Origin of the sequence: Streptomyces sp. NPDC001604 (assembly GCF_042893475.1) — a bacterium.
Taxonomy (GTDB): domain Bacteria; phylum Actinomycetota; class Actinomycetes; order Streptomycetales; family Streptomycetaceae; genus Streptomyces.
This window is the reverse complement of the sequence record NZ_JBIAUY010000004.1, coordinates 1-57,671: the sequence shown is the minus strand read 5'-3', so window position 1 is coordinate 57,671 and position 57,671 is coordinate 1. Positions and strand designations below refer to the sequence as shown.

Here is a 57,671-nt window from a genome sequence, read left to right as displayed (position 1 = left end):
CCCGACGTCATGCCCTACACCTACGAGGGCAACTGGCTGCATGCGGCGAGCGACGCCGAGCGCGAGCACCTGGAGGCGGCATCCATCGGGCTGCTGGCCCGACTGCACGACCAAGTACCGCCGAAGGCCGCCGAGTTCCTCGCACTCCCCGGCGAGGGCGACGCCCTGCGCCGCCATGTCACCGCCCAACGCGCCTACTACGCCTGGGTCGTCGACGGACGCGCCCGCTCGCCGCTCATCGAGGCCGCGTTCGACCGGCTGGAGGAGCTCTGGCCGGGCGATCCGGGCACACCGGTGCTCAACTGGGGCGACGCACGCATCGGGAACGTCGTCTACGACGGCTTCGAGCCCGCCGCCGTCCTCGACTGGGAGATGGCAGCCCTGGCCCCGCGCGAGGTCGACCTCGGCTGGACCGTCTACCTGCACCGCTTCTTCCAGGACCTCACGGTCGCCTTCGGGCAGCGCGGTCTGCCGGACTTCCTGCGCCGCGACCGCATCGAGACCCGCTACGCCGAACTCACCGGCCACACACCGCGCGACATGGACTTCCACACGCTGTACGCCGCGCTGCGGCACGCGATCGTCATGCTGCGGGTCGCCTACCGGCAGGTGCACTTCGGGGAGGCAGCCGTTCCGGCGGATCCGGACACACTGATCCTGCACCACGGCAGCCTGCGGGCCATGGTGCAGGACAGCTACTGGAATTGAGCGAGGCGGTTCAGGCGGCCTGACGGCGCATCGCCGGCACCCGCATCGGGCGCGAGCCCGGGCCGCCGACGTGCGAGAACGGCTGCGTCCGCCAGTCGAGTCCCTGAGGGAGCGTCAACAGGAGGGCGGTGTCCTGCTCCTGGGGCTCGGCCGACTCGTCCGTGGAGCGGGCCTCGGCCGCCCGGCGGCCGGTGCCGGCGCAGACCGTGAGGCCGAACGGGTTCCACGGCGAGGCGCACAGCGCATGCTCCGGCAGGACCTGCTCGTCCGCCAGCAGGGCGATGGGCTGCGCGCAGTCCGGGCAGATCACCCGGTACATCTCGAAGGTGTCGTACGCGTCGAGTTCGTCCTCGAAGGCGTCGGGTTCGACGCCCTCCGGCTCGGGCTCGACGACGGCCTGGAGCCGCTTGGGTGCGGTACGACCAGGGCGCTTAAGACTCTGCATGGGTTCTCCCCCTCGGGCTGGGCCGTTCGGGCACTGCGGCCTCGACCACAGCAAGCACTTCCCGCCCCGTCTCGGCGGTAATCACGGGAGCATCACGGAGACGTCTCGGCGGCTGTGTCCTTCGTCACATGCCGCCCGCAGGTGCCCGCGGCGGACGTTTTGTCCCCCGGACGGCTCACAGGCAGCTCTCGGGCACATCACAAAGCGGGTATGACCTGGACTGCTCAGGTATCCGAGGAGATCAAGCGCACTGTAGGTTCTTGCGTCATGGAGGAGCTGGACCGTCAGATCGTGCAGCTGCTCGTCAAGGACGGGCGGATGAGCTACACAGACCTGGGCAAGGCCACGGGCCTGTCCACGTCGGCCGTGCACCAGCGGGTGCGGCGGCTCGAACAGCGTGGCGTCATCCGCGGCTATGCCGCGGTGGTCGACCCCGAGGCCGTCGGGCTGCCCATGACCGCGTTCATCTCGGTCAAACCCTTCGACCCCAGCGCCCCCGACGACATCTCGGACCGCCTGGCCGGGGTCCCCGAGATCGAGGCCTGCCACAGCGTCGCGGGCGACGAGAACTACATCCTCAAGGTGCGCGTGGCCACACCGCACGAGCTGGAGGAGCTGCTGGCGCGGCTGCGCACGCTGGCGGGCGTCTCGACGCGTACGACGGTGGTCCTCTCCACGCCGTACGAGGCCCGGCCGCCGCGGATCTGACCGGACCGGGGGCGGAACGGCCGGGACGAGGGCGACCTGCGTACCGGGCGGCCCCGGTGACGCGCGAGACTGTTCCCCATGAGTGAGCGCAGCCCCGAGCCGAAGACCGTCCTGCTCCGCCGCGGAGAGGTCCACAGCCCCGCCGACCCCTTCGCGACCGCGATGGTCGTGGAACGCGGGCAGGTCGCCTGGGTCGGTTCCGAGGGCGCCGCGGACGCCTTCGCGGACGGTGTCGACGAGGTGGTCGACCTGGACGGCGCCCTCGTCACCCCGGCCTTCACCGACGCCCATGTGCACACCACCTCCACCGGCCTCGCGCTCACCGGCCTCGACCTGTCCGACGCACCCTCCCTGGAGTCCGCCCTCGCCCTGGTACGGGACTTCGCGGCGGCCCGCCCGCAGGACAAGGTGCTGCTAGGGCACGGCTGGGACGCCGCCCGCTGGCCCGGCGGCCGGCCCCCGACGCGCGCGGAACTCGACGAGGCCACCGGCGGCCGTCCCCTCTATCTCTCCCGCATCGACGTCCACTCGGCGGTCGTCACCACGGCGCTGCTCGACCTGGCCCACGGTGTCGCCGCAGCGGACGGGCCGCTGACCGCCGGCGCCCACCACGCCGTACGTGCCGCCGCGTTCGCAGCCGTGACGCCGGCCCAGCGCACCGAGGCTCAGCGCACCGCGCTCGCGCATGCCGCCTCCCTCGGTGTCGGCTCGGTCCACGAGTGTGCGGGACCGGAGATCTCCTCCGAGGACGACTTCACCGGACTGCTCCGGCTCGCGGCCGAGGAGCCGGGACCGCGAGTGATCGGCTACTGGGCGGAACAGGCCGAAGAAGGGGTGGAGAAGGCGCGCGAGCTGGGCGCGGTGGGCGCCGCGGGTGACCTCTTCGTCGACGGCGCCCTCGGCTCGCACACCGCCTGTCTGCACACGCCGTACACCGACGCCGACCACACGGGCACCGCCTACCTGGATGCCGCCGCGGTCGCCGCCCACGTCGTGGCCTGCACCGAGGCGGGCCTGCAGGCGGGCTTCCACGCGATCGGTGACGCGGCCGTGACCACGGTCGTGGACGGTGTGCGCGCCGCCGCCGAGAAGGTCGGCCTGGCCCGCGTCCGCGCCGCCCGGCACCGCGTCGAGCACGCCGAGATGCTCACCCCCGAGACGATCGCGGCCTTCGCCGAGCTGGGTCTGACCGCCTCCGTGCAGCCCGCCTTCGACGCGCTGTGGGGCGGCGAGGACGGCATGTACGCCCAGCGCCTGGGCGCCGACCGGGCCCGCACCCTGAACCCGTTCGCGGCCCTGCTCAGGGCGGGTGTCCCGCTGGCGTTCGGCTCCGACAGCCCGGTCACGCCGCTCGACCCGTGGGGCACCGTGCGTGCCGCCGCCTTCCACCGCACGCCCGAGCACCGTGTCTCGGTGCGGGCCGCCTTCACCGCCCATACCCGCGGCGGCTGGCGGGCGATCGGGCGGGACGACGCGGGCGTCCTGGTGCCCGGCGCACCCGCGGACTACGCCGTGTGGCGCACGGACGAACTCGTGGTCCAGGCCCCCGACGACCGGGTCGCCCGCTGGTCCACCGACCCCCGCTCCGGCACCCCCGGCCTGCCCGACCTGAGCCCCGGCCGCGACCTGCCGGTCTGTCTGCGCACCGTGGTCGGCGGGCGGACGGTGTTCGTACGGCCGGGCGAGTGATCTCCCGGGGTGGCGCGGCGCCGATCGACGCCCCCGGCGGCGTCGCACGACCTGCGTATCCTCCGCCCTGACCAGGGCATTGATGCAAAATACGCAGGTCAAACGGCTGTTGACAGCCGATGGCAGGGGGCCGGTAGGTTCGGCCGAGTCCACCACCGGACGCCCGACCGGGGAACTTCCGCGCACTCGTCGCAGCGCCGCTGGGTCAGGGACGGTGTGCCGCACCGGGGCACCGCCACTGGGAGCCAGGCTCAGCGCCCGCGCCGCGACGGGAGGAGAGTTCCGGCCGGTCTGGGAGGTGTGACCCGGGTGGGGCCCGGGCTCAGTAGACAACGGCTTTCGGTCGACCCGCAGCCAGCGGGCCCCAGGTCGGCCCGAAGGGCGCCGGGCCCCCATCCGTAGCTCCGCGAACCCGCCCGAAAACGCGCTCTTACCCCGCTCTTGTGGAATCGACACCACTATACGAACGTCCTGTCGCGTCATCGCAGGCCGTGGCCACTATGGTGGACCTCTGCGTACGGACACGAAGGGGCAGCAGTGAACGACGGCGACGGGACCCTCGCGGCAAAGGCCCAGGGGAGGCAGTTCGGCCCGCTCGGCACGGCCTTGGTGATCATTCCGACCTACAACGAGGCGGAGAACATCAAGTCCATCGTCGGCCGGGTGCGGAAGGCGGTCCCCGAGGCTCACGTCCTCGTGGCCGACGACAACAGCCCCGACGGCACCGGCAAGCTCGCCGATGAACTGGCCGCCGGAGACGACCACGTCCAGGTGCTGCACCGCAAGGGCAAGGAGGGCCTCGGCGCCGCCTACCTCGCGGGCTTCCGCTGGGGCCTGGACAACGGCTACGGGGTCCTGGTCGAGATGGACGCCGACGGCTCCCACCAGCCCGAGGAACTGCCCCGGCTGCTCACCGCTCTCAAGAGCGCCGACCTGGTCCTCGGCTCCCGCTGGGTGCCCGGCGGCCGGGTGGTGAACTGGCCCAAGAGCCGCGAGTTCATCTCCCGCGGCGGCAGCCTCTACTCCCGCCTCGCCCTCGCCCTGCCGCTGCGCGACATCACCGGCGGCTACCGCGCCTTCCGCCGCGAGACCCTCGAGGGCCTCGGCCTCGACGAGGTCGCCTCCCAGGGCTACTGCTTCCAGGTCGACCTGGCCCGCCGTGCGGTCAAGGCCGGCTACCACGTCGTCGAGGTGCCCATCACCTTCGTCGAGCGCGAACTGGGCGACTCCAAGATGAGCCGCGACATCCTCGTCGAGGCCCTGTGGCGGGTCACGGCATGGGGTGTGGGCGAGCGTGTCGCCAAGGTCACGGGCCGCGGCAAGAAGGCCTGACCGTCGCCCGACCGCACAGGGCCCGCGTACGGTCTCTCAGGCACGGGTGATCATTCGCTTATGCCGCACTGAGGCAGGCCCAGGCACACTGGATGCATGACGACAGGTGCTCAGACCCCCACGTACCCCGCCCGGCCCCGGCGCTCCAGGCTGCGGACGTTCCTGCCGCTCGGCGTCGCGGCCTGGCTGGTGCTGGAGATCTGGCTGCTGACCGTGGTCGCGGGCGCCTCCAGCGGGTTCACCGTGTTCCTGCTGCTGCTCGCGGGCTTCGTGTTCGGAGCTGCGGTGATCAAGAAGGCGGGCCGGCGCGCCTTCCAGAACCTCAATGAGGCGCTGCAGCGCGGTGGCACCCCGCAGCGCGGCGGCGGCAACGGCCTGCTCATGCTCGGCGGACTGCTCCTGATGATCCCCGGCCTGATCTCGGACGCGGTGGGTCTGCTCCTGCTGATCCCCCCGGTCCAGAAGGCCCTGAGCCGCTTCACCGAGCGCACCCTCGACCGCAAGCTGCGCGAGGCCGGACCCGGCAGCTTCGGTGACGCCTTCCAGCAGGCCCGCATCCACCGCCCCGACGGCAAGGTCGTCCAGGGCGAGGTCATCAGGGACGAGCCGGGTGGGGACGCCCCGCAGGGCCCGCGCCCGCCGCTGACCCCCTGAGAACGCGGCAGGACACACGACTGCGGGCGTCCACGTGAAACCCCGTGGACGCCCGCAGTCGCTTGCGTGCGTAGTTGGTCCGCCCGACCCCGGCAGGAACTAGGCCGACTTGCGGCTGTCCCGCGGGTGAACCGCGATGTTCATCGCGCCCGAACGGAGAACGGCCAGACGCTCCTCGAGGACCTCTTCGAGCTCCTCGCGGGTGCGCCGCTCCATCAGCATGTCCCAATGCGTACGCGCGGGCTTGGCCTTCTTTTCCTCAGGGCCGTCGCCGTCAACGAGGAGTGCCTGGGCCCCGCAGACCTTGCACTCCCACTCCGGCGGGATCTCCGCCTCGACCGAGAAGGGCATCTCGAACCGGTGCCCCTTCTCGCATGCGTACTCCACGGCCTGGCGCGGGGCCAGGTCGATGCCGCGGTCCGTCTCGTAGCTGGTCACCACGAGGCGCGTGCCGCGAAGAGCTCGCTCACTCATGAATCGTGCCTCCCGGGCTTGTCGCCCACAGGACAGGTGTCGCTGTCGTCGTCATCCGGTCAACGTCCGGTCGGCGGTAAAGATTCCCGTTCCGTGTCCCGTTCCGGGTCATGCGTCGCCGTCGTAGCCGCCCCTTGTTGTACCCACCAGCGCCCGGTTTGTCACATCTGCTAGCAGATGTCACCCAGCGTTTCGGCATCTTTGACGCGCAGTAACGGTACGCCTGGCAGGCCAAACGCGTACACTACAGCCCTTTCGCCGTGAGTGCTAAATCCTTTCGGGGACCGGATTGCCCGCATCCAGGATCGCCTGCCGCACCGGAACCCTTGCGAGCAGGGCAAATCCGATGACGAAGAAGGCCACGAGCGAGATGATCGCGTCGCGATAACTTCCGGTCAGCTGGTAGGTGATCCCGAACAGAAGGGGTCCGAGCCAGCTCATGCCCCGGTCGCTCATCTCGTACGCCGAGAAGTACTCGGCCTCCTTGCCGGGCGGGACCAGATGCGAGAACAGGGAGCGGGACAGGGCCTGGCTGCCGCCGAGCACGAGGCCGATCCCGGCCGCCAGCACGAAGAACCACACCGGCGCCCCGGCCGGCAGGAAGTATCCCGCTGCCAAGGTCACCGTCCACGCCACCAGCGAACCGAGGACGGTGCGCTTGGCTCCGTACGTCCGGGCCAGCCTTCCCATCCCCAGCGCGCCCGCCACCGCCAGCACCTGGACCATCAGCACGGCCGTGATGAGCGTGGACTGGCTCAGGCCCAGCTCCTGGGAGCCGTAGACCGAGGCCTGGGAGATCACCGTCTGGATGCCGTCGTTGTAGATGAGGTAGGCGAGCAGGAATCCCAGGGTGAGCGGTTTGCCGCGCATGTCCCGGACGGTGGACGCCAGCTGCCGCCAGCCGTGCACCGCGGGCGCCGAGGAGGTCGTACGGCGGTCGCGCAGCCGCTTCAGCGGTACGAGGGTGAAGGCGCCCCACCACAGGCCCGCGGAGGCCAGGCAGATGCGGACCGCCGTCGACTCGGAGACGCCGAAGGAGTCGTGCCCGGTGAACAGGGCCAGGTTCACGATCAGCATCGAGGAGCCGGCCGCGTAGCCGAAGGCCCAGCCGCGCGAGGAGACCCGGTCGCGGTCCTCGGGCGGTGCGATCTGCGGCAGGTAGGAGTTGTAGACGACCATCGAGACGGCCACGGACGAGTTGGCGACGATCAGCAGGAGGCCGCCCAGCAGATAGCGGTCACCGGACAGGAAGAACAGGCCCGTGGTGGCCGTCGCGCCCACATAGGCACAGGCGGCGAGCAGCGGCTTCTTCCGCCCCGTGCGGTCGGCTGCCGCCCCCACCAGCGGCATCACGAGGATCGACACGATCACGGACGCGGAGACGCAGTACGCGAAGAACGACCCGGCGCGCACCGGGATCCCCAGCGGGTGCACGAACCCGTCCGCGTCCGCCGCCGACTTGGCCACCGCCGTCAGATAGGGGCCCAGGAACACGGTGAGCACGCTCGTCGAGTAGACGGAGCAGGCCCAGTCGTAGAAGTACCAGCCGCGCTGCTCGCGCTGCCGGTCGATGACGTCCGTACGCACGGTGTCGGTGCTCACCCGTGCCCTCGCTTCCCCGCTGAAGTGCCGTGCGAAGGCTCGGGGGCGGGGGCCGGGTACTCAGGACCAGACGCCGCGTTCTTCCATGACCTTGCGCAACGTGTCGATGTGATCGGTCATGATGCCATCGACTCCCAGGTCCAGGAGCCGGTGCATGTGATCGGGCTCGTTGATGGTCCACACGTGCACCTGCAGCCCGCGCGCGTGGGCGGCGCGGACGAAGCGGTGGTCGACGACCTGGATGCCGGACTGCGACTCGGGCACCTGCGCGGCGACAGCGGAGGCACGCAGTGCGGCCGGGACGCCCCAGGAGCGCAGCCGCAGGTTGAGCACGCCACGCGTGCCGTACGACGTCGCCAGGCGCGGACCGGCCAGCCGCTGGGCACGCACCACGCGCGCCTCGGAGAAGGAGCCGACGCAGATCCGGTCCCACGCGCGCGTGCGCTCGATCAGGTCCAGGAAGGGGTGGAGCGAGGACTCCGCCTTCAGGTCGACGTTCCAGCGCACCTCGGGGAAGGTCTCCAGCAACTCCTCGAAGAGCGGCACCGGCTCCTTGCCCGCCACGCGCGCGTGGCTCACGTCCTTCCACGACAGGTCGGCTATGCGCCCGGCGCCGTCGGTCACCCGGTCCAGCGTGGAGTCGTGGAAGGCGACCAGCTTGCCGTCCGCCGTGGTGTGGACGTCGGTCTCGATGTAGCGGTAGCCCGCCTCCACCGCCCGCCGGAACTGCAGCACGGTGTTCTCCAGGCCGTCCGCGGCCCCGCCCCGGTGGGCGAAGGGGATCGGGCCGGGATGGTCGAGATAAGGGTGGCGTATCCGCGTGGTCACCGTCGAAGTATGGCTCTGCGGGGTTGCCCTTCGGCAACGACCGTGCTGCCGCCGGATGCCGACGGGACGTCGAACACCCGCAGGAAGAGCTGGGCGAGCGGGCCGATGGACACCGCGTAGAGGACCGTGCCGATGCCGACGGTGCCGCCGAGGGTGAAGCCCGTCACGACGACCGCCACCTCGATCGCCGTCCGCATCAGCCGGATCGAGCGGCCGGTACGCCGGTGCAGGCCCGTCATCAGCCCGTCCCGCGGGCCCGGCCCGAAGCGGGCGGAGATGTAGAGGCCGGTGGCCACGCCGTTGAGCAGGATGCCGGCCAGCAGGAGAGGGACCCGTACGGCCAGGGAGTGCACGCTCGGGACGAGGGCGAGCGTGCCGTCCATGGCGAGGCCGACCACGAAGACATTGGAGACCGTGCCGAGGCCCGGGCGCTGGCGCAGCGGGATCCACAGCAGCAGCACCGCCGCGCCCACGACGATCGACACGACACCGATGGTCAGGCCGGTGAGCTCGGCCAGGCCCTGGTGCAGCACGTTCCAGGGCTCAAGACCCAGGCCCGCCTCCACGAGGAGCGCGGAGCTCGCCCCGTATAGCGCGAGACCGATGTACAGCTGGATCAACCGTCGCCCGAGACGGTTCTTCGTGGACAAGAGGTGCCCCCCCTGTGGTCGCAGTGGCCTGGTTCGTGACACCCTGTGGCTTGGGTGGAAGCTTCATCCATGGCCAATCCGGGGAAGGTGGACTGATTTCCATGGCGACGTGGACTTCGGCGATGGGGGCGGCGCAGCTCGCCCGGCTGCTCAACTCCCAGCAGGACCGCCCGGCCGGGCCCGGCACCCGCCGACCGCCCGCCTACCGCGCGCTGGCCGACGGCATCCGGCTGCTGGTCCTGGAGGGCCGCGTTCCGGTGGCCGCCCGGCTGCCCGCCGAGCGCGAGCTGGCCCTGGCCCTGTCCGTCAGCCGTACGACGGTCGCGGCGGCCTACGAGGCGCTGCGCACCGAGGGATTCCTGGAGTCCCGGCGCGGCGCGGGCAGCTGGACCGCCGTTCCGGCCGGAAACCCGCTCCCCGCGCGCGGTCTTGAGCCCCTGCCGCCCGAGGCCCTGGGCTCGATGATCGACCTGGGCACCGCGGCGCTCCCCGCGCCCGAGCCATGGCTGACCCGTGCCGTCCAGGGTGCCCTGGAGGAACTGCCGCCGTACGCCCACACGCACGGCGACTACCCGGCGGGGCTGCCCGCGCTGCGTTCGATGATCGCCGACCGGTACACCGCGCGCGGGATCCCGACGATGCCCGAGCAGATCATGGTGACGACGGGAGCCATGGGAGCGATCGACGCGATCTGTCATCTCTTCGCGGGCCGGGGTGAGCGCGTCGCCGTCGAGTCGCCGTCGTACGCCAACATCCTCCAGCTGATGCGGGAGGCCGGGGCGCGGCTGGTGCCCGTGGCGATGGCCGAGGGACTGGACGGCTGGGACCTGGACCGCTGGCGGCAGGTGCTGCGCGAGGCCGCACCCCGGATCGCGTACATCGTCGCCGACTTCCACAACCCGACCGGCGCGCTCGCCGACGACGACCAGCGGCGTCAGCTCGTGGAGGCGGCCAGGTCGGCGGGGACGGTGCTGATCGCCGACGAGACGATGAGCGAGCTGTGGCTGGACGAGGGCGTCGAGATGCCGCGGCCCGTGTGCGGCTTCGACCCGGCCGGGTCCACGGTGATCACCGTCGGATCGGCCAGCAAGGCCTTCTGGGCGGGGATGCGCATCGGCTGGGTGCGGGCGGCACCGGATGTGATCCGCAGCCTGGTCGCCGCGCGCGCGTACGCCGATCTGGGCACCCCCGTGCTGGAGCAGCTCGCCGTGAACTGGCTGTTCAGCACGGGAGGTTGGGAGGAGGCCGTGGAAGTGCGGCGCAGCCAGGCCCGGGAGAACAGGGACGCACTGGTCACCGCGGTGCGGCGGGAGCTGCCCGACTGGGAGTTCGAGGTCCCGCGGGGCGGACTGACGCTGTGGGTGCGGACCGGGGGGCTGTCGGGCTCCCGGCTGGCGGAGGTGGGGGAGCGGGTCGGGGTGCGGGTGCCGTCCGGGCCGCGCTTCGGGGTCGACGGTGCCTTCGAGGGGTATGTGCGGCTGCCGTTCACCGTGGGCGGTGCGCTGGCCGACGAGGCGGCGATGCGGCTGGCGGCGGCGGCCCGGCTGGTGGAGAGCGGGGCGTCGGGGGGCGGGGAGTCGCCGCGGACGTTCGTGGCGTAGCTGCGACCTGAGGGGGGCGTTCCCCGGGACTGCGGCGTCCGGCGGCGGAACCTACTGCGCCTCCGCCGCCATGGCCTCCGCGGGAACCGGCTTCGCCTCGACCGGCTCCTCGTCGATGGGCACGACCTCGACCGGCACGGCCTCCAGCGGCACGGCCTCGAACGGCTTGGCCTCGGCGGACTCCTGGTCGGCCGGCGTGGTCCGCGGCGGCAACAGCGCCAGCACCGCCTTGCGGTGCGCCTCGCTCGCCGTGTCGTCGTACGGGTCCGGAGTCGACGGCACCTGAAGCCGGTGCACCGGGCCCGTGCCGAGACGGGCGTAGCCGCGGCCGGGCGGGACCTCGGCGGCCGGAGTGGTGGCCGGCAGGGCACCCAGAACCCCTGACAGCTGCTCGGCCGTCGCGGGGCCCAGCACGACACGCGCGCGTGTGTGCTGCCGTACGTCATCGCTCAGGGCTTCTGCGTGGTCGAACTGCTCGCCCACCACGACCGTCACGTTCACCGCCCGGCCGTGCCGGAGCGGGACCTGGAGCAGGGACTGCGGGTCCTCGCGCCCGTCCGCGGCGGCGAGATGGGTGAAGGCGCTCGGGCGGTCCAGGAGGAGCCACAGGGGACGCCTGGTGTCCTCCGGCGGCGGCTGCCCGGCCTGCCGGGCGCGGTTCGCGGCGATCAGACGGCGCTCCGTCTCGAGGGCGGCCCACTCGAGACTCGTCAGCGCCCCGGTCAGCCCGCACTCGACGGCCAGGACACCGTCCCGCCCGGTCAGACACGCGTACTCGCCGGTGCCGCCCTCGACGATCACGACGTCACCGTGCTGCAGCGCCTGCACGGCGATGGAGCGCAGCAGGGTCGAGGTGCCGCTGCCGGGCTGGCCCATGATCAGGAGGTGCGGTTCGGTGGAGCGGATGCCGGTGCGCCAGACGACCGGCGGGACGTCGCGCTTGTTCTCTCCGTAGGTGAGGGGAAGCGTGCGCTGGACCTGGGTGGGGTCCGTGAAGCCGAGGACCGTCTCGCCCGGCGCCGTGACGAATCGCTGGGCGGTGATGTCGGTGGGCAGCGGCGGCAGCACCGTGACCGTCAGCTCGTTGCCCTCTTCCTCCCATGCGAAGTGGTACTCGCGGCCGCGCCCCGACTTGGCGTGCAGCAGCTGTTCGATCCGGGCGCGGGACTCGGCCTCGCCGTCGGTGAAGTACGCCGGATAGCGGATCACGAGCCGGGTGACGCGGCCCGACTCGTCGAACTCGTACGCGGGGAAGGCCTTCTCCCACTCGCCGCCGTAGGTGTACAGGGGGGAGGGGTCCTCGGCGATCGAGAAGTACGGGATCAGGGCCTCGTACAGCGACTTGAGGCGCTGTACCTGGGACTCGTCCGGCCCTTCGGGCGCCGCCGGTCGGCGGTCCCGGCCGTGCAGGGCTGCCGCCGTCATCAGGCTGATGACGGCGAGCAGGGGGCCGTACGGCACGAGTGCCACGACCATGATCACGGAGGCCGCCAGGAACAGCAGCGGCCCCCGCCGGTCCTTGGGGGTGTCGGACCACTTGTGCCGCCCGGCCGCCGCCAGTCGGCGCAGACCGCGGGTGATCGTGATCAGCGGGTGGAGGACGTCGGTGGCGCTGTCGGCCGCTGTCCGGGCCAGCTCCCGGCTCCGGGCGAGCTGCATCCGGGCGATCTGCGCGTTGTCCTTGCTCAGGATGCGGGGGAGGGGGCGCCGGGCCACTGCATTCTCCTGGTGGTGCGTACGGGCGGGAGGGGCGGCGTCAGAACTTGATGCCGCCGAGGAGACTCGCGAGGCTCTCGCCGCCGGCCTTGATGCTCGGGGCGATCGCGGTGCTCGCGAGGTAGAAGCCGAACAGGGCCGAGACCAGGGCGTGCGACGCCTTCAGGCCGTCCTTGCGGAAGAAGAGGAAGACGATGATGCCGAGCAGGACCACGCCGGAGATGGACAGGATCATTTTTTTCTCCTGGTTCACGGGGACAGTCACCATGAGTACTTCCAGGATCACAGCATGTATCCATAGTATTAAAGGTGCAAATGGATGAATCTCGGTAGATTTCCCTCAAGTGGTCGAGTCGGGTCGGGTGGACCGGGCCGAACCCCGTGGCCTGCCTGGTCTGTGGTGATCTTTACCTCCGGCGGACCGGGCCATGTACCGCGGAAGCCAGTACCCTGGCGATTCACCTGAACGGTTGTATTTGAGAGGCGGTCCGGCCGATGACTGAAGCCCCCGACCCCGAGGTCGTGGAGCTGGCGACCAAGATCTTCGACCTGGCCCGGCAGGGGCAGACCGAGGCGCTCGTGGCGTACGTCGACGCGGGTGTTCCGGCCAACCTCACCAACGACCGCGGTGACTCGCTCGTGATGCTCGCCGCCTACCACGGACACGCGGACGCGGTACGCGCCCTGCTCGCCCGGGGTGCGGAGGGCGACCGGATCAACGACCGGGGCCAGACCCCGCTCGCCGGGGCTGTCTTCAAGGGCGAGACGGACGTCATCAAGGCCCTCCTGGAGGGCGGTGCCGATCCGGCCGCGGGGACCCCGTCGGCCGTCGACACGGCGCGGATGTTCGGCAAGACGGAACTGCTCGAGTTGTTCGGCGCACACTGATCCGAATGTTCTGACCAGCGAAAACACAGAAAACGGGGGAGGCGGTACAGGGCCGCCGAAATTTCGGTCGCGGCAGGTCGAAGTGCCGAGTCATCATGACGTCGTGATTCACGGACGCGATGGCTGGGCAGGTGTTGCCGCACCGCGCGGGCCGTGATGCGGTCCGCGAGGGCCACTGACGAGAGGCAGAGGAAGATGGTCTACAGCAAGCACGAGACGGCGGGCGCCCCGACGTTGTGTCACGCGGCCAGGTAATGCGTGTTCCCCGGTTGCGTCGACGCTTGATGTGAGGCTGTTTCCCATGTTCGATCCGGTCATAGCGCCCAGCGGTACGCTGCTCGGCCTGCTCCAGCGGGGCCGCGGCGACGGCACACTGCACGCGCTCACCGCCCCGCGCGCCGAGGCGCTCGCGGCGCTGAACCACTGTGTGCTGCGCGACCCCCGCCACGACTGGCAGGTGGAGAACCGCTCCCTCTACTACGCCCGTCTCTACCTCGACCTGAACGGCGAGCTGGACGAGATCGAGGCGCACCTCTTCGACGTCGAGGACGTCTTCGACACCGAGGAGTCCCGCACGGGACTGGCCCTGGCCGTTCTCGGCCACCTCGCCTCCTACGGCAGGCGGGACGCGCTCGAACTGCTGCGCAGGTACGCCGCCTCCGGCTCGAACTGGGCCTGGGCGCTCGACGAACTGGCGCTGCGCGACGACGACGCCGGCCTACGGGCCCTCGCGGCACCCGTGCTGGCCCGCTTCGCCACCGACGCCGAGGGCGAGGCCGAACTGGCCGCCGTCGTGCGTGACGCCTTCGAGCCCCGGCCGTGGCGGCTGTGGGCGGAGGATCCGCGCGAATCGATCGCCACGCGTGTGCGTGCCGCTCAGGAGACCGGCTGTTTCGACCGCTGGCAACGCCAGATGCGACCATCCGGGCCCCGTCCGGGGTGGAGTGTGCAGGCCGTGTTCGAGTGGGCCCAGCAGGGCGTCGAACGGGGCGCCGCGCTGCACGTCCCGGCCGCCCGCTGCCTCACCGCCGTCGCCGGCCCCGAGGACCGGCCCGAGATCGTGCAGGCCGCCAAGGACGGCACCGACGGAGCCCGCTGCACCGCCCTGCGCTATCTGGCCGACAGCAATGATCCCGACGCCCTCGATCTGATCGAGGGGGCCGTGCTCACCGGCTCACCGGCCGTCGTGGACGCCGCCGTCGACGCCTTCGAACGGATGCGCAGTGTCGCCGCCGTCGACCGGGCCCGCGGCTGGGCCCACCGGCCCGACCCCCTGGGCGCCGCCGCCGGCCGTATGCTCGCCTGCCGCGGGGGAACCGGGGACAAGGACCTCGTCCTCGGAGCGTTGCGCGAAGCCGTACGGGGCGAGGGCCCGGACGCCCCCACTCTGTGGACCCTCGTGGACGGCACCGGCCGGCTCGGCATCGCCTGCGCCGCCCCCGTACTGCGCCATATCTATCGCGAAACCGCCTCCTCCCATCTCCGCGGCCGGGCCGCCCGCGCCCTGGCCGCCACCGACCCCTCCTTCCCCGCAGGCTTCGCCGTCGAGTGCCTGTGGGACTGCGAGGAGACCACCCGCGAGATCGCCGCCCGGCACGCCGAGACCGGCGACGCACGGGTCGTCGAACAGCTCCGCCGGCTCGCCGCCGACCCGGCCGAGGAAGCCGAAGTGCAGACCGCCGTACGAAGTCGGATCGCACCCGAAGGACCCGCTGTCTGAACCGGCCCCACACGGGCTCCCCGGGCCGCGACAGGGCCACTGGATGAACAACGGGTGACCCGCGGGTCAGGCGGTCATGGACACGGCCTGACCTGCTCGGGTGTGCACAGTAACGCTCACGGGACGTTCATCGTTCGCAAAGATCCACTTTGACGCGACCACGTCCAGCCCGGCGACAACACCCGTATGCGTGTCGTCATAGTGACCGAATCCTTTCCCCCCGACGTGAACGGCGTGGCCCACTGCGCGCTCCAGACCGCCCGGCACCTCGTAGATCGCGGTCACCTTCCGCTCGTCGTCGCCCCGGCCAGCACCGCTCTTGCCGGTCGGGCCGGGACCGGGCCCGACGCCCAGGCGCCGTGTCCCGTCGTCCGTGTCCCCTCCCTCCCGCTCCCGGGCTATCCCCAGGTCCGTGTCGCCCTGCCCAGCCGGCGCCTCGCCGCGGCCGTCATCGAGCACCGGGCCGACATCGTCCACCTGGCCAGCCCCTTCGTCCTCGGTGTCCGCGGCATGGCCGTCGCCGCCCGGCTCGGCGTCCCGGCCGTGGCCGTCTACCAGACGGATCTGGCCGGATACGCCCGTACCTACATGGGCGCCGGCGAGGCCGCGGCCTGGCGGCGCATCCGCTCCGTCCACTCCGCCGCCGACCTCACCCTCGCCCCCTCCAGCGCCTCGATGCACGACCTGGAGACCCACGACGTGCCCCGGGTCAAGCTCTGGCAGCGCGGCGTGGACACCGTCCGTTTCCGACCGCACCTGCGCGACGAGGCCCTGCGCCGCGAACTCGCCCCGAACGGCGAACTGATCGTCGGCTACGTCGGCCGGCTCGCCCCCGAGAAGCACATCGAGCTCCTGGCCGGCGTCTGCGGCCTCGACGGAGTGAAGGTCGTGATCGTGGGCGACGGTCCGAGTCAGCCGAGTCTCGCCGAGGCGCTGCCAGGCGCGGTCTTCCTCGGCCGCCGCACCGGCGACGAACTCGCCCGGATCTACGCCTCACTGGACGTCTTCGCGCACACCGGCCCCTTCGAGACCTTCTGCCAGACCGTGCAGGAGGCCATGGCGAGCGGCGTCCCCGTCGTCGCACCCGCCGTCGGCGGCCCCCTCGACCTGGTCGCCCACGGGCGCACCGGGCTGCTGGTGCCGCCCCATGACGCGGACGCCGTACGGGACGCCGTACAGTCCCTGGCCGCGGACCCGGAGCGGCGGATCACCTTCGGCGCCACCGCGCGCGCCACCGTCGAGGGACGCACCTGGGCCGCCGTGGGCGACCAGCTGATCGGGCACTACGCGGACGTGCTCGCCGCGCGGCAGAAGACGGCGGTGGCGGCATGACCTCGTTGCGGATCGTGCGACTCGCGAACTTCGTCGCCCCCTCCTCCGGGGGCCTGCGCACCGCCCTGCGGGAACTCGGCAAGGGCTTCAAGGCCGCAGGACACGAGCCTGTGCTCATCGTCCCCGGCGAACGCGCCGACGACCGCGACACCGAGCAGGGACGGGTCATCACCCTGCCCGGCCCGCTGCTGCCCGGCACGGGCGGATACCGCGTGCTCACCGACAAGCGGCGGGTGGCCCGGGTGCTGGAGGAGCTGGCGCCCGACCGTCTGGAGGTCTCCGACCGTACGACCCTGCGCTGGACCGGCAAGTGGGCGCGGCGCGCCCGCATCCCCGCCGTGATGGTCTCCCACGAGACCGCCGACGGCGTCCTGCGCACCTGGGGGCTGCCGGAGGGCGCCGCCCGCCGCGCCGCCGACGCGCTCAACGTGCGAACGGCGCACACGTACGCGCGCGTGGTGTGCACCACCGAGTTCGCCGAGCGGGAGTTCGTGCGGATCGGCGCCCGCAATGTCGTACGGGCCCCGCTGGGCGTCGACCTGGTCGAGCGGCATCCCGCGCTGTGCGACCCGGGGGTGCGGGCCCGCTACGCGCGCGTGGCCGAGTCGCTGCTCGTGACGTGCACCCGGCTGTCGGTGGAGAAGCGGCCGGGCACGGCGCTGGACGCCCTCGAGGCACTGCTGCGGCGGGGGCGGCGGGCGGTGCTGGTGGTGGCCGGGGACGGGCCGCTGCGGCCGCGGCTCGAACAGCGGGCGCGGGAGCGCGGGCTGCCGGTCACCTTCCTCGGGCACGTCTCCGACCGCGGCGTGCTCGGTGCCCTCCAGGCCTCCGCCGACGTGTGCCTGGCACCCGGGCCCGCCGAGACCTTCGGGCTCGCCGCGCTGGAGGCGATGGCCTGCGGCACGCCCGTGGTGGTGAGCACGTCCTCCGCGCTGCCCGAGGTGATCGGATCCGCCGGAGCCGTCGCCGCGGACCACGGGGAGGCCTTCGCGGACGCCGTCGAGATGCTGCTCGAACTCCCGGAGCTGGAGCGGCGCGAGGCCGCACGCGCGCGTGCGGAGTGCTTCGGTTGGAACACGGCGGTGGATGCGTTTCTCGCCGCGCACGACGCGCCGGTGCCGGTACGTCCTTTCGCGCCCGGGGGCGTGGCATGAGACCGGTGCGTTTCGTCGCCCTCGGGGACTCGCTGACCGAGGGCGTGGGCGATCCCGTCGCCGACGGGTGGCGCGGCTGGGCCGCGCTGCTCGCCGGTGGGCTCGCCGAGGAGCCCGTGGAGTTCACCAACCTCGCCGTCAGCGGCGCCCAGACCCGGGAGGTGCTGGAGCAGCAGACACCGGCCGGGCTCGCCCTGCAGCCGGACGTGGTGTCCGTGGTCATCGGCGTCAACGACACCCTGCGCTGCACCTTCGACATCCACGCCGTGGCCGAACGGCTCGACAAGGTGTACGCCGCCTTCACCGAGCAGGGCGCGACCCTGCTCACGGCCTGTCTGCCCGACCCCGGCTCGATGCTCGGCCTGCCCGGCTCCCTGGCCCGTCCGCTCGCCCGCCGGCAACGGGCGGTCAACCGGGTGGTCCACGCCCTCTCCGACCGCTACGGGGCCGTCCATCTGCACGCGGCCGAGGAAGCCTGGATCACCGACCGAGCGATGTGGAGCGCCGACCGGCTGCACCCGGGCGAGCAGGGGCACCGGCAGCTGGCCGTGCGCTTCCACTCGCTGCTGGCAGAAGCGGGCCGCGCCGCGGGTGTCGCGCCTTCGCCGGAGCCGGAGTTCCCCGTGCCCACGCGGTCGGCGAGTCTGTTGTGGCTGGCCACGGCGGGTACGGCGTGGGTGGCACGGCGGTGCACGGACCTGCTGCCGCAGCTGCTGACGCTCGCCGCCGACGAGATGCGGCACCGGGTGCGCGGGACCAGTGCGCGGCTGGATCTGCGGGCCGCTGCGGCGGTTTCGGCAGCCTTGGCTGCGGTTTCTGTTGTGGAGCAGCCGGATGCGGCGTGAACGCGGTGCGGTCGGTGGGCCGCTTCCGGTTCGTTGCGGCTGGTCGCGCCCACGCGGCGGAGCCGCAGACCGATTCAGCCCCGCGCCCCTTTCGGGGCGCTAACGGCCTCGCGTCCTCATGAAGCGGACCGGTGTGCCCGGCGCTGCTTGGGCTGCGGCAGAGAGGTCCTGCGGGCGGACGACCGCGATCACCGGGTAGCCCCCAGTGGTCGGGTGGTCGGCCAGGAAGACGACCGGTCTGCCGTCCGGCGGGACCTGGATCGCGCCCAGCACCATTCCCTCGCTGGGGAGTTCGCCGGGCAGGGCCCGTTGCAGTGCGGGGCCTTCCGTGCGCAGGCCGATGCGGTTGCTCGCGGCGGACACCCGGTACGGGCGGGACGTGAACGTACGCAGGGCCTCGGGTGTGAACCAGTCGTCCCGCGGTCCCAGTGTCACCCGTAGGACGAGTTCGGCCGGAGGTGCGGGCTGTGGAGCGAAGTCCACGCGCGCGTGGACGTGTTTCGGCGTGCCCAGGGGGAGCACCATGCCGTCCGTGAGAGGTGCGGGGCCGAGACCGGACAGCAGGTCCGTCGAGCGGCTGCCGAGTACCGGCTCGACGGTGATGCCGCCCGAGACGGCCACATAGCTGCGGACTCCGGAGACGACGGCGCCGACCTCCAGGAGCGCACCCGCGGGCACGCACACCGGGGCTCCCCAGGCGACCGGCCGGCCGTCCACCGTGACCGGGCAGGGGGCGCCGCCGACCGCGACCGTGGCCGTCGAACGCGGCCGCAGGGCACACCCGTTCACCGTGGTCTCCAGGACGGCCGCCTCGGGCGGGTTGCCGACCAGCCGGTTGACGAGCGCCGCCGCCGGGCCGTCGAGCGCACCGGAGCGGGGCACGCCGAGGTGGGCGTGGCCTGGGCGCCCCCGGTCCTGCACGGTGGTGAGCGCTCCGGCTCGTACGACGACGAGTGCGCGGTCCGTCACGGGCACCCCACCGGGACGAAGCGCACGCGCGTGCCGGGCGACAGCAGCGCGGCCGGCACGCGCGCGTGGTCCCACAGCACGGCGTCCGTGCGCCCGATCAGCTGCCAGCCGCCCGGCGACGAGCGCGGGTACACGCCCGTGTACGGACCCGCCAGCGCCACCGAACCCGCCGGGACGGCCGTGCGCGGGGTGGCCCGGCGCGGGACGTCGTACAGCGGCGGCAGGCCGGTGAGGTAGCCGAAGCCCGGGGCGAACCCGCAGAAGGCGACGCTGAACTCGGTGGCCGCGTGGATACGGGCCACTTCCTGCTCGCCGACGCCCCAGTGGGCGGCGACGTCGGCGAGGTCGGGACCGTCGTAGCGCACCGGGATGTCCACGACCGCCTGCTCGCGAGGGGGAGCGGGGGGCACCTTTGAGGCGGTCAGTTCGGAAGCCAGACGGACCGGGTCGTCGAGGCCGTCGAGCAGGACGGTGCGGGCCGCGGGGACGATCTCGCGCACCGTGAGCAGGCCGTCCGCACGGCGCCGCAGCACCTCGGCGTGCAGGGCCTGTGCCTCGTCCCCGGAGGACACCTCGACGAGCAGGGCGCTGTCCCCGACGGGCAGCGCCCTCATGCGAAGGCCTCCACCCGGATGCCCGACTCCTGCAGGCGTTCCCGGACGCGCCGGGCCAGTTCGACGGCGCCCGGCGTGTCCCCGTGCAGGCACAGGGAACGCGCGCGTACGTCGACGCGCGCACCGGAGTGCGAGATGACCGTGCCGAAGCGGGCCAGGCCCACCGAGCGTTCCACCACGGTCTCCGGGTCGGTGACGACGGCGCCGTCGTGGCCGCGCGGCACGAGGGTTCCCTCCGGGGTGTACGCACGGTCCGCGAAGGCCTCCGTGACGGCCGGCAGGCCCGCCTTGGCGGCGCGTTCCAGCAGGCGCGAGCCGGGCAGTCCGAGGACGGGCAGCGAGGCGTCGGCGAGCCGTACGCCGTCCACGACCGCAGCGGCCTGCTCCTCGTCGTGCACGACGCGGTTGTAGAGCGCGCCGTGCGGTTTGACGTACGACACGCGCGTGCCCGCCGCGCGCGCGAAGACCTCCAGGGCGCCGATCTGGTACGCGACCTCGGCCGCGAGCTCCGCGGGCGGCACGTCCATCGCGCGCCGCCCGAACCCCGCCAGATCCCGGTAGGAGACCTGGGCACCGATCCGGACGCGGCGCTCGGCCGCCAGCTCGCACACCCGCCGCATGGTGGCCGCGTCCCCGGCGTGGAAGCCGCAGGCCACGTTGGCGCTGGTGACGACGGACAGCAGCCGCTCGTCGTCGGTCAGCTGCCAGCGGCCGAAGCCCTCGCCGAGGTCGGCGTTCAGATCGATCGAGGTGGTCATGGATCCTTCGTGTTTCTCTCAGGCCACGCGGTACTGCTTGTCGCGGGCGTCGGTCAGGAACATCTGGCCGGGTGCATGGGTGATGGCGAAGGGCGGGAGCGAGGCCATCACGGCAGCCTGCGGGGTCACTCCGCAGGCCCAGAACACCGGGATGTCGTCCGGTTCGAGGTCCACCGGGTCGCCGAAGTCGGGGCGGCCGAGATCGTCGATGCCCAGCGCCGCAGGGGTGCCGCAGTGGACGGGGCTGCCGTGCACCGCCGGGAGCAGGCTGCTCTCCCGGATCGCCGCCGCCAGGTGCTGCGGCGGCACCGGGCGCATGGACACCACCAGCGGGCCGTGCAACCGCCCGGCGGGGCGGCACTGACGGCTCGTCACATACATCGGGACGTTGCGGCCCTGCTCGACATGGCGGATCGGCACGCCCGCCTCGGTCAGTGCCCACTCGAAGGTGAAGCTGCAGCCGATCAGGAAGGACACCAGGTCATCGCGCCAGTGCGCCCGGACGTCCGTCGGCTCGTCCACCAACTCGCCGTCCTGCCACACCCGATAGCGTGGCAGATCGGTGCGCAGGTCCGCACCGTCCGCAAGGACCGTCGTGGCGGAGCCTGCGTCCGTGACGTCGAGCACCGGACAGGGCTTGGGGTTGCGCTGGCAGAACAGCAGCATGTCGTACGCCCAGTCGACGGGCACCGAGATCAGGTTGACCTGGGTGTGTCCGGCCGCGACCCCGGCGGTGGGTCCGCTGAGTCCTTCCCGGAAGCGGGCCCGGGCGGCTTTCGGGCTCCACGCGTGCGCGTGCTCGTCGACTGCGGTCACGGGGCGGTCGTCCGTACGGTTCACGCGAGTTCCTTCCCACGGGTCTCCGGGAGTCCCAGCAGCGCCAGCGCCGCGAGGCCGTAGCCGATCGCACCGAACACCAGGGCGCCGCCCACGCCCCAGCTGTCGGCCAGGAAGCCGACGGTCGTGGGGAAGACGGCGCCCACGGCACGCCCGGTGTTGTACGTGAAGCCCTGCCCCGTGCCCCGTACCGCCGTCGGGTACAGCTCGCTCAGGTAGGAGCCGAAGCCGCTGAAGATCGCCGACATGCAGAACCCGAGCGGGAAACCGAGCACCAGGAGCAGGGTGTTGGCGCCGTGCGGGATGTTCGCGTACGCCAGGATGCAGACGGCCGACAGCAGCGCGAACAGCCAGATGTTGCGCCTGCGGCCCAGCCGGTCGGTGAGGTAGCCGCCGGTCAGATAGCCCAGGAAGGCGCCGGAGATCAGGAACGTCAGATAGCCGCCGGTGCCGACCACTGACAGGCCGCGGTCGGTCTTCAGGTACGTCGGCACCCAGGTGGCGAGCGTGTAGTAGCCGCCCTGGACGCCGGTGGACAGGAGCCCGGCGAAGACCGTCGTACGCAGCAGGCCGGGCTTGAAGATCGCGGTGAACGAGCCCTTCTGTGTGCTCTGTTCGCGCACGGCCGCCGCCTCCGGGGCGTCGTGCACCCGGCGGCGCATCCAGATCACCAGCAGCGCGGGCAGCGCTCCGGTCCAGAACATGATGCGCCAGGCCAGATCGTCGCCGGCGAAGGAGAAGACCAGGGTGTACACGATCGCGGCCAGCGCCCAGCCCACGGCCCACGAACTCTGGACGGCGCCGAGGGTACGGCCCCGGTGCCTGGCGCTCGCGTACTCGGCGACGAGGATCGCGCCGACCGCCCACTCGCCGCCGAAACCGAGGCCCTGGAGAGCGCGGAAGACCAGCAGCGTCTCGTAGTTGGGCGCGAAGCCGCAGGCCACGGTGAAGACCGCGTAGGTGATCACGGTGATCATCAGTGCTCGGACCCGGCCGACCCGGTCCGCCACCACGCCCGCGACGGCGCCGCCCACCGCGGAGACCACGAGGGTGACCGTCGTGAACAGGCCCGTCTGGCCGCTGTCCAGGCCGAAGTACGCGGCCAGCGCGACCATGCTCAGGGGCAGCGTGAAGTAGTCGTACGAGTCCAGGGCGTAGCCGCCGAACGCGCCTGCGAAGGCGCGGCGGCCGCGCGGGCCGAGGGCGCGCAGCCAGCCCAACGCGCCGTCGTCGAGGGCGTTTTGGCCGGTTCCGGGCTGTTCGGTCAGGGCCTGGGGTGGAGGGGTCGTACTCATGGGCACCTCGCAGTGGGAGGACGGGGGGTGCTTCAGAAATGAGCCGTGCCGTGCAGGAGGAGCGGTCGGCGCCCGAGGCGAGTGACGGCGCCGTGCGTAGCAAGGTAGAGGATCGTTGAACGATCCTTCAATACCCATGTTGTTTCGTTCTTGTATCTGCGATTGAATTCCGGGCATGGCAGAGCAGCTGACAGGACTGGCCGACGACCGGGCTCTCCTGGGGCGCACCAGCACCGCCGAGCGCGTCTCGGACATCCTCAGGGGCCGTATCGCCGAGGGGTTCTTCCCGCCCGGCACCCGGCTGTCGGAGGACAGCATCGGGGGCGCGCTCGGAGTCTCCCGCAACACACTGCGCGAGGCGTTCCGGCTGCTCACCCATGAACGTCTGCTCGTGCACGAGCTGAACCGGGGCGTCTTCGTCCGGGTGCTGACCGTCGAGGACGTCGAGGACATCTACCGCACCCGGCGCCTCGTCGAGTGCGCCGTCGTCCGCGGGCTCGGCGAGCCGCCGTACGGCCTGGACGCGCTCGCCGAAGTCGTCGCGGAGGGCCGGCGGGCGGCGCGCGAGGGTGACTGGAAAGGCGTGGGTACCGCCAACATCCACTTCCACCGGGAGCTGGTGGCCCTCGCCGGCAGCGCCCGCACCGACGAGCTGATGCGCAGCGTCTTCGCCGAACTGCGCCTGGCCTTCCACATCGTGGACGACCCCAGAGCGCTGCACGAGCCGTACCTGGCCCGCAACCGGCAGATTCTGCAGGCCCTTCAGGCGGGGGACCGGCCGGAGGCCGAGAAGCTGCTGGAGGTCTACCTCGACGACTCGCTCGAGCGGGTGGTGGAGGTGTACCGGCGGCGGGTCGGGGAGGACGGTTAGCGGGGCGCAGGAGTGCCGGGCCCACCGGTGTGGCGACCGTGACGCCTGGTCGCATCTGAGTCGTTTGGGTCGATGTCAGACCGAGGACCTAGTCTGTGCACCGTGACTTCGCCTGCATCGACGGACAGCGTTCCGCCCCAGCTCAGCGCGGGGCCGCGCCCCGCACCGGGCCCGGCCGCCGACGAGGGGCTGGCGCGGCGCCTGCGCGCGCTCGCCTGCACAGCGCCGCTGCACGACCTCGACGCACGCAAGGCCAACCTCGCCGGCGAGTACTCGGTGTACGGCATGGCGGAGGTGGCGCTGGCCGCCATCGACCTGGTCACCCTGAACATGGACTTCGACACAGGCGCCGACCACGACCAGATAGTCGCCCGGCTCATCCCGCGCATCGCCGCCCAGGCCCCGCAGCGGCCCGTCGCCGAGCACGAGCGCGTGGCCCGCTGGGTCCTGGAGAACCTGATCAACGTCGGCAGCGTCGACCGCGGCTTCCGGGCCGTCTACGGCACGTTCACGACCGACGGCAGCTATGTCCGCCGTGACTACGACTTCAAGCTGATCGAGGAGGTGCCGGGCCCGGGCGGCACGGTCTACCTCCGTACGACGGACGAGGCTGTGAACGTCCTGGTCGGTGCCCTGGACACGGACGTCACCAGCGCGCAGATCGCCGCCGAGGTCAAACTGGAGGTCCTGATCAACCGGGGCCGCCTCGCCGACGCCCAGCTCGCCGCCGAACAGGCCCGCTACCGGACGGTGCAGTACTCGGAAACCCTCCGCAGAGCCCTGGACGCGACCAGGCGCAACGTCCGGGCGGTGGACTGGCTCAACTCCGTGCCCGACATGATCGCCGAGGCACTGGACCACGTCGCCGACCGCTACCGGCACGAGAACGCGATCCTCACCAACATCCGCAAGGCCCGTGACGAGACCGAGGACCCCGAGCACAAGCGTCGCGCGGCCGAACTCGTCGACATCGTCAAGGACTGCATCCGCAGGCACACCCAGCTGCAGTCGCGCCTCCTGGAGGCCGGGCCGCTGTTCCGCGCCGAGCAGGACCGGCAGGCGTTCGCGACCCCCATGACGTCGTCCGGGATCGACCTCTACGGGCACCTCGTCGCCCCCGTGCTGCCCTTGCCGCTGGAACAGGCGCTCCGCGTCACGGACGCCTTCTTCGCCCGGGGCACCGGATTTCGTACGCCGGTGTCCGTGCGGGTCGGCGACCTCGTGGACATACTGCTGACGCCGCCGGTGGAGCGCGAGCACCTGGGCGCGGAGATGCCCGAACCGGATCTGATCGCGACACCGGACGACAGCCGGTTCAGCGAGGAGCAGCTGGCCGCGGCGACGGAGCTGCTGGACCTGCCCGCCGATGCACCGCGCCGGTTGTCGGGGCTGTTGGCCGAGGCCCGGAGACAGGACCCCGACCTGCCGTATCTGGTGGCCCTGTTGGCGGTGCACGCGGCCAGCCCGGCGGTCGGTACCGCCTACCGCCAGGGCGAGGAGAAGCTGCTGTTCGCCGTGGACGACGGGACGGAGCTGGACGATCCGGAGTTCGGCGGCGCCGATCTCATCGTCGGCACGGCCCTGCTGGACGCGGCGGGCATGGCGGCGGACCGGACGGAAGCAGCATGAGCGAGCAGGAACGCGACAAGGAGCCCGAGCAGTGAGTGAGCACGTCGAGTGGAGTGAAACGGAGGCCCCGGCCCCGTCGGCGACCGCCGCCGTCACGCCCGCCGACGCCGCCGACGCGGCGCGGCTCGTCGCGTTCGGGCTGCAGCCCAAGCTGCAGCCCGCGCGGGACCAGGAGTACGCCGAGCTGCTGCGCCGCTACCGCGAGGACCCGCCGTTCGCGCGGCTCGCGGATGCCGTGGCCGCCGGCCTGGGGCTGGTGGTGCTGGAGGTGTCCCCGCGCGCGGGGATGGCCGTCACGGCCGCCGAGGACTCGGTGTTCGCCGTCCGCATGGGCGACTACGCGCGTCGTACGTCCGCCGACGGCGGCGACCGCTTCCTGCACGGACTGGCCCATCTCGCCATCGCCGCCATGGCGTTCCCGCGCCCCGAGGACCTCGCCGACGACGGATACATCGGGCGCGTGACGGTCAACGGTGTCGACGCGTTCGTACGGCAGGCCTGCCGCCGGCTGGAGGAGCGTGCCGAGGAACACGGCGACAACACCGACCCGGCCACCGACGCACCCGGCCTCGAGGCCGCGTGGCGGGTCTGGGCGAGACGCAGCGCGGCCGGTGCCACCAAGGACGCGCGCAGGCTCGCCGGTTCGACCACCGGCATCGTCGGCAAGGCGGCCGCCTTCCTCACCGACTCCGGATTCCTGCAGCGCACCGGTGACGACAACGGCGGCACCTACCGGACGACCTCCCGCTACCAGCTCCAGGTGCGCGACATGGCGGGCAGCGCCGCGATGGCCGAGCTGCTGGAGCTGGGCGTCGTCCCGGTGACCGACGGCACCCCGACGCTGCTGCCGCCCGAAGACACCGACGACCTGGAACTGGCGGCCGACGCCGGACTGCCGTTCCACGCGCCGTCGCACTCCTGAACTTCCCCGACCTGCCGAAGACTTACGAGAGTCCGCCATGTACGAGCTGTCCCGGGTCCGCCTCTACTCCATCGGTCCAGCCGGTGCGCGCTACGCCGACACCGTGCTCGACCTGCGGGGCGTGGGCGAGCCGGTGCCCGACCCCGCGCCCACCCAGGCGGAGTTCTTCGAGGAGGAGCCCGTCGGCCCGCCGCGCCGCCCCGCGCCCGCCGGCGTGCTCTTCCTGGAGAACGGCGGCGGCAAATCGGTCCTGCTGAAACTGATCTTCTCGGTGATGCTGCCGGGGCACCGCAACACCCTCGGCGGCGCCAGCTCCGGCGTGCTGCGCAAGTTCCTGCTCGCCGACGACTGCGGGCATGTCGCCCTGGAGTGGCAGCACACGCTGACCGGCGAGTGCGTCGTCGTCGGCAAGGTCAGCGAGTGGCGCGGACGGCAAGTGTCCAACGACCCGCGGAAGTTCGCCGAGGCCTGGTACTCCTTCCGGCCCGGACCCGGGCTGTCCCTGGACAACCTGCCCGTCGCCGAGGCCACCGCCGTACGGCCGGCCGTCGAGGGCCAGTCGGGCGCGCAGGGCCGCCGGCGCACCATGAAGGGCTTCCGGGACGCCCTCACCGAGGCGGGCAAGGCGTATCCGCACCTGGAGGTGCACTGGGAGGAGATCCACGACCGGTGGATCGAACACCTCGGCGACCTCGGCCTCGACCCCGAACTCTTCCGCTACCAGCGGGAGATGAACGCCGACGAGGGCGAGGCGGCCGGCCTCTTCGCGGTCAAGAAGGACTCCGACTTCACCGACCTGCTGCTGCGCGCCGTGACCGACACCCGGGACACCGACGGGCTCGCCGACCTGGTCAGCGGCTTCGGCAACAAGCTGGGCCGCCGGGCCGAGCTGATCGCCGAACGGGATTTCACCGCCGGGTCGGTGGATCTGCTCGGCCGGATCGTCGAGTCCGCAGAGGCCCGGGCACGCGCGCGTGACATCCACACCGCTGCCGAGCGCCGCACCCGCACGCTGGCGCGCCGGCTGTCGGCGCGGGGCGTGCAGGAACGGGTCCGGGCCGCCGACCTCGCCCAGCGCGTCACCGCCGCCGCGTACGCGGTCACGCACTCCGAGGCGGCCCGCGAACGCAGCGCACTGATCGCCGCCGAACTCGCCTACCGGAACGCCTCCTTGGCGCTCGCCGCCGCCGAGAAGTCCGCCGCCGGGCAGAAACGCGAACTCGCCGACGCACGCACCCTGCACTCCGCCTGGCAGGCCGCCGAGACGGTGCTGCGACACCGCGCCGCCGCCGACCGCGTCGCGCGCGTGGCCGCCGCCATCCAGGAGGCCGAACGGGACGCGGCGCCCGCGCTCGCCGCCCGGGCCAAGGCCGCCGTGGATCTCGTACGGGCCCTGCACGCGGCCGCGGAGAGCGCCGAGAGCCTCGCCAACGAGGAGGAGGAGCGGTCCGCCGCGCTGCAGGAGGTCAGCGAGGCCGCCTACCGGGACTCGACCGCCGCCGCCACCGAGGCGCAGCGGGCCCGCAGCGAGATCGGGCATCTGCGCCAGCGCCTCACGGAGGTCGAGCAGGAGACCGCCGAGGCCGTCCGCGCCGGATGGCTCGACGACAGCGCGCCTGACGCCGACCCGGCCCGCGCCGCCCTCGCGGCCAGCGACGCCGAGAAGACGGCGGTCGCCGCCTGGGACACCGCGCGTGAGGCCTCGCACAAGGCGACGGAGCACGCGCGCGAGGCGGCTTCCGCCGAGTCCCGCGCCGAACTGACCGCGGCCCGTGCGGCGGACGCGGCGGCGGCGACGCGGCGGTCGTACGAGGCCGAGCGCCGCATCGCGCAGGCGCTGGCGGCCGAGGAGCGACTGGCGGAGCTGCTGAACCTGTCCGGCAAGGACGCCCGGCCGTCGGCCCCGGAAGCACGCCCGTCGGTCCCGCACCCCCGCCACGAAGCGGACAGCGACGAAGCCGCCCTCACCCCCGAGGAGCTCGACCGCTTCGCCGACGAACTGCGCGAGCTGCTCGACGACTCCGTGTCCTCCGCCGAGCGGCAGCTCTTCGAGCTGCGGACCGCCGCGGCCGACGACGCTCGGATCCTCGGCGCGCTCGGTGACGGCGGGCTGCTGCCGCCCGGGCCGGACGTGCTGGCCACCGTGGAGTTCCTGGGCGAGCACGGCATCCCGGCCCTGCCCGGCTGGCGTTATCTCGCCCAGGCCGTGGACCCCGCCGACCACGCGCGCGTGCTGGCCGCCCGCCCGGAGCTGGTCGACGGCGTGATCATCACCGATCCCGACACCCACGCCCGCGCCCGTGAGGCACTCAGCGAGGCGGCGCTGCTGCCGCGGTCCGCCGTGGCCGTCGGCACGGCCGCCGCCCTGCTCGCCCCCACCCCGGCCGCCGACTCGGGCGACAGCAACGTCTTCCTCGTACCGCCGAACCCCGCCATGCACGACGAGCATGCCGCGGACGAGGAGCGGCAGGCGCTGCGCGCGCGGGCGACCGAGCGGGACGAGGAGATCAGGACGCTCGCCGCACGCCTCGGCAAGGACCGTGAGCTGGCGGCGCGGCTCGCCTCCTGGCGCACCGGCTGCCCGGCGGGCCGGCTCGTCGAACTGGCCCGGGCCGCGCACGACGCGCGGGTGTTCGCCGAGGAGGCCGAGGCTGAGCTGACCGAGGCGCGTGCGGCGCGCGCCGAGGCCGACGAGGTCGCCGCCGAGGCGGCGCAACTGCGGGACGAGCGGCAGGAGGCGGCACAGAAGGCCCGGCGCGCCGCCGACGCCCTCGCCGGGCTCGCCTTCCGACTGCGCGAGCGGGCCGGCTGGCAGGTCAAGCTGCGCGAACTGGCCGACGACGGCGTCGAGGCGGAGGCCCGCGCCCAGGCCTGCCTGGAGCGCGCCCGTGCCGCCGACGAGGACCGCCGCGGCGCCCAGCGCGCCGCCGACGACGCCCGCCGCACCGCACGGGCACTGCGCGCCGAACGCGCGGAGATCGCAGGCGCCCCCGACGACGTACCCGAGGACGAAGCAGCGGCCCCGAAGTCGTCGCTGCCCGCACTCCGCGAGGCCTACCGCACCGCCTCCCAGGTCTACGAGAAGGTCGGCGTCGGTGCCGATCTGCGCGCCGAACAGGCCCGCGCCGAGAGCGACGAGAGCGCGGCCCGCGCCGAGCTGGACCGCCTCAGCAACAAGGTCCGCACCCGCGCGGAGCAACTGCTGGAGTCGCCGGACGGCTCCGACGGGCCGTCCCGGCAGGCGGCCGCCGCCCGGGCCGAGGAGCTGGTGCAGCTCCTGGAGACCCGGATGTCCACCGCGAGCGAGCAACTCGGGCGGCTGCGCGGCGAGGCCGAGCGGCACGCGCCCGAGGACGGCGAGGCGCACACCGAGCTGCCCGAGGAACTGGAGCCGCGCGACGCCGAGCACGCACAGGCGCTGCTGCGCACCGCGACCGCCGAACTCGCCTCCCGCACCGAGGCGTTGAACCAGGCCCGCGAGGCCCACGCAGAGCTCCTGGACGCCCACCGCGCCGCCGAGGACGCGGCCGGCGGCTTCGACGAGATCGCCGCGATGCTCCGCGACCTGCTGCGCGAACATGCCCTGGACGAGGAGCAGGAGGAGCCGGAGCCGTACCCGGGCAGCCTGGAGGAGGCCCGGCAGTCCGCCGCGGAGGCCCGCCGCTCCCTGCGCGGCTGCGCCGCCGACCTGTCGGCCGCCGAGGCCGCCGTACGCGAGGCGAGCGATGTGCTCGTGCGGCACGCCAACTCCACCCGCTACGAGCAGGTCCGCACCCCGGCGCGACAGCAGATCCGTGAGCTGCCCGCCTCGGCGCTGCCCGAGCACGCCCAGAAGTGGGCGGACGCGTTCGCGCCCCGACTGCGCGTCCTGACCGACGAGTTGGCGCAGCTGGAGCGGAACCGGGACTCGATCGTGGACCGGCTGCGGGGACTCGTGGAGTCGGCGCTGGCGACACTGCGGTCCGCCCAGCGGCTGTCCAGGCTGCCGGAGGGCCTGGGGGAGTGGTCCGGGCAGGAGTTCCTGCGGATCCGCTTCGAGGAGCCCGACCAGGCCACGCTCACCGAGCGGCTCGGCGAGGTCATCGACGAGGCCACCCGGGCGGCCGTGAAGAAGAACTCCGACCTGCGACGCGACGGCATGTCCCTGCTGCTGCGGGGCGTGAGCGCGGCGCTCCAGCCCAAGGGCGTCGCCGTCGAGATCCTCAAGCCGGACGCGGTGCTGCGCGCCGAGCGGGTGCCCGTCGGACAGATGGGCGACGTGTTCTCCGGAGGTCAGCTGCTCACCGCGGCCATCGCCCTGTACTGCACGATGGCCGCGCTGCGCTCGAACGACCGGGGCCGCGACAAGCACCGCCACGCGGGCACACTGTTCCTGGACAACCCCATCGGCCGTGCCAACGCGACCTATCTGCTGGAGCTGCAGCGGGCCGTGTCGGACGCGCTGGGTGTCCAACTCCTCTACACCACCGGCCTGTTCGACACGACGGCGCTGGCGGAGTTCCCGCTGGTGATCCGGCTGCGCAACGATGCCGACCTGCGCGCCGGCCTGAAGTACATCAGCGTGGAGGAACACCTCCGCCCCGGACTGCCGCAGCAGCCCCAAGGGGAGGAGGCGGTGCACAGCGAGATCACCGCGACCCGGATGTTCAAACGCCCCGCACCTGCGAACCCGTAGCGGCGGGCGCCCGCGTCACCACTCGGCTCGCTCAGGGGTGCGACAACCGCCCTGCCCCACCCCGCCGCTGTATTCGCTGCTGGGCCCGCTCCGCGGCCCGTGCCTGTCGGCGTGCCCTGCGCCGCTCGCGCCGCAGGGCACGGGCGGTGCTGCTCGGGACCGACACCACGCCATTGCGCTGGTTCCACACCTGACGGGTCACCCAGACGTCGAGCGCAGCCCATGTCGCCGCCACGGTGCTCGCCACACTGCTGAGGACCATGGGGAAGGCCAGCCATGATCCGGCCAGAGTGCACAGGAACGCGACCATCGCCTGGATCAGCGTCACGGCGATGATCAGCACCGCCCGCACCGCGGCCGTACGCACCGGATCGGGCATACGGCGCCGCCGCGCCGGCTCCTCGATCCACAAGGGGCGGTAGTGCGGCTGCTCTTCAGCCGTGCGCCCGGCGGGACCGGTCCCGCCGCCACGCGCCGGAATGTCGTGATCCAGCGCCTCGGGGCTCCGCTGCACCGCCTGGTGCTCCGCATCGCCCGCCGTGGGCGCCTCGTACCGCTCCGCCGTGCCCATCAACGTGTCACTCCCCACCGCCAGCAGACCCCCGTCCGTGTCCGAACACACGGCTCCCCTGTGGCTGCCCGGCTTGCGCTGTTTTACGCCGCCCGGTTGCGGGATGCGGCTCGTGTGGCCGATTCCGCCCCCATTTCCCGAAGAGAAGGACGAACGACGTGCTCCGAAGATTCCCGGGAAACGAAAAATTCTGGCCAACTGACCGCCCACACCGACCGGTTCCGTACGGGCGGTCCCCACGCGAACCCGGGCGGCAATCTCCCGCAATGCCCGGACAACTCCCCATCTCACCGAGCCAGTGCGGAAGTTCAGCCTCCGGACGGGTCTTCGAGTTATCTGTGCGTCGGTAGTAGGCTCGCGCCGTTTGTTGACGCACATGTGTACCCCCGGCCGGAGGGGGTCGAGCTGGGGGAGGCCATGCGCTTTCGCGGGAAGTCGATCCGCCGGAAGATCGTGGCGCTGCTTCTCGTGCCGCTGGTGTCCCTCACCGCGATCTGGGGATTCGCCACGGTACTCACGGGACGGGCGGTCACTCAGCTTTTCCAGGTGTCCACGGCCGTCAAGGACATGGGCTATCCCATCGAGGACACCGTCCGCGTACTCCAGCAGGAACGCCGACAGACCCTCGTCTATCTCGCCGACCCGCGGGCTTCCGACGCGCTCGCCGCGCTTCGCACCACCCGCCGCGCCTCCGACGAGGCCATCGCCAAGGTCCGCAAGAATGCAAACGACCCCGACGTCCGCGACGGACTGAACGCGGGCGACGACGAACGCCTCACCGCCGTCCTGGACGCCTTCAACGGCCTCGACTCCCTGCGCAGCAGCGCCGAGCAGGGCACGGTGACCCGCGCCGAGGCCCTCCACCTCTACAACCGCCTTGTGGACCCCTGCTACGCCTTCCTGGCCGCCCTCGACGCGGTCGACAACGTGGAGATCGACCGGCAGGCCCGCGCGCTGGTCAACATCTCCCGCGCCCGCGAACTCCTCTCCAGGGAGGACGCCCTGCTCGGCTCCTCCCTGGTCGTCGGCACGCTCACCCGGGAGGAGGTCCGCGAGGTCTCCGACCTCGTCGCGCAGCGCACCCAGTTGTACGACATCAGTCTGCCGGTGCTGCCGTCGGCCGAGCGTGCACGCTACGACCGGTTCTGGAAGAACGCAGCCACCGCCCCCCTGCGCTCGGCCGAGCGGTCCGTCATCGACTCCGGCGCCGGTACGCCCCGTTCGGTCAGCGCCAAGAGCTGGGACGCCGACGCGGACAGCGCCCTGAACGCACTCGCCACCCTCGACGACCAGGCCGGCGACCGACTGCAGGACCGGGTGAAACCGGTCGCGATGAACGTCATCCTCAAGGCGGCCGTCGCCGGCGTCCTGGGCCTGGTTGCCGTGGTCCTCTCGCTGGTGGTCTCGGCGCGCATCGGCCGCACTCTCATCCGCGACCTCCGTCAACTGCGCCTGGAGGCCCACGAGGCGTCCGGTGTGCGGCTGCCGAGCGTCATGCGTCGCCTGTCCGCGGGCGAACAGGTCGACGTGGAGACCGAGGTTCCCCGCCTGGAGTACGACAAGAACGAGATCGGCGAGGTCGGTCAGGCCCTCAACACCCTGCAGCGTGCCGCCGTCGAGGCCGCCGTCAAACAGGCCGAACTGCGCGCCGGCGTCTCCGAGGTGTTCGTCAACCTCGCTCGCCGCAGCCAGGTTCTGCTGCACAAGCAGCTCACCCTGCTGGACACCATGGAACGCCGGACCGAGGACACCGACGAGCTCGCCGACCTGTTCCGCCTCGACCATCTGACCACCCGTATGCGACGGCACGCCGAGGGCCTCGTGATCCTCTCCGGCGCCGCCCCCTCCCGGCAGTGGCGCAAGCCCGTCCAGCTCATGGACGTCGTCCGGGCCGCCGTCGCCGAGGTCGAGGACTACGAACGCATCGAGGTCCGCCGCCTGCCGCGGATCGCCGTCACCGGTCCGGCCGTCGCCGACCTCACCCATCTCGTGGCGGAACTCCTGGAGAACGCCACGGTGTTCTCTCCACCGCACACGGCCGTGCAGGTCCTGGGCGAACGGGTCGCCAACGGCTTCACCCTGGAGATCCACGACCGCGGCCTCGGCATGACGGCCGACGCCCTTCTGGACGCCAACCTCCGGCTCGCCGAGACACCGGAGTTCGAACTGTCCGACACCGACCGCCTCGGACTGTTCGTGGTCAGCCGGCTCGCCCAGCGGCAGAACGTCCGAGTCTCCCTGCAGCCGTCCCCGTACGGCGGCACCACCGCGGTGCTGTTCGTCCCCGACGCGCTGCTGACGGACGACGTCCCGGACACCAACGGCATCGGCTTCCGTCTCGACCGGCCCCACCACTCGAAGGAGGCCGAGCTGGAGGACCGGCCGGGCAACGCGCTCTCCCGGACGTCGGCACAGCTTCCCGGTCTGCCCGCCGGGCTCCTTGACGGCCCGGTCGAACTGGAGGCACCGGTCGACCTCGACGCCATCGAGGACTTCCCCGGCGCGCTCGACGACGAGGACAGCGAACGCGGCGGGCTCTTCCGCCCGCGCCGCTCCCTCGGGCTCGCACAGGACGAGACCACCGGCGGCTCGCTCCACGGCGAGCCCGAGCCCCGCGAACCGGCCCGCGGCGACGCCGACGACGACATGGGTGCGCCCGTCCCGCTGCCCCGCCGCCGCACGCCCAAGTTGGTCAGCTCGCACGGACGCCCGGTCACCGAGCAGCGGCCGTGGCGAGAGGACCCTGCCGACGAGCCGCCGACGGGTTCCGGACGCTCCGAGCCGGAAGCCCCCGCGCCATTGCCCTCCCGCCGCCGGGCCGAACAGCCGCCGACCGGGCGGGGCCCGGGCCGGTCCGGCGAGGAGTCCGCGCCTCCGCTGCCGACCCGCCGGCGCGGTGCCTCACCGCTGCGCCCGGGCACCGGTGGGGCCGACCGGCCTGCCGAGCGCCCCGCATCCGCGAAGTCCGAGCCAGGGGGCCGCGGCGGGAGCCCGCAGCCCCCCACCCTCCCCATGCACAGCCGCCCCAGAGCGATCACACCGGGCGGCCGGGACACCGTCGGCCCGCGCCCCGGCGCCGCACCGCAGGAGCCAGGCCCCGGCGCCGGCCCCCTGCCCCGGCGCGTACGGCAGGCCAACCTGGCTCCACAGCTCAAGCAGAGTGCCCAGCGGCGCACGGAGGACGGCCCGGAGCTCGTCGAGCGGGACGCCGACGAGGTACGCAGCCGTATGGCCTCGCTCCAGCGCGGCTGGCAGCGCGGCCGTGACGAGAACGCCGCGGGCGACGACGCCCACAGCGGCACAGCACCACAACGAACGACAAAGGGGGACGGTCGATGACCGCACCGAAGGCGAGCGGCCACACCGACACCGGCAAGACCGGGGAGCTCAACTGGCTCCTGGACGACCTGGTGGACCGGGTGGCGAGCATCCGCAAAGCCCTCGTGCTCTCCGGCGACGGCCTGCCGACCGGCGTGTCCAAGGACCTGACCCGGGAGGACAGCGAGCACCTCGCCGCCGTCGCCTCCGGATTCCACAGCCTGGCCAAGGGTGTGGGCCGGCACTTCGAGGCCGGCAACGTCCGGCAGACCGTCGTCGAGCTGGACGACGCCTTTCTCTTCGTGACGGCCGCCGGCGACGGCAGCTGCCTGGCCGTCCTCTCGGACGCCGACTCGGACGTCGGCCAGGTCGCCTATGAGATGACGCTCCTCGTCAAGAGGGTCGGTGTGCATCTGGGGGCCGCTCCGCGCACCGATCTGCCCGCAGGCGGGTAGTGGGATGTCATGAGCGCTGACGGTCAGGGAAGAAGCCACTGGTTCGACGACGAAGCCGGTCCGGTCGTCCGTCCGTACGCGATGACGCGCGGCCGCACGACCAGTGTGGGCCAGCACCGCCTCGACCTGATCGCGGTGGTCGTCACGGAGCCTCATGCGGACGATCCGGACGCCGACGCGACACTGTCCCCGGAACACGTGGACATCGTCGACCTGTGCCGTGACACCCCACAGTCGGTCGCCGAGCTCGCCGCCGGACTCGATCTGCCGATCGGAGTGGTGCGCGTCCTCGTCGGTGACCTCGTCGCCAGGGAATTCGTCCATGTGACGCGGCCGGTGCCCCCTGCCGAACTGCCCGACGAGAGTATTCTGCGCGACGTGATCAACGGCCTCCGGGCACTGTGAGCGGCGCGGAAGCGGGGTACTGACGTGACAGGCTGGCAGTTCTGGATCGACCGCGGCGGCACGTTCACCGACATCGTCGCGCGGCGCCCGGACGGCCGCCTGCTGACGCACAAGCTGCTGTCGGAGAACCCGGCGCGCTACTCCGACGCGGCGGTCGCGGGCGTACGCGAACTGCTGGGCGGCTCCCAGGACGCCATCGAGGCCGTCCGGATGGGGACGACGGTCGCCACCAACGCGCTGCTGGAACGCAAGGGCGAACGCACACTGCTCGTCGTCACCCGGGGCTTCCGTGACGCGCTGCGCATCGCCTACCAGAACCGTCCGCACATCTTCGCCCGCCGCATCGACCTCCCCGAACTGCTCCACGAGCGGGTCGTGGAGGTCGACGAGCGGATCGCCGCGGACGGCACCGTCCTGCGCGCCCCCGACCTGGACGCCCTCCGCGGCCCCCTCCAGGAGGCGTACGACGAGGGCATCCGCGCCGTGGCCGTCGTCTGCATGCACAGCCATCTGCACCCCGCCCACGAGCAGGCCGTGGGGGAGCTGGCCGCACGCGTCGGATTTCCGCAGATCTCGCTGTCCAGCGAGGTCAGCCCGCTGATGAAGCTCGTGCCGCGCGGGGACACCGCGGTCGTCGACGCCTACCTGTCGCCCGTCCTGCGCCGCTACGTCCAGCACGTCGCCGACGAACTCCACGGCGTACGGCTGATGTTCATGCAGTCCAACGGCGGGCTCGCCGAAGCCGGGCAGTTCCGCGGCAAGGACGCCATCCTCTCCGGACCGGCCGGAGGCATCGTCGGCATGGCCCGGATGTCGCAGCTGGCCGGCTTCGACCGCGTCATCGGCTTCGACATGGGTGGCACCTCCACCGATGTCTCGCACTACGCGGGCGAGTACGAGCGCGTCTTCACCACACAGATCGCCGGCGTCCGGTTGCGTGCGCCGATGCTGGACATCCACACCGTCGCAGCCGGTGGCGGTTCGATCCTCCACTTCGACGGCTCCCGCTACCGCGTAGGGCCGGACTCGGCGGGCGCGGACCCGGGGCCCGCCTGCTACCGCGGCGGCGGTCCGCTCGCCGTCACCGATGCCAACGTCATGCTGGGGCGGATCCAGCCCGCCCACTTTCCCAAGGTGTTCGGGCCGGACGGCGACCAGCCCCTCGACGCGGCGCTCGTCCGCGACCGCTTCACCGCCCTCGCCCGCGAGATCCGCACCAGGACCGGTGACGACCGCACCCCCGAGCAGGTCGCCGAGGGCTACCTGCAGATCGCCGTCGCCAACATCGCCAACGCCGTCAAGCGGATCTCCGTGCAGAAGGGCCACGACGTCACCCGCTACGCCCTCACCACCTTCGGCGGCGCGGGAGGTCAGCACGCGTGCAAGGTCGCCGACTCGCTCGGCATCCGCACCGTCCTCGTACCACCCATGGCGGGCGTCCTGTCCGCGCTCGGCATCGGACTCGCGGACACCACCGCCATGCGCGAACAGTCCGTCGAGGCACCCCTGGAGCCCGCCTCCATGCCCGCCGTCCTCAAGACGGCCGCCGACCTGGAGGGAGCGGCCCGCGCGGAACTCCTCGCCGAGGACGTCCCCGAGGACCGCATCCAGGTCACCCGTCGCGCACAGCTGCGCTACGACGGCACCGACACCACCCTCACCGTCGAGCTGAACGAGCCCGACACGATGCGTCACACCTTCGAAGAACGTCATCGCGCCACGTACTCCTTCACGCTCGACCGCCCGATCGTGGTCGAAGCCCTCTCCGTCGAAGCCACCGGCATCACAGAACCCCCCGATCTCTCCGCCCTCGCCCCGTACGAAGGCCGCAGCGCCGCCCCGGACACCGTGCGCCTGCACACCGGCGGCGCCTGGCGCGACGTCCCCCTCCACCGCCGCGAGGACCTCCCTCCCGGCGAAACCGTCTCCGGCCCCGCGATCATCACCGAGGCCAGTGCGACGACCGTCGTCGACGACGGCTGGCAGGCCGTGGCACGAGACGACGGGCATCTGGTCATGGAACGTGCGGTGATTACGGAGAGTTCCGAGCTCGACACAAAAGCTGATCCGGTTCTCCTTGAAGTCTTCAACAACCTCTTCATGTCGATCGCCGAACAGATGGGCGCCCGGCTGGAGTCCACCGCCCAGTCCGTCAACATCAAGGAGCGGCTCGACTTCTCCTGCGCCCTCTTCGATCCGGACGGAAACCTGGTGGCCAACGCGCCGCACATCCCCGTCCACCTGGGGTCCATGGGCACCAGCGTCAAGGAGGTCATCCGGCGCCGGAAAACCTCGATGCGGCCCGGCGACACCTACGCCGTCAACGACCCGTACCACGGCGGCACCCACCTGCCGGACGTCACGGTGATCACCCCCGTGTTCAGCACGCAGGGTGACCGAATCCTTTTCTACGTCGCCTCGCGCGGCCACCACGCCGAGATCGGCGGCATCGCCCCGGGCTCCATGCCGGCCAACAGCCGCACCATCGACGAAGAAGGCATCCTCTTCGACAACTGGCTCCTCGCCGAGAACGGCCGCTTCCGCGAGGAGGAGACCCTCGGCCTGCTCACGAGCGCGCCCTACCCCTCGCGAAACCCCAGGACCAACCTCGCCGACCTGCGCGCCCAGATCGCCGCCAACCAGAAAGGCGTCGACGAAGTCGCCCGCATGATCGAGAACTTCGGCCTCGACGTGGTGCAGGCCTACATGAAGCACGTCCAGGACAACGCCGAGGAGGCCGTACGACGGGTCGTCGACGCCCTGGACGACGGCGAGTACGCCTACGAGACCGACTCGGGGGCCGTCATCCGCGTACGCGTGCGCGTGGACCGCGAAAACCGCCGCGCGACCGTCGACTTCACCGGTACCTCCCCCCAGCTGGCGAGCAACTTCAACGCCCCCTTCGCCGTGGTCAACGCGGCCGTCCTTTACGTGTTCCGCACCCTTGTAGCCGACGACATCCCGCTCAACGACGGTTGTCTGCGCCCCCTCGACATCGTCGTCCCGGCCGGCTCCATGCTCGCGCCCGAGCCGCCGGCCGCAGTGGTCGCAGGCAACGTCGAGACCTCCCAGGCCATCACCGGCGCCCTCTACGCAGCCCTCGGCGTGCAGGCCGAGGGCTCCGGAACCATGAACAACGTCACCTTCGGGAACGAGCGGCACCAGTACTACGAGACCGTGGCCTCCGGCTCCGGCGCGGGCGAGGGCTTCCCCGGCGCGCCCGTCGTGCAGACCCACATGACCAACTCACGGCTCACCGACCCCGAGGTCCTGGAGTGGCGGCTGCCCGTGCAGCTCGACGAGTTCGCCGTCCGGTACGGCAGCGGCGGCTCCGGCCGGTGGCCCGGCGGGGACGGCGCGGTGCGCCGCATCCGCTTCCATGAGCCCATGACGGTCTCCACGCTGTCCCAGCACCGCAGGGTCCCGCCCTACGGCATGGCGGGCGGCAGGCCCGGTGCGCTGGGCGCCAACCGGGTGGAGCATGCGGACGGCACGGTCACCCAGCTCGGCGGAAGCGACTCGGCCGACGTCGGCCCCGGCGACGTGCTCGTCATCGAAACCCCCGGCGGCGGAGGCTACGGACCGCCGCCGTCCCACCCCCAGCAAGCAGGAGAAGAGATCGATGATCTTCGGGCGTTCTGAGCGCGGGAAGCCTCCGGTCGAGCCCGTCACGCTCAAGATCCTGGTGGCCGGCGGCTTCGGCGTGGGCAAGACCACCCTCGTCGGCGCGGTCAGCGAGATCAGGCCGCTGCGCACCGAGGAACTGCTCACCGAGGCCGGACGGCCCGTCGACGACACGAGCGGGGTGGAGGGCAAGCACACCACCACCGTGGCCATGGACTTCGGCCGCATCACCCTCCGTGAGGACCTGGTGCTGTACCTGTTCGGCACGCCCGGACAGGAACGGTTCTGGTTCATGTGGGACGAGCTCTCCGAGGGCGCCCTCGGAGCCGTCGTGCTCGCCGACACCCGCCGCCTGGAGGACTGCTTCGCCGCCGTCGACTACTTCGAGCGGCGCTCCATACCCTTCCTCGTCGGTGTCAACTGCTTCGAGGGCTCGGCACGATACCCCGCTGACGACGTCCGCCAGGCCCTCGACCTGGACGAGGACGTACCGCTCGTGCTGTGCGACGCCCGCGACCGCGAGTCCGTCAAGGAGGTCCTCATCGGCGTGGTCCAGCACGCCATGGCGTACGCGGCCGACCGCCGCCAGACCGTCACCACCTGAACCAGGAGCGCGGCCCGTACCCCCGCCGACCGGGGTACGGGCCGCAGCCGAAGGGCTCACGCACGCGCGCGTGGGCCTAGTTCTCGCCGTCCTCCTCCCAGGCGAAGCTCTTCTCCACGGCCTTGCGCCAGTTGTGGTACTGGCGGTCCCGTACGGAGGCCTCCATGGCGGGCGTCCACTCGACGTCCTTCTGCCAGTGGGACTTCAGCTCGTCGAGGTCGTTCCACACGCCGGTGGCGAGCCCGGCCGCGTACGCGGCGCCGAGACAGGTCGTCTCGGAGACCTTCGGGCGGACCACCGGGACGTCGAGGACGTCCGCCTGGTGCTGCATGAGCAGGTTGTTCTTGGTCATGCCGCCGTCCACCTTCAGGGTGGTGATGTGCACCCCGGAGTCCTGGTACATGGCGTCCACGACCTCGCGCGTCTGCCAGCTCGTCGCTTCGAGCACGGCCCGGGCGAGGTGGGCCTTGGTGACGTAGCGGGTCAGACCGGTGATGACACCGCGCGCGTCGGAGCGCCAGTACGGCGCGAACAGGCCGGAGAAGGCGGGCACGATGTACGCTCCGCCGTTGTCCTCGACACTCGCCGCCAGGGGCTCGATCTCGTCGGCGGTACGGATGATGCCCAGCTGGTCGCGGAACCATTGCACGAGGGCACCAGTGATGGCTATCGACCCCTCCAGGCAGTAGACCGGCGCCTCACTGCCGATCTTGTAGCCCATGGTCGTCAGCAGCCCGCTCTTCGACGCCACCGGCCGGTTGCCGGTGTTCAGCAGCAGGAAGCTGCCCGTGCCGTAGGTGTTCTTCGCCGTGCCCACGTCATAACAGGCCTGCCCGAACACGGCCGCCTGCTGGTCGCCGAGGGCCGAGGCGACCGGCACCCCGGCCAGCTGGCCGACGGCGGTGCCGTACACCTCGGCCGAGGACCTGATCTCGGGGAGGACGGCTTCGGGGATGTTCATCGCGGAGAGGATGGACGGGTCCCACTGGAGGGTTTCCAGGTTCATCAGCATGGTGCGCCCGGCGTTGGTGACGTCCGTGACGTGCTGACCACCCTCGGTGCCGCCCGTCAGGTTCCAGATGAGCCAGGAGTCGATGGTGCCGAAGGCGATCTCGCCGTTCTCGGCACGGGCCCTGAGCCCGGGCACGTTGTCCAGCAGCCAGGCGGCCTTGGGACCGGAGAAGTAGGTGGCCAGCGGCAGTCCGGTCTGCTCGCGGAAACGGTCCTGGCCGTCCGAGCCGCCGAGCTGGTTGGTCAGCGCCGCGGTGCGGGTGTCCTGCCACACGATGGCGTTGTGCACGGGCTTGCCCGTCGCGCGGTCCCACAGGACCGTGGTCTCGCGCTGGTTGGTGATGCCGAGTGCGCTGAGCTGGTCGGCGCGCAGCCCGGCTTTGGCGATCGCTCCGGCGACCACCGCCTGCACCTTGGACCAGATCTCCGTGGCGTCGTGCTCCACCCAGCCCGGCTTCGGGAAGATCTGGCGGTGTTCGCGCTGGTCGACAGCGACGATCGCACCGTCCTGGTTGAACACGATGCAGCGGCTGGAGGTGGTGCCCTGGTCGATAGCGGCGACGAACTTGTCCGTCATGACGTCCCCTTCGTCGTTCCTTCAGAAGGCTGCTTTGAGCAGAAGGCTGCTGTGAATCAGAGGGCTGCTGTGCCGATGAGCCCGGAAAGCACCCCGCCGATCAGCGGTTCCGACCACCGGGTTCCACGTGCTGCGGCCTTCGCCGTGGGTGTCTGCGTTGCTCATGGCGGCTCCTAGGCCCTGTCCCGGGGTGATCGACCCCGGTCCTCGGTGCAGGGTGCGTTTTCCCGTGGCGACTTCAGCCGAAGGCAGGAAAGCTCCCGCGCCCCGCCCGGCGTCCGTGACGAGCGTGCCGTCGCAGCCGAATCGCCCGTGGGGGAACGGGCCTGTCTTCAGGCGGGGCCCGCGCGGCGCGTGCCTGGATACACCGTGTATGTACGGCGATGTCGACTGACACCGGAAGTGTTCACCGGCGCCCACAGAGCGTCAAGGTCGCCGACGGCAACGGTGACAGCCGCCGTTGTGCCCGAGCGAAGGAGAGACGGTCGGTCGGTATGTACGACGATCAGCCTAGGCCGGGTTCCGCCACCGCGCACCCGGCCTGGGCGGGCGCGGTCCCCGAGCCGCGCCGGATCTCGTGGCCCGGCAGGCCCGCCCGGCCCAGCACCCAACTCGCTCCGTGCAGCGATTTCGCAGCCTTCTTCAGCGGCGCCAGACACGCGGCGGCCTGCCGGTGGTCCGTCACACTGCCCGGCGGGCACACGACCGTGGCCAGGGACAACGTGACGGGACGCCCACCGGCCGACCAGGGCGCGTCCAGCACCGAGGCGGCCAGCGGATCCAGCCACTCCGGTTCGGCGAGCACCAGGAAGTCGTCCCCGCCGATGTGGCCGACGCGAGTGCTCCCGGACGCCGCGTGTTGCAGCGCCCGCCCCACCGAGCGGATCAGCTCGTTCCCTGCCGCGAACCCGGCCCCGTCGTTGACCTGCTTGAAGTGGTCCACATCCAGCCAGCTCAAAGCGAACGGCCGGCCGTCCGCGATGCAACGGTCCACCTCGCCCGTGATCGCGTCCGAGCCGGGCAGCCGGGTGAGCGGATTGAGGCCGACCGCCTCCTCGACCCGGCTCTCGGCCAGTGCCCGCACGAGGTCCGCGAGCCGTACGACACCCACGCACCGCCCGGTCCGGTCCACCACCGCCACATCGTCCGAGGTGCGGCCGCGGTCGCCGACGGCCACCACGTCCAGGACCTCCCAGGCGGTGGCGTCGACGCCCACCGTCCGCGGCACGTCCCCGAGCTTTGCGGCCGGCCGGTCGGCGTACAGCGCATGTCCGTAGCGCCCCGACATCGACAGCAGGAAGCGTGAGCGGTGCACCGACCGGACGGGCCTCCCGTGCGCGTCCACGAGCAGCACGCCCGACACCTCGGGAGACCCGGTCAGCAGTGCCCGTACCTGACCGGCCGACGCGGTGGCCGGCAGCAGCGCGGCGGGCCGTAGGAATTCCAGCACCGAAGGCGGCCCCGACCTCGGGACCGTCAAGGCGCCGGGGGAGCGGGGCGGAACGTATACGTCCGCCGCGGGTAGCCGGGCCGGCGGTGCGAACAGCTCGCCCTGCGCCAGCTGGGCCCCGGCCGAGACCGCTGCCGCGCACTGCAGTTCCGTCTCGACCCCCTCGACGGACAGGAGCGCTCCCAACTGCTCGCACAGTGTCCGCATCGCCCTGACCGCCGCCGGTCGCGCCAGCAGCGACGCATCCAGCTTCACCAGGTCGGGCCCCATGTCGGTGAGCAGCCGCAGCGGTACGTCCCCGTCCCCGATGCCGTCGGCACTGATCCGGAAGCCCTGCACCCGCAGCGCGCCCACCGCCTCCAGCAGCGCCTGCTGCGGGACGTGCGTGTACGGCGGCCCGATGTCGATCGTCACCTCCCACGGCAGCCGTCCAGCCTCCCGCACGGCGGTGTGCAGCGGGGTGAGGCCGCCGAGGTCGGCCAGGGTGCCCGCGAACACGTTGACGTGCAGCGGCAGCAGCGTCTCCTTGCCGGCCGCCGCCCGGACCGCCAACACCGCCAGCCGACCGTCCAGTTCGGGGTCTCGACGGGCCTCGGCCAGGATGTCGCCGGTCTCCGGGCGGGCGAGTATCTCCAGCCCTGCGACCCCTCCGGTGGTCAGGTTGACCACGGGCTGGAAGGCGAAGCGGAGAGTATCCGTCCAGGAGTGCACGGGAGCATGATGGCTCCACCGGCGCACGCCCTGGCCCAGTTCATGAGACGTTCACGCAGCATTCCTGGACGATCACGCAGCGTAGGAGAAAGGGCTTGCCCGGCAGTCGCCTACCGCAGCGCGACGACCGCCGACCCGTGTCCGAACAACCCCTGGTTCGCCGTGATGCCCACCCGCGCCCCCGCGACCTGCCGCTCACCCGCCTGCTGCCTCAACTGCCAGGTCAACTCGCACACCTGGGCAATCGCCTGAGCGGGAACCGCCTCTCCGAAGGAGGCCAGCCCGCCGCTCACGTTCACCGGTATTCGCCCGCCCAGGGCCGTCGCCCCCTCCCGCAGCAGCTTTGCGCCTTCGCCCTGGTCGCACAGCCCCAGATCCTCGTACCACTGCAGCTCCAGGGCCGTGGACAGGTCGTAGACCTCCGCGAGGGAGAGGTCCTCGGGTCCGAGGCCCGCCTCCTCGTAGGCCGCCCCCGCGATCGACGCGCGGAACGAGTCGGCGGCCGGCTCCACCGCCAGCGCGGAGTCCGTCGCGATGTCCGGCAGATCCAGGACCGTGTTGGGGTAGCGCGGCGTCACCGTGGACACGGCCCGTATCCGCACCGGCCGGCTCACTCCGCGCCGATGTGCGAAGTCCATGCTCGACAGCACCAGAGCCGCGCCTCCGTCCGACGTCGCGCAGATGTCGAGCAGCCGCAGTGGATCGGCGACCACCGCCGAGGCGGCGACCTCCTCGGCGGTGACCCGCTTGCGGTAGCGCGCATTGGGATTGAGCGCACCCAGGGCCGAGTTCTTCACCTTGACCTGGGCGAAGTCCTCCACGGTGTCGCCGTGCACGGCCATGCGGCGGCGCGCGTACAACCCGAAGTACGTCGGATTCGTCGCCCCCAGCACCCGGAAGCGCAGCCAGTCCGGATCGTCGGGCCGGTCGCCTCCCGCCGGCCGGAAGAACCCCTTGGGCGCCGCGTCGGCGCCCACCACGAGGACCACGTCCGCGAGACCCGAAAGGATCTGCGCCCGGGCGGTGCTGACGGCCTGCGCCCCGGACGCGCACGCCGCGTACACACTCGTCACTCTGGCCCCCTGCCAGCCCAGAGCCTTCGCGAAGGTCGCACCGGCCACATAGCCCGGATATCCGCCCCGCACGGTGTCGGCGCCGACCACCGAGCCGATGTCCCGCCAGTCCAGTCCGGCGTCGGCCAGCGCCGCACGGGCCGCCGCAGTCCCGTACTCGACGAAGCTGCGCCCCCACTTGCCCCACGGGTGCATGCCCGCGCCGAGCACCGCCACCTCACCTGTCATGCCCTCACCCCCGTCGGCCGCCAGTGCCAGGTCGTCCAGACCGTCTCCGCGTCCTCATGGAGCACCCCCGGGACGACCTCCACCTCCATGCCCACCGTCAGATCGGCGACGGTGACCCCGGGAGCCGCCTGCCCCAGCACCACGATCCGCTCGGACTCCAGCTCCACAGCGATCAACGCGTACGGTTCCCACGGAAGTTCCGGATTGGTCACATAGGGTGACGGTGGCCGATATCGGCTGTCGGTGTACGACCAGACGCGCCCGCGCCGGGACAGCGGCACCTCCTCAAGAGCTCCGCCCGCGCATCCCGGATTCCGGCAGTGAGTGTCTTCGCGGGGGAAGAACACCGAACCGCACGATGCGCAGCGGGTGCCGAGGAGCCTGAAGCCGTCCCCGTCCCCGTCGCCGGTGAACCAGCCGTCGACCACGGGCATGCGTGTACGAGACAAAGCCCCTCCCTGGCGTACGATCTGACGGAACGTCAGAAGTGTGTCACGGGCATCCGGAATTGGGCAGGGCAGGAGACATGACACGTCTCTCCCGTGCAGTACGCGGTCTGGTCACCGCACTCGCCGCCGCGCTGGCCGTTACCGTCGCCTCCGCCCCCACCCGGGCCGCGACGGAGCCCAAGGCGCCGAAGGACTTCGTGGCCCTGAGAACCGTGGACCCGACGATCATCCAGGAGATGCGCTACTTCACCCCGCACAACTTCGTCGGCGAGCGCATCGACGGCTACCGGCAGCCGATCTGCCTCCTCACCCGGCCGGCCGCCGAGGCACTCCACAAGGCCCAGATCAGGCTGCTGCGCAAGGGCTACACCCTCAAGGTCTACGACTGCTACCGGCCGCAGCGCGCCGTGAACCACTTCGTGCGCTGGGCCGAGGACCTCGACGACCAGGCGATGAAGAGCGAGTTCTATCCGAACGTCGACAAGACCCGTCTGTTCGAGGACGGTTACATTGCGAAGAAATCCGGCCACAGCCGGGGATCGACCATGGACCTCACCCTCGTGAAGCTCCCTGCCGAACCGACCCGGCCGTACCACCCAGGACAACCCCTGGTGCCCTGCTACGCCCCCAAGGACGAGCGCTTCCCCGACAACTCCGTCGACATGGGCACCGGCTTCGACTGCTTCGACACCCTCGCCCACACCCTCGACCCGCGTGTCCAGGGCGAACAGCGCGCCAACCGGCTGCTCCTCAAGACCACCCTGGAGGGGCTCGGATTCGTGAACCTCGCCGAGGAGTGGTGGCACTACACGTACAAGCCCGAGCCCTACCCGGACACCTACTTCGACTTCCCCGTCTCCTGGAAGTCGCTCACCAGCGGCAACTGAGCCGCCCCCCGAAGACGTTCGTCAGTTGATCGGATACATTCCGCTTCGTGTCCGAAACTCATGCCTCCACCCCCAACTCCGCGCCCGACTCCCACTGTTCGAGCTGCGGAGCGCCCTATGGAGAGGGCGTCTCCGGCTGGCCCCGCACCTGCCCGACCTGCCACGCGGTGGCCTACCGCAACCCCCTGCCGGTGGCCATCGCGCTCCAGCCCGTGTACGACACGAAGGGCACCGCCCTGGTCGTCATCACCCGAACCGTCGCCCCCGCGCGCGGAGGCATCGCGTTGCCCGGCGGCTACATCGACGACCGCGAGGACTGGCGGCAGGCCGTCGTCCGCGAGCTCAAGGAAGAGACCGGCATCGACGCAGCCGGGCGCGATGTGCGGCTCGTCGACGCCATGAGCTCACCCGACGGGCACCTGCTGCTGTTCGGGCTCCTTCCGGAGCGCCCGGCCGAAGGCCTCCCGCAGTCCACGGCCACCGACGAGACGGAGGGCTGGCACCTCCTGCGCAGGCCGGAGGAGCTCGCCTTCCCCCTGCACACGCTCGCCGTACGGGCCTGGTTCGAGGGCCGGTACGTCTGAGTCAGCCCTCCTTCAGGCCTCGCACACGCACCGGGTAGGGCGGCTCGCTCGTGCCGCCCTCGCCCTGGCGCTCGACGATGAGCCGCCGTCTCGTCCAACGGGCGACGTAGCGCTCCAGTTCCGGCTCGTCCCATCCGTCACCCGCGTCCTGCACCACCAGCCCGCCCCCGCTCCGTCCCCGGGCGGGCGCCCAGACCTCCAGCTCCAGCCCGCCGTCGTCCCCGCGCACGGGGACGACCGCACCCGCGCGCGCGAGCACCGGAATCCGCGACAAGGGGGCGTCGAGGAGCGCCTGCCCCGGCCCCTCGTACACCTGCTCCGTCACCGTGTCGTACCAGCGCCCCCGGGGCAGGTGCACCGCCCGCCGGTCCGCTCCGGGGTCGAGCACCGGCGCCACCAGCAGACAGTCGCCCAGCAGGAACGCGTCCTCGCAGTCGCGCAGCGCACGGTCCTCGGGCGCCGCCCACCACAGCGGCCGTACATAGGGTGCTCCGGTGCGCCGGGCCAGATGCGCGAGCGTCATGAAGTACGGCAGCAGCCGCCGGCGTTCGACGAGCGCCACGCGCGCGTGCTCCAGCACTTCGGCACCGAACTCCCAGGGCTCCCGGCGCCCCGCCCGCAGGCTCGCGTGCGTGCGGAACAGCGGCAGGTACGCGCCCAGCTGGAGCCAGCGCAGATACAGCTCCGGCGACGGGCTCCCGTCGAAACCGCCCACGTCCGGCCCCGAATACGGCACTCCGCACAGCCCCAGCCCCATGACCAGCGACAGTGAGGCCCGCAGCCCGGGCCAGCCCGTGGCCACGTCACCGGACCACGTTCCCCCGTAGCGCTGCAGGCCGGCCCAACCGGAACGCGAGAAGATGAACGGCCGTTCCGCGGGAGCCAGTTCGCGCAGCCCCTCATAGGCAGCCCGGGCCATGCACAACGCGTAGACGTTGTGCGCCTCCCGATGGTCTCCGCCGCGCCCTTCCAGCGAGTGCCTGGCCGAACGCGGCAGCGTCGACTCCCCGAAGGCGGCGAACGAAGTGGGCTCGTTCATGTCGTGCCAGAAACCCGAGAACCCCTGGGCGAGCCGCTCCTCGTACAGACCGCCCCACCACTCACGCACGCGCGCGTGCGTGAAATCCGGGAAGACCGCCTCTCCGGGCCACACGACGCCGCGCACGATCCGCCCCGAAGCGTCCCGCACAAAGGCGTCCACGGCGACCCCGCTGTCGTACACCGCGTTGTCCTCCGCGGCCTTGACCGCAGCGTCGACGATCGACACCAGCCGGATCCCGTCCCGGCGCAGCTCCTCGGCCAGCACCGGCAGCTTCGGAAAGTTCTCGTGGTCGACCGTGAACACCTGGTGCTCGTCGTAGTGGTCGATGTCCAGATGGACGGCGTCGAGCGGCAGCCCGCGCTCCTGGTAACCGGAGACGATCCGCCGCACCTCCTGCTCACTGCCGAAGCCCCAGCGCGCGTGGTGATGACCCAGCGCCCACGCCGGCGGAAGCGCAGGCGCGCCCGTCAGCGACGCCCAGGTGAGCAACACGCGCGCGGGGGTGCCCACGACCACCCAGCAGCGCAGCGGGCCGCCGTCCATCCGCAGCTCGCACGTCCCCGCCCGGTCGTGCCCGGACCCGGCACCCTCCTCGCCCTCGCGCAGCGTCACCGTGCCGTCCCACGAGGTGTCGTGGAACACCAGATGCGTCGCCGCGTCGGCCACCACCAGCTGAACCGGCATCGTGAGGTACAGCGGATCCTCTTCGGGGCCGAACGCGCGCCCCGGGTCCGTGTTCCACAGGCGGTACGTTCCTTCGCGCAGCCGCGGGCCCGACGCCCGCCCGCCGAGTCCGAAGAACCGCGCGTCCGCGGCCACCTCCGAACGCTGCATCCAGCGTGCGGTACCGCCACCGACCGGCTCCCACCAACGGGGCGGCAGATCACGGCGCAGGGGCACGCCTCCGGGCGTGAGCACCTCGATCGCGCCGTGCCGCGAGACGACCACCGTCACCCGCTCGGCCACGACCCGCCAGCCGCCGTCCTTGTCCGGCTCCAGGACCGCCCGCGGATCCGGCTCCGGACAGCGGCCCGCGAGCGCGTACGACGGCTCGGGAGAGGCCCCGTCCCAGCCCCAGAAGACCGCTCCGTTCACCGCGACGAAGATGCGCAGCTCGGACCGGCTGAACCGGACGATGCCACCGCCCGGACCGGGCTCCACCTCCTGCACGGGCCCGGGCACCCGCGCGCGCTGGGCACCTCGCGACGGCAGCGCGGAGGCGTCGGCACGCCTCCTGCGCCACGCCGCCCTCACGGTACGCAACCCCTGGGCCGACCTCACCGAACCGACCACCCTTATCGAACGCACCAGGTCACGACCGTCCATGCTGCTCACCCTGCCATTGACCGCCCCACGCGCGCGTGTCGTTCAACTGCCGTTCACCCGTGCCGGGACCACATCTTCACGACGCCGACTATGTGGGGCGCGCCCTGGTGCAGAAGTCGATCACATGGCATCGTCCGTGTCAGCCGCGTCACGCGCACACCCCAGCCCGTGCGCGACCGACGCATACGACGCGCACAGTCCGGGAGCCGCCCATGTCGACCGTGAACCCACAGCCGCTCTGGCAGCCAGATCCTGAGCGCATCGCCCAGGCGCAGGTCACAAAGTTCCAGGCCTGGGCGGCCGAGCAGCACGGCGCTCCCGCCGAGGGCGGCTACGCGGCACTGCACCGCTGGTCCGTCGACGAACTGGACACGTTCTGGAAAGCCGTCACCCAGTGGTTCGACGTACGGTTTTCGACACCCTACGCGCGCGTACTCGGTGACCGCTCGATGCCGGGCGCCCAGTGGTTCCCCGGGGCGACTCTCAACTACGCCGAGCACGCCCTGCGCGCGGCCGCCACCCGCGCGGACGAACCGGCCCTCCTGCATGTCGACGAGACACACGAGCCGCGCCCGGTGACCTGGTCCGAGCTGCGCCGCCAGGTCGGTTCCCTGGCCGCCGAACTGCGCGCCCTCGGCGTACGCCCCGGAGACCGCGTCAGCGGCTACCTCCCGAACATCCCGCAGGCCGTCGTCGCCCTGCTCGCCACCGCCGCCGTGGGCGGCGTCTGGACCTCCTGCGCCCCCGACTTCGGCGCCCGCAGCGTCCTGGACCGCTTCCAGCAGGTCGAACCGGTCGTCCTGTTCACCGTCGACGGCTACCGCTACGGCGGCAAGGAGCACGACCGCCGCGACATCGTCGCCGAGCTGCGCCACGAACTGCCCACGCTGCGTGCCGTCGTCCACATCCCCCTTCTCGGGACGGAGCCTCCCGCAGGTGCCCTGGACTGGTCCGCCCTGACCGGCGCGGACGTGGAGCCGGTCTTCGAGCAGGTGCCCTTCGACCACCCCCTCTGGGTGCTTTATTCCTCGGGCACCACCGGCCTGCCCAAGGCGATCGTCCAGTCCCAGGGCGGCATCCTGATCGAGCACCTCAAACAGCTCGGCCTGCACTGCGACCTGGGCCCGGAGGACCGTTTCTTCTGGTACACCTCGACCGGCTGGATGATGTGGAACTTCCTCGTCTCCGGCCTCCTCACCGGAACGACGATCGTGCTCTACGACGGCAGCCCCGGCTTCCCGGACACGGGCGCCCAATGGCGCATCGCCGAACGGACCGGAGCCACCCTCTACGGCACCTCGGCGGCGTACGTCATGGCCTGCCGCAAGGCCGGCGTCCACCCGGCCCGCGACTTCGACCTCTCTAAGGTGCAGTGCGTCGCCACCACCGGATCCCCACTGCCGCCCGACGGATTCCGCTGGCTGCACGACGAGGTGCGCGACGATCTGTGGATCGCATCCGTCAGCGGCGGCACGGACGTGTGCTCCTGCTTCGCAGGAGCTGTACCGACCCTCCCGGTGTACATCGGAGAGCTTCAGGCACCCGGCCTCGGCACCGATCTGCAGTCCTGGGATCCGGCCGGCAAGCCCGTGATCGACGAGGTCGGCGAGCTCGTGGTCACCAACCCCATGCCGTCGATGCCGATCCGCTTCTGGAACGACCCCGACGGCAGCCGCTACCACGACAGCTACTTCGACACCTACCCCGGTGTATGGCGCCACGGCGACTGGATCACCGTCACCTCCCGTGGCTCGGTCGTCATCCACGGCCGCTCCGACTCCACCCTGAACCGCCAGGGCGTGCGCATGGGGTCGGCCGACATCTACGAAGCCGTCGAGCGCATTCCCGAGATCAGGGAATCCCTCGTCATCGGCATCGAACAGCCCGACGGCGGCTACTGGATGCCCCTCTTCGTGCACCTCGTTCCCGGCGCCACCCTGGACGATGCCCTGCTGGCCCGCATCAAGCAGACCATCCGCGAACAGCTCTCACCGCGCCATGTCCCCGACGAGATCATCGAGGTCCCCGGCATTCCGCACACCCTCACCGGAAAGCGCATCGAGGTCCCCGTCAAGCGCCTCCTCCAGGGCACCCCGCTGGAAAAGGCCGTCAACCCGGGCTCCATCGACAACCTGGATCTGCTGCACTTCTACGAGGACCTCGCCCGCAAACGCGCCTGACACGGGCGGCTCAACCGCCGTAGGTGGCCTCGGACTCGCCGAGCACGGCAGCGAAGTCCGAGGCCAGCCGCGCCGCGTCGGCCGGCTCCAGGTCGGCCACGGAGATCCGCACCCCCGGGGGTGACGACGACCGGAACCGGGCCCCGGCGGCAACCCACCAACCGTACGAGCGCAGCCCGTTCACCACGGCCGACTCGTCCTGCACGGGCACCCACAGGTTCATCCCGCTGGCCCCGCACGCCGGAATGCCACGATCGTCCAGCTCTCGCAGGAGGGCGCCACGGCGCTCTTCGTACATCTCCTCGGCACGCGCCACCAACGCGCGCGTGGCCGCGTCGGTCAGCAACCCGTGCACGGTCTCCTGGAGGAGGTGACTGACCCAGCCGGAGGTCAGCAGCAATCGCCCGTCGTGGCGGGCCAGGGTGGTCGCGTCACACGCAGCTGCCGCCCACCGCAGATCGGTCCCGAGGAACTTGCTCACCGTGCGCACATGCACCCAGCGCGTCAATCCGCCTCCGGTCAGCGAGTGGAGGGGCGCGCCGGCGACGGAGGACGCGTGGTCGTTCTCGACGACCAGTACGTCCGGCTCGTCCTGGAGCACGTCCACGAGCGCGTCCCGGCGTGCCACGGAGAAGCAGCCGCCGTACGGATTCTGCGCCCGAGGACTGCACACCACAGCCCGCACACCCGCCCGCAGCGCCACCCGCAGGGCCTCGGGCCGCACACCCTCGTCGTCCACGGCCACCGGCACGATGCGCAGCCCCAACGCGGTGATCAGGTCCAGCAGATGGTGATACCCCGGGTCCTCCATCGCCACGGCGTCGCCGGGCCGCAACTCCACGGACAGCAGCCGGCCGATCAGATCCAACGCCCCATGCGCGAAGGTCACATGCTCCACGGGGACCCCATCGGCCCCCATCCAGTCACGCGCGGCGTCCTCCAGCCGCGCCAGCCTCGGCGTCGAACGGTGCGACCGGGCACCGGGCGACAGCCGTGACGGCGGTACGAGAGCGGGCAAGAGGGCGGGATCCGGATGTCCGCCGGACAAGTCCCGCAGCCCCTGCGGGACCTTGGGCGGCCGGCGTGACGCCACCGCGGGAGCCGGAGCCACCACGGTCCCGCCCCGCCCGCGTGTGACGACGATGCCTCGCCGGCGCAGCTCCTTGTAGGCGGTGGCGACGGTGCCGGGGCTGACCCCGAGGTCGTCCGCGAGCCGTCGCACGGGAGGCAGCGTGGCCTCGGGCCGCAACGACCCCTCCGCCACGGCCCGTTCGACGGACGCCGCAATTCCCTTGGCCGTCGTACCAGAGATCCCATATTGTGTTGCCACGTTGGAAATTATGTACCAGTACATAACTGAAGGCAAGGGGGAGCAGTGCATCCGATGCGCCGCGCAGTCGCATGGTCGAGCCGCATACCCGGAGGGCGTGACGGACGCAGAATGCTCACCATCGCCCTCGTCGACCGCATCGGCAGCGGGTTGTGGGCGTCCGTCTCCGTCCTGTACTTCACCTACGTCTCGGGTCTCTCCGTCACCCAGGTCGGCACGCTCGCCGCAACCGCCGGAGCCATCGGCATCGCCGGAGCGCCCCTCGGGGGCCGCATCGCCGACCGATTCCCGCTCACCCGCGTTCTGCTCGCCGTCCAACTCCTGCGCGCACTGGCCTCCCTGGCGCTCCTGACCACGCACGACTACGCCCTGCTCCTCGCCTTTTCCGCGGTCGGCAGCCTCGGAGACCGCGCGGCAAGCGTCCTCACCAGGCTCTATGCCACGCGCGTGGCGGGCCCCGGACGCGTCCGCTACCAGGCCGTCCACCGCACCATCGCCAACGCGGGCTGGGCCCTGGGCGGCCTCGCCGCCGCGGCCGCCCTGGCCCTCGGCACCACCTCTGCCTACCAGTGGCTCCTTTCCGGCGACGCACTCTCCTTCCTCGCCTCCGCCCTCCTCACCCTGCGCTGCGGTGAACCCCCGTCCGCATCCCGCATCGTCGCCACCTCGAAGACCGGGGCGCCCGCGACGAAGCCGGCCGGCACAAATCCCTGGCGCGACCGCACCTACCTCGCCTACGTCGCCACCGAAACCGTTCTCTTCCTCGACGACGCCGTCTTCAAGGTCGGCCTGCCCCTGTGGATCGCCCACGCGGGCAACGCACCGCACGGGCTCGCGCCCCTGCTGCTGGTCCTCAACAACGTGATGGTGGTGGCCCTCCAGGTCCCCCTGGCCCGCTTCGGGGCCACCACTGCGGCCGCCCGCGCGCTTCTCCTCCCGCTGTCAGCAGTCTTCGCTCTCGGCGGCGTTGCCATGGCTCTCTCGGCCACCGGGAGAGCCGTCACCGCGACCCTGCTCCTCGCGGCCTCGGCCGCCGCGTTCACCCTGGCCGAGATGCTCCACGCCACCATCTCCTGGGAACTCTCCGTGGCGCTCGCTCCCCGCACCGCGCAGGGCGCCTACCTCGGCGTGCACGGCCTGGCCCTCCGCCCAACGCAGCGTCGGGCCACTGGCCGTCACCGCGGCCATCACCACCGGCCCGGCCGGCTGGTTGACCTTCGGCGCGATCATCGGCCTGACCAGCCTGATTCAGCACCGCCTGATCCGCGATCGCCTCGCTGCGACGCCATTGTCAGTGCCGACGGTTACTGTGAGTGAGCATTGATCGACCGTGCACAGGGGGAAACATGGCGCACACCAACGACCAGAGCATGCGACGCGACCTGCGCCGCGAAATCGCAGGCACCATCGGCCTGCTGACCGACGAGCACGACTTCCGCGCCATGCGGCGCTACCGCAGCTTCACCTTCGACAACCACACGAGCTACCTCCAACAGGTCGAGGCGCTCCTCAAGACACGCGCCTCCCAAGGCAGCCACACCACGGTGGCCCTCTTCGACCCGCAGGAGTACGCGGAGTTCTGCCGGAACACAGGCCTCGACCCCGACGTCCAGTCCAGCCGCACACGCTTCACCGCTGAACTGGCCACCACAGGACCGGTGCTTCCCTACGAGGGCCAGCCCCTGGCCGACCTCGTCCCCGCCCTTGTCGATGAAGCCGTCCGACAGGCCACCTGGGAGTACGCGTCCACGCTCCTCGCCCGCCTCGGCGCCTGCGCCTCCTGCGGCGAGGACATCGGCCGCGCCGCCTTCACACGCGCCTCCCATCTCCTCGTCCGCATCCTCGACACAGCAGGGCCAGGCAACCGCCACCTCGTCTGCAGTGTCACGGCAACACCCGAGACACTCGTCTCCGTCCTCCACACAGACGAGGACGGCCAAGGCGGCATCCAACTCGACGAAGCCGAAGCACTCGAATTCACCACAGTCCTGGCCCTCGGCATCGCCACCCAGAGCCCGGGCGGACTTGTCATCCGCACCAGCGCCCCCGGCACCACCGACCGCGTCTACGGCTGGCGTCTGCGCGGAGAAGGCCTCGAACCCCTCACGGCCGGCGAGGTGTTCGACGCCTACTGCACCGACATCGAATCCGGAGACATCATCTCCCCGGAATCGGACGTCGACTACTGCGTACCGCCGGACCTCGGAGAGGAAGGACAGACACCGGGTCACCGCCACTGAAAGCAGAGGGGCGCTCCACCCGCAGGTGGAGCGCCCCTCAAGAACAGCCGGCGAAACAACAACCGACGGTCGCTCGGCTACTCGCCGGACAGCACCGCCTGAGCCGCGTTGCGCGCATCCTCAGCGCTCTCCGCGGCCCGCGCCGCCGCGGCCGCACGCTCGCACTGGGCCAGCGTGTACTTGCCGAGAGTGGCCCGCACATAGGGAATGGACGCCGCACCCATGGAGAGGGAGGTGACACCGAGACCGGTCAGCACACACGCGAGCAGCGGGTCCGACGCCGCCTCACCACAGACACCACAGCTCTTGCCCTCGGCCCTCGCCGCCTCCGCGGACAGCGCCACCAGGTCGAGGAGCGCGGGCTGCCACGGATCCTGCAGACGGGACACCGCCCCCACCTGACGGTCGGCCGCGAACGTGTACTGCGCGAGGTCGTTGGTGCCCAGCGACAGAAACTCGACCTCCTGCAGAATCGACCGAGCCCGCAGTGCGGCTGAAGGAATCTCGACCATGGCGCCGAACTTCGCCCGCAGTCCCGCTTCACGGCACGCGTCCGCGAACGCCTTGGCGTCGGCACGGTCCGCGACCATCGGGGCCATGACCTCGAGGTAGACCGGCAGCCCCTCAGCTGCCTTGGCGAGTGCCGTCAGCTGGGTGCGCAGAACCTCGGGGTGATCGAGCAGCGTCCGAAGACCACGTACGCCCAGCGCCGGATTGGGCTCGTCGGCCGGCGTGAGGAACTCAAGCGGCTTGTCCGCGCCGGCGTCGAGCACACGGACAACCACACGGCCCTCGGGGAACGCCTCGAGCACCTGTCGGTACGCCTCGACCTGCTTCGCCTCCGACGGGGCGTTCTTGCTGTCGTCCAGGAAGAGGAACTCAGTGCGAAACAGACCCACACCCTCTGCCCCGGCCTCGACTGCGGCCGGCACATCCGCAGGCCCGCCGACGTTGGCCAGCAGCGGCACCTTGTGACCGTCGGAGGTGGTGCCCGGGCCGGTAGAGGCGGCAAGCGCTGCCTTGCGCTCGGCGGCCGCGGCCTCCAGCTGTCCCTTCTTCTCCTCGCTCGGGTTCACAAAGATCTCGCCGGTACTGCCGTCGACAGCGATCACCGTGCCCTCGGCCAGCTCACCGGCACCCGGCAGCGCCACCACGGCCGGAACACCGAGCGCCCGCGCAAGAATCGCGCTGTGGCTGGTCGGCCCACCCTCCTCGGTGACGAAGCCGAGGACCAGGGCGGGGTCGAGCAGCGCCGTGTCAGCAGGCGCAAGGTCACGTGCAATAAGAACGTACGGCTCGTCGCTGTCCGGAACACCCGGCATCGGCACTCCGAGCAGCCGGGCGACGATACGATTCCGCACGTCATCCAGGTCGGCCACACGACCCGCCAGGTACTCGCCTGCACCGGCCAGCAAGGCCCGGTACGCGGCGAAAGCGTCGTACACGGCACGCTCGGCCGTGCTCCCGACGGTGATACGCCGTTCGACGTCCGCCATCAGCTCGGGGTCCTGCGCCATCATGGCCTGCGCCTCGAGCACCGCCTGGGCCTCACCCCCGGCCAGATTGCCGCGCGCCATCAGATCGGCCGCCACGGCATCCACGGCCTGGCGGGCGCGCCCCTGTTCACGCTCCGCGTCCTCCGCCGGAATCTGCTTGGCAGGCGGCTCCAGCACCGCTGTTCCCATGTGCCGAACCTCGCCGATCGCCACACCGTGACTCACACCGACGCCTCGCAGCGTTGTCTCCATCTCACCGTCTCCGATAGTGCGGCGGGTCCCGCCGCCGCTGTGGTTGTCCTGCTTGCCGTCATAGGACGGCACTGACGTCACTTCCAGAGGAAGAGACTGTCGCCCGCCTTCACGTCACCATCGTCACGAAGATCGGAGAGAGCCTCGGCAGTGGCCTCGAGCGCCACGATGGGGCACACCGCCGACTTGCCGGCGGCTTCCACGGCGGCCGGGTTCCAGCGCACCACGCCCTGTCCCCGCGTCACGGTGTCGCCCTTGTTCACGAGCAGTTCGAAGCCGTCACCGTTGAGCTGCACGGTGTCGATACCCAGGTGTGTGAGGACACCGTGCCCGTGCTCGTCGACAACGACGAAGGCGTGCGGATGGAGAGAGACGATGACTCCGGCCACGGGAGCAACGGCCTCGGACGGCTCGCGCACGGGGTCGATGGCCGTACCCGGGCCCACCATGGCCCCGGAGAAGACTGGATCCGGCACTGCTGCCAGGCCGATGGCGCGTCCTGCAATAGGGGACGTCACGGTGGTCATGGGAAGCCTCCCAGAGATGGAGATCCATAGGGCCGTCACTGCCTGTGCCGGACGGCGCACTGTGGAGCAGGGTATGTCAGATGAACTGCCGGTTCCGCATGGAAGATACCGGATAGTGGTCTAGACCACCAGCTCCATCGATTTGCCCCTGCTTCCCGGCCGCGTGTACAGTCGTACTCCTGCTTGAGGCCGAGCGGCGCGACTGAGCGTCCTGGCTTCAGCGGCACCCACACTTGTCAGATCCTATCTCGGGGTCACCTTCTGCATGCCTGCAGGGAGGTGGTCAGGGGGTACGGAAAAACACTGATAGAGTTTGGAACACCGAAGGGAAGCGCCCGGAGGAAAGCCCGAGAGGGTGAGTACAAAGGAAGCGTCCGTTCCTTGAGAACTCAACAGCGTGCCAAAAATCAACGCC

46 protein-coding genes (1 of these 46 running past the window's edge) are annotated in these 57,671 nt (G+C 71.6%); 25 read left to right on the top strand and 21 right to left on the bottom strand.

Annotated features, from left to right (window positions below; translation table 11 throughout):
* Positions 1-708 carry the 3' portion of a phosphotransferase family protein gene (locus ACFY1E_RS13320; RefSeq protein WP_389075021.1) on the top strand. It extends 390 nt beyond the left edge of the window, so 708 of the gene's 1,098 nt are visible here — the last part of the coding sequence; its start codon lies off the left edge, out of view; it ends in the stop codon at positions 706-708.
* 10 nt (positions 709-718) lie between these two features.
* On the opposite strand, the gene ACFY1E_RS13315 is transcribed toward ACFY1E_RS13320, so the two are convergent.
* On the bottom strand, positions 719-1,153 hold the full coding sequence (locus ACFY1E_RS13315; protein ID WP_389075019.1) for a hypothetical protein: 435 nt from the start codon (positions 1,151-1,153) through the stop codon (positions 719-721).
* A 267-nt stretch (positions 1,154-1,420) separates the two neighbouring features.
* Here ACFY1E_RS13315 and ACFY1E_RS13310 point away from each other — a divergent pair, with 267 nt between their 5' ends.
* The 4 genes from ACFY1E_RS13310 (at position 1,421) to fxsA (ending at position 5,536) form a co-directional block, all read left to right on the top strand.
* Positions 1,421-1,861 carry an Lrp/AsnC family transcriptional regulator gene (locus tag ACFY1E_RS13310; protein ID WP_030946711.1) on the top strand — a complete coding sequence of 147 codons (441 nt, stop codon included), beginning with the start codon at positions 1,421-1,423 and terminating at the stop codon, positions 1,859-1,861.
* Positions 1,862-1,939: 78 nt separating this feature from the next.
* On the top strand, positions 1,940-3,550 hold the full coding sequence (locus ACFY1E_RS13305; RefSeq protein WP_389075016.1) for an amidohydrolase: 1,611 nt from the start codon (positions 1,940-1,942) through the stop codon (positions 3,548-3,550).
* 537 nt (positions 3,551-4,087) lie between these two features.
* On the top strand, positions 4,088-4,882 hold the full coding sequence (locus ACFY1E_RS13300; protein ID WP_389075014.1) for a polyprenol monophosphomannose synthase: 795 nt from the start codon (positions 4,088-4,090) through the stop codon (positions 4,880-4,882).
* 96 nt (positions 4,883-4,978) lie between these two features.
* The gene (fxsA, locus tag ACFY1E_RS13295; protein ID WP_389075011.1) at positions 4,979-5,536 is read left to right on the top strand and encodes an FxsA family membrane protein; all 558 of its coding nucleotides are present in this window, start codon (positions 4,979-4,981) and stop codon (positions 5,534-5,536) included.
* A gap of 99 nt (positions 5,537-5,635) precedes the next feature.
* On the opposite strand, the gene ACFY1E_RS13290 is transcribed toward fxsA, so the two are convergent.
* The 4 genes from ACFY1E_RS13290 to ACFY1E_RS13275 all read right to left on the bottom strand — a co-directional run bounded on the left by ACFY1E_RS13290 (position 5,636) and on the right by ACFY1E_RS13275 (position 9,090).
* Positions 5,636-6,010: an RNA polymerase-binding protein RbpA gene (locus ACFY1E_RS13290; protein WP_003977404.1), complete on the bottom strand. Its 375-nt coding sequence runs from the start codon at positions 6,008-6,010 to the stop codon at positions 5,636-5,638.
* Between the two features lie 267 nt (positions 6,011-6,277).
* Positions 6,278-7,612 carry an MFS transporter gene (locus ACFY1E_RS13285; RefSeq protein ID WP_389075009.1) on the bottom strand — a complete coding sequence of 445 codons (1,335 nt, stop codon included), beginning with the start codon at positions 7,610-7,612 and terminating at the stop codon, positions 6,278-6,280.
* Between the two features lie 60 nt (positions 7,613-7,672).
* Positions 7,673-8,440 (bottom strand): glycerophosphodiester phosphodiesterase, encoded by a 768-nt coding sequence (locus ACFY1E_RS13280; protein WP_389075006.1) that lies wholly within the window; start codon positions 8,438-8,440, stop codon positions 7,673-7,675.
* On the bottom strand, positions 8,437-9,090 hold the full coding sequence (locus ACFY1E_RS13275; protein ID WP_389075004.1) for a YitT family protein: 654 nt from the start codon (positions 9,088-9,090) through the stop codon (positions 8,437-8,439). Before ACFY1E_RS13275 ends, ACFY1E_RS13280 begins: the two co-directional genes overlap by 4 nt.
* A 101-nt stretch (positions 9,091-9,191) precedes the next feature.
* Between ACFY1E_RS13275 and ACFY1E_RS13270 the strand changes: the two genes are divergently transcribed.
* A complete protein-coding gene (locus tag ACFY1E_RS13270) occupies positions 9,192-10,691 on the top strand; it encodes a PLP-dependent aminotransferase family protein (protein ID WP_389075003.1) in 1,500 nt (499 codons plus the stop codon).
* 51 nt (positions 10,692-10,742) lie between these two features.
* Here ACFY1E_RS13270 and ACFY1E_RS13265 read toward each other — a convergent pair whose 3' ends face one another.
* Both ACFY1E_RS13265 and ACFY1E_RS13260 read right to left on the bottom strand, forming a co-directional pair.
* Positions 10,743-12,407 (bottom strand): ATP-binding protein, encoded by a 1,665-nt coding sequence (locus ACFY1E_RS13265; protein ID WP_389075002.1) that lies wholly within the window; start codon positions 12,405-12,407, stop codon positions 10,743-10,745.
* 40 nt (positions 12,408-12,447) lie between these two features.
* The gene (locus tag ACFY1E_RS13260) at positions 12,448-12,642 is read right to left on the bottom strand and encodes a hypothetical protein (RefSeq protein ID WP_016434155.1); all 195 of its coding nucleotides are present in this window, start codon (positions 12,640-12,642) and stop codon (positions 12,448-12,450) included.
* Between the two features lie 260 nt (positions 12,643-12,902).
* Here ACFY1E_RS13260 and ACFY1E_RS13255 point away from each other — a divergent pair, with 260 nt between their 5' ends.
* The 5 genes from ACFY1E_RS13255 (at position 12,903) to ACFY1E_RS13235 (ending at position 18,346) form a co-directional block, all read left to right on the top strand.
* Positions 12,903-13,295 carry an ankyrin repeat domain-containing protein gene (locus ACFY1E_RS13255; RefSeq protein ID WP_123963814.1) on the top strand — a complete coding sequence of 131 codons (393 nt, stop codon included), beginning with the start codon at positions 12,903-12,905 and terminating at the stop codon, positions 13,293-13,295.
* A gap of 301 nt (positions 13,296-13,596) precedes the next feature.
* Positions 13,597-15,015, top strand: coding sequence for a HEAT repeat domain-containing protein (locus ACFY1E_RS13250; protein WP_389074999.1), 1,419 nt, complete (start codon positions 13,597-13,599; stop codon positions 15,013-15,015).
* Between the two features lie 186 nt (positions 15,016-15,201).
* Positions 15,202-16,347, top strand: coding sequence for a glycosyltransferase family 4 protein (locus ACFY1E_RS13245; RefSeq protein WP_389074996.1), 1,146 nt, complete (start codon positions 15,202-15,204; stop codon positions 16,345-16,347).
* Positions 16,344-17,501: a glycosyltransferase gene (locus ACFY1E_RS13240; RefSeq protein ID WP_389074994.1), complete on the top strand. Its 1,158-nt coding sequence runs from the start codon at positions 16,344-16,346 to the stop codon at positions 17,499-17,501. Before ACFY1E_RS13245 ends, ACFY1E_RS13240 begins: the two co-directional genes overlap by 4 nt.
* Positions 17,498-18,346, top strand: coding sequence for an SGNH/GDSL hydrolase family protein (locus ACFY1E_RS13235; protein WP_389074991.1), 849 nt, complete (start codon positions 17,498-17,500; stop codon positions 18,344-18,346). The genes ACFY1E_RS13240 and ACFY1E_RS13235 overlap by 4 nt, the downstream gene beginning before the upstream one ends.
* Before the next feature lie 99 nt (positions 18,347-18,445).
* Here the strand turns inward: ACFY1E_RS13235 and ACFY1E_RS13230 are convergent, their stop codons facing one another.
* From ACFY1E_RS13230 to ACFY1E_RS13210, 5 genes are read right to left on the bottom strand one after another with little or no spacing between them, the layout of a single operon-like run.
* Positions 18,446-19,315 (bottom strand): biotin-dependent carboxyltransferase family protein, encoded by an 870-nt coding sequence (locus ACFY1E_RS13230; protein ID WP_389074988.1) that lies wholly within the window; start codon positions 19,313-19,315, stop codon positions 18,446-18,448.
* Entirely contained in the window at positions 19,312-19,929 is a 618-nt protein-coding gene (locus ACFY1E_RS13225; protein WP_389074986.1) for an allophanate hydrolase subunit 1, read from the bottom strand. The genes ACFY1E_RS13230 and ACFY1E_RS13225 overlap by 4 nt, the downstream gene beginning before the upstream one ends.
* On the bottom strand, positions 19,926-20,687 hold the full coding sequence (locus ACFY1E_RS13220; RefSeq protein WP_389074984.1) for a LamB/YcsF family protein: 762 nt from the start codon (positions 20,685-20,687) through the stop codon (positions 19,926-19,928). Before ACFY1E_RS13220 ends, ACFY1E_RS13225 begins: the two co-directional genes overlap by 4 nt.
* 18 nt (positions 20,688-20,705) lie before the next feature.
* Positions 20,706-21,527, bottom strand: a complete 822-nt coding sequence (locus ACFY1E_RS13215; protein WP_389074982.1) for a putative hydro-lyase — start codon at positions 21,525-21,527, stop codon at positions 20,706-20,708.
* Entirely contained in the window at positions 21,524-22,819 is a 1,296-nt protein-coding gene (locus tag ACFY1E_RS13210) for an MFS transporter (RefSeq protein ID WP_389074979.1), read from the bottom strand. The genes ACFY1E_RS13215 and ACFY1E_RS13210 overlap by 4 nt, the downstream gene beginning before the upstream one ends.
* Before the next feature lie 175 nt (positions 22,820-22,994).
* Between ACFY1E_RS13210 and ACFY1E_RS13205 the strand changes: the two genes are divergently transcribed.
* From ACFY1E_RS13205 to ACFY1E_RS13190, 4 genes are all read left to right on the top strand, one after another.
* Positions 22,995-23,690 carry a GntR family transcriptional regulator gene (locus tag ACFY1E_RS13205; RefSeq protein WP_389074977.1) on the top strand — a complete coding sequence of 232 codons (696 nt, stop codon included), beginning with the start codon at positions 22,995-22,997 and terminating at the stop codon, positions 23,688-23,690.
* Between the two features lie 102 nt (positions 23,691-23,792).
* Positions 23,793-25,319: a hypothetical protein gene (locus ACFY1E_RS13200; protein ID WP_389074974.1), complete on the top strand. Its 1,527-nt coding sequence runs from the start codon at positions 23,793-23,795 to the stop codon at positions 25,317-25,319.
* A 31-nt stretch (positions 25,320-25,350) separates the two neighbouring features.
* Positions 25,351-26,241 carry a hypothetical protein gene (locus ACFY1E_RS13195; RefSeq protein WP_389074972.1) on the top strand — a complete coding sequence of 297 codons (891 nt, stop codon included), beginning with the start codon at positions 25,351-25,353 and terminating at the stop codon, positions 26,239-26,241.
* A 37-nt stretch (positions 26,242-26,278) separates the two neighbouring features.
* Entirely contained in the window at positions 26,279-30,916 is a 4,638-nt protein-coding gene (locus ACFY1E_RS13190) for a hypothetical protein (RefSeq protein WP_389074970.1), read from the top strand.
* Between the two features lie 31 nt (positions 30,917-30,947).
* On the opposite strand, the gene ACFY1E_RS13185 is transcribed toward ACFY1E_RS13190, so the two are convergent.
* Positions 30,948-31,487 carry a hypothetical protein gene (locus ACFY1E_RS13185; RefSeq protein WP_389076002.1) on the bottom strand — a complete coding sequence of 180 codons (540 nt, stop codon included), beginning with the start codon at positions 31,485-31,487 and terminating at the stop codon, positions 30,948-30,950.
* A gap of 417 nt (positions 31,488-31,904) precedes the next feature.
* Between ACFY1E_RS13185 and ACFY1E_RS13180 the strand changes: the two genes are divergently transcribed.
* Genes ACFY1E_RS13180 through ACFY1E_RS13160 form a run of 5 tightly spaced genes read left to right on the top strand, consistent with a single transcriptional unit; the run spans position 31,905 to position 39,893 of the window.
* Positions 31,905-34,826 (top strand): nitrate- and nitrite sensing domain-containing protein, encoded by a 2,922-nt coding sequence (locus ACFY1E_RS13180; protein ID WP_389074968.1) that lies wholly within the window; start codon positions 31,905-31,907, stop codon positions 34,824-34,826.
* Positions 34,823-35,260: a roadblock/LC7 domain-containing protein gene (locus ACFY1E_RS13175; protein ID WP_365835428.1), complete on the top strand. Its 438-nt coding sequence runs from the start codon at positions 34,823-34,825 to the stop codon at positions 35,258-35,260. The genes ACFY1E_RS13180 and ACFY1E_RS13175 overlap by 4 nt, the downstream gene beginning before the upstream one ends.
* Before the next feature lie 9 nt (positions 35,261-35,269).
* Positions 35,270-35,665 (top strand): DUF742 domain-containing protein, encoded by a 396-nt coding sequence (locus tag ACFY1E_RS13170; RefSeq protein ID WP_389074966.1) that lies wholly within the window; start codon positions 35,270-35,272, stop codon positions 35,663-35,665.
* Between the two features lie 24 nt (positions 35,666-35,689).
* On the top strand, positions 35,690-39,307 hold the full coding sequence (locus ACFY1E_RS13165) for a hydantoinase B/oxoprolinase family protein (protein ID WP_389074963.1): 3,618 nt from the start codon (positions 35,690-35,692) through the stop codon (positions 39,305-39,307).
* Positions 39,288-39,893 carry an ATP/GTP-binding protein gene (locus ACFY1E_RS13160; RefSeq protein ID WP_123963798.1) on the top strand — a complete coding sequence of 202 codons (606 nt, stop codon included), beginning with the start codon at positions 39,288-39,290 and terminating at the stop codon, positions 39,891-39,893. Before ACFY1E_RS13165 ends, ACFY1E_RS13160 begins: the two co-directional genes overlap by 20 nt.
* 76 nt (positions 39,894-39,969) lie before the next feature.
* On the opposite strand, the gene glpK is transcribed toward ACFY1E_RS13160, so the two are convergent.
* The 4 genes from glpK to ACFY1E_RS13140 all read right to left on the bottom strand — a co-directional run bounded on the left by glpK (position 39,970) and on the right by ACFY1E_RS13140 (position 45,371).
* A complete protein-coding gene (gene glpK, locus ACFY1E_RS13155) occupies positions 39,970-41,481 on the bottom strand; it encodes a glycerol kinase GlpK (RefSeq protein WP_389074960.1) in 1,512 nt (503 codons plus the stop codon).
* A gap of 505 nt (positions 41,482-41,986) precedes the next feature.
* Positions 41,987-43,642 (bottom strand): GGDEF domain-containing protein, encoded by a 1,656-nt coding sequence (locus ACFY1E_RS13150; RefSeq protein ID WP_389074958.1) that lies wholly within the window; start codon positions 43,640-43,642, stop codon positions 41,987-41,989.
* Between the two features lie 110 nt (positions 43,643-43,752).
* Positions 43,753-44,943: a lipid-transfer protein gene (locus tag ACFY1E_RS13145; protein ID WP_389074955.1), complete on the bottom strand. Its 1,191-nt coding sequence runs from the start codon at positions 44,941-44,943 to the stop codon at positions 43,753-43,755.
* The gene (locus ACFY1E_RS13140; RefSeq protein WP_389076000.1) at positions 44,940-45,371 is read right to left on the bottom strand and encodes a Zn-ribbon domain-containing OB-fold protein; all 432 of its coding nucleotides are present in this window, start codon (positions 45,369-45,371) and stop codon (positions 44,940-44,942) included. Before ACFY1E_RS13140 ends, ACFY1E_RS13145 begins: the two co-directional genes overlap by 4 nt.
* A gap of 98 nt (positions 45,372-45,469) precedes the next feature.
* Here ACFY1E_RS13140 and ACFY1E_RS13135 point away from each other — a divergent pair, with 98 nt between their 5' ends.
* Together ACFY1E_RS13135 and ACFY1E_RS13130 are read left to right on the top strand one after the other, a co-directional pair.
* Positions 45,470-46,279, top strand: a complete 810-nt coding sequence (locus ACFY1E_RS13135; RefSeq protein ID WP_389074953.1) for a M15 family metallopeptidase — start codon at positions 45,470-45,472, stop codon at positions 46,277-46,279.
* Positions 46,280-46,326: 47 nt separating this feature from the next.
* Entirely contained in the window at positions 46,327-46,863 is a 537-nt protein-coding gene (locus ACFY1E_RS13130; protein WP_389074951.1) for an NUDIX domain-containing protein, read from the top strand.
* 1 nt (position 46,864) lies between these two features.
* Here ACFY1E_RS13130 and ACFY1E_RS13125 read toward each other — a convergent pair whose 3' ends face one another.
* The gene (locus ACFY1E_RS13125; RefSeq protein WP_389074949.1) at positions 46,865-49,231 is read right to left on the bottom strand and encodes a TIM-barrel domain-containing protein; all 2,367 of its coding nucleotides are present in this window, start codon (positions 49,229-49,231) and stop codon (positions 46,865-46,867) included.
* 212 nt (positions 49,232-49,443) lie between these two features.
* Between ACFY1E_RS13125 and ACFY1E_RS13120 the strand changes: the two genes are divergently transcribed.
* Entirely contained in the window at positions 49,444-51,411 is a 1,968-nt protein-coding gene (locus ACFY1E_RS13120) for an acetoacetate--CoA ligase (protein WP_389074946.1), read from the top strand.
* Positions 51,412-51,421: 10 nt separating this feature from the next.
* On the opposite strand, the gene ACFY1E_RS13115 is transcribed toward ACFY1E_RS13120, so the two are convergent.
* Positions 51,422-52,741, bottom strand: coding sequence for an aminotransferase class I/II-fold pyridoxal phosphate-dependent enzyme (locus tag ACFY1E_RS13115; RefSeq protein WP_389074944.1), 1,320 nt, complete (start codon positions 52,739-52,741; stop codon positions 51,422-51,424).
* A 111-nt stretch (positions 52,742-52,852) separates the two neighbouring features.
* On the opposite strand from ACFY1E_RS13115, the gene ACFY1E_RS13110 reads away from it, so the two are divergent.
* Together ACFY1E_RS13110 and ACFY1E_RS13105 are read left to right on the top strand one after the other, a co-directional pair.
* Positions 52,853-54,058, top strand: coding sequence for an MFS transporter (locus ACFY1E_RS13110; protein WP_389074942.1), 1,206 nt, complete (start codon positions 52,853-52,855; stop codon positions 54,056-54,058).
* A gap of 29 nt (positions 54,059-54,087) precedes the next feature.
* Positions 54,088-54,981 carry a hypothetical protein gene (locus ACFY1E_RS13105; protein WP_389074939.1) on the top strand — a complete coding sequence of 298 codons (894 nt, stop codon included), beginning with the start codon at positions 54,088-54,090 and terminating at the stop codon, positions 54,979-54,981.
* 77 nt (positions 54,982-55,058) lie between these two features.
* Here ACFY1E_RS13105 and ptsP read toward each other — a convergent pair whose 3' ends face one another.
* Both ptsP and ACFY1E_RS13095 read right to left on the bottom strand, forming a co-directional pair.
* Complete coding sequence (ptsP, locus tag ACFY1E_RS13100) at positions 55,059-56,729, bottom strand: phosphoenolpyruvate--protein phosphotransferase (protein WP_389074936.1); 1,671 nt, start codon at positions 56,727-56,729, stop codon at positions 55,059-55,061.
* Positions 56,730-56,806: 77 nt separating this feature from the next.
* Complete coding sequence (locus ACFY1E_RS13095; RefSeq protein WP_389074934.1) at positions 56,807-57,256, bottom strand: PTS glucose transporter subunit IIA; 450 nt, start codon at positions 57,254-57,256, stop codon at positions 56,807-56,809.
* Between the last annotated feature and the right edge of the window lie 415 nt (positions 57,257-57,671).

What these genes read in the sequence shown, in the direction of transcription:
- ACFY1E_RS13315 (WP_389075019.1), bottom strand. Translation starts at nt 1,153, where the DNA reads ATGCAGAGTCTTAAGCGCCCTGGTCGTACCGCACCCAAGCGGCTCCAG.
- ACFY1E_RS13310 (WP_030946711.1), top strand. Translation starts at nt 1,421, where the DNA reads ATGGAGGAGCTGGACCGTCAGATCGTGCAGCTGCTCGTCAAGGACGGG.
- ACFY1E_RS13305 (WP_389075016.1), top strand. Translation starts at nt 1,940, where the DNA reads ATGAGTGAGCGCAGCCCCGAGCCGAAGACCGTCCTGCTCCGCCGCGGA.
- fxsA (WP_389075011.1), top strand. Translation starts at nt 4,979, where the DNA reads ATGACGACAGGTGCTCAGACCCCCACGTACCCCGCCCGGCCCCGGCGC.
- ACFY1E_RS13290 (WP_003977404.1), bottom strand. Translation starts at nt 6,010, where the DNA reads ATGAGTGAGCGAGCTCTTCGCGGCACGCGCCTCGTGGTGACCAGCTAC.
- ACFY1E_RS13270 (WP_389075003.1), top strand. Translation starts at nt 9,192, where the DNA reads ATGGCGACGTGGACTTCGGCGATGGGGGCGGCGCAGCTCGCCCGGCTG.
- ACFY1E_RS13260 (WP_016434155.1), bottom strand. Translation starts at nt 12,642, where the DNA reads ATGATCCTGTCCATCTCCGGCGTGGTCCTGCTCGGCATCATCGTCTTC.
- ACFY1E_RS13255 (WP_123963814.1), top strand. Translation starts at nt 12,903, where the DNA reads ATGACTGAAGCCCCCGACCCCGAGGTCGTGGAGCTGGCGACCAAGATC.
- ACFY1E_RS13250 (WP_389074999.1), top strand. Translation starts at nt 13,597, where the DNA reads ATGTTCGATCCGGTCATAGCGCCCAGCGGTACGCTGCTCGGCCTGCTC.
- ACFY1E_RS13245 (WP_389074996.1), top strand. Translation starts at nt 15,202, where the DNA reads ATGCGTGTCGTCATAGTGACCGAATCCTTTCCCCCCGACGTGAACGGC.
- ACFY1E_RS13240 (WP_389074994.1), top strand. Translation starts at nt 16,344, where the DNA reads ATGACCTCGTTGCGGATCGTGCGACTCGCGAACTTCGTCGCCCCCTCC.
- ACFY1E_RS13235 (WP_389074991.1), top strand. Translation starts at nt 17,498, where the DNA reads ATGAGACCGGTGCGTTTCGTCGCCCTCGGGGACTCGCTGACCGAGGGC.
- ACFY1E_RS13225 (WP_389074986.1), bottom strand. Translation starts at nt 19,929, where the DNA reads ATGAGGGCGCTGCCCGTCGGGGACAGCGCCCTGCTCGTCGAGGTGTCC.
- ACFY1E_RS13220 (WP_389074984.1), bottom strand. Translation starts at nt 20,687, where the DNA reads ATGACCACCTCGATCGATCTGAACGCCGACCTCGGCGAGGGCTTCGGC.
- ACFY1E_RS13210 (WP_389074979.1), bottom strand. Translation starts at nt 22,819, where the DNA reads ATGAGTACGACCCCTCCACCCCAGGCCCTGACCGAACAGCCCGGAACC.
- ACFY1E_RS13205 (WP_389074977.1), top strand. Translation starts at nt 22,995, where the DNA reads ATGGCAGAGCAGCTGACAGGACTGGCCGACGACCGGGCTCTCCTGGGG.
- ACFY1E_RS13190 (WP_389074970.1), top strand. Translation starts at nt 26,279, where the DNA reads ATGTACGAGCTGTCCCGGGTCCGCCTCTACTCCATCGGTCCAGCCGGT.
- ACFY1E_RS13185 (WP_389076002.1), bottom strand. Translation starts at nt 31,487, where the DNA reads ATGGGCACGGCGGAGCGGTACGAGGCGCCCACGGCGGGCGATGCGGAG.
- ACFY1E_RS13180 (WP_389074968.1), top strand. Translation starts at nt 31,905, where the DNA reads ATGCGCTTTCGCGGGAAGTCGATCCGCCGGAAGATCGTGGCGCTGCTT.
- ACFY1E_RS13175 (WP_365835428.1), top strand. Translation starts at nt 34,823, where the DNA reads ATGACCGCACCGAAGGCGAGCGGCCACACCGACACCGGCAAGACCGGG.
- ACFY1E_RS13170 (WP_389074966.1), top strand. Translation starts at nt 35,270, where the DNA reads ATGAGCGCTGACGGTCAGGGAAGAAGCCACTGGTTCGACGACGAAGCC.
- ACFY1E_RS13160 (WP_123963798.1), top strand. Translation starts at nt 39,288, where the DNA reads ATGATCTTCGGGCGTTCTGAGCGCGGGAAGCCTCCGGTCGAGCCCGTC.
- glpK (WP_389074960.1), bottom strand. Translation starts at nt 41,481, where the DNA reads ATGACGGACAAGTTCGTCGCCGCTATCGACCAGGGCACCACCTCCAGC.
- ACFY1E_RS13145 (WP_389074955.1), bottom strand. Translation starts at nt 44,943, where the DNA reads ATGACAGGTGAGGTGGCGGTGCTCGGCGCGGGCATGCACCCGTGGGGC.
- ACFY1E_RS13135 (WP_389074953.1), top strand. Translation starts at nt 45,470, where the DNA reads ATGACACGTCTCTCCCGTGCAGTACGCGGTCTGGTCACCGCACTCGCC.
- ACFY1E_RS13125 (WP_389074949.1), bottom strand. Translation starts at nt 49,231, where the DNA reads ATGGACGGTCGTGACCTGGTGCGTTCGATAAGGGTGGTCGGTTCGGTG.
- ACFY1E_RS13120 (WP_389074946.1), top strand. Translation starts at nt 49,444, where the DNA reads ATGTCGACCGTGAACCCACAGCCGCTCTGGCAGCCAGATCCTGAGCGC.
- ACFY1E_RS13110 (WP_389074942.1), top strand. Translation starts at nt 52,853, where the DNA reads ATGCTCACCATCGCCCTCGTCGACCGCATCGGCAGCGGGTTGTGGGCG.
- ACFY1E_RS13105 (WP_389074939.1), top strand. Translation starts at nt 54,088, where the DNA reads ATGGCGCACACCAACGACCAGAGCATGCGACGCGACCTGCGCCGCGAA.
- ptsP (WP_389074936.1), bottom strand. Translation starts at nt 56,729, where the DNA reads ATGGAGACAACGCTGCGAGGCGTCGGTGTGAGTCACGGTGTGGCGATC.
- ACFY1E_RS13095 (WP_389074934.1), bottom strand. Translation starts at nt 57,256, where the DNA reads ATGACCACCGTGACGTCCCCTATTGCAGGACGCGCCATCGGCCTGGCA.